Annotated in this window: 47 protein-coding genes and 1 pseudogene (1 of these 48 running past the window's edge); 28 read left to right on the top strand and 20 right to left on the bottom strand. The window is 42.8% G+C overall.

Annotated features, from left to right (window positions below; translation table 11 throughout):
* Nucleotides 1-783 carry the 5' portion of a TIGR00297 family protein gene (locus EO93_RS02100; protein ID WP_048135107.1) on the bottom strand. Its footprint begins 579 nt before the window's first position, so 783 of the gene's 1,362 nt are visible here — the first part of the coding sequence; it begins with the start codon at nucleotides 781-783; its stop codon lies beyond the left edge, outside the window.
* Between the two features lie 456 nt (nucleotides 784-1,239).
* On the opposite strand from EO93_RS02100, the gene EO93_RS02095 reads away from it, so the two are divergent.
* Complete coding sequence (locus EO93_RS02095; protein WP_048160944.1) at nucleotides 1,240-2,670, top strand: dihydrolipoyl dehydrogenase; 1,431 nt, start codon at nucleotides 1,240-1,242, stop codon at nucleotides 2,668-2,670.
* Nucleotides 2,671-3,198: 528 nt separating this feature from the next.
* On the opposite strand, the gene EO93_RS02090 is transcribed toward EO93_RS02095, so the two are convergent.
* Nucleotides 3,199-4,152 carry a class I SAM-dependent methyltransferase family protein gene (locus EO93_RS02090; protein ID WP_048160942.1) on the bottom strand — a complete coding sequence of 318 codons (954 nt, stop codon included), beginning with the start codon at nucleotides 4,150-4,152 and terminating at the stop codon, nucleotides 3,199-3,201.
* A gap of 376 nt (nucleotides 4,153-4,528) precedes the next feature.
* Here EO93_RS02090 and EO93_RS02085 point away from each other — a divergent pair, with 376 nt between their 5' ends.
* A complete protein-coding gene (locus EO93_RS02085; RefSeq protein WP_048135112.1) occupies nucleotides 4,529-4,936 on the top strand; it encodes an inorganic diphosphatase in 408 nt (135 codons plus the stop codon).
* Here the strand turns inward: EO93_RS02085 and EO93_RS02080 are convergent.
* Nucleotides 4,928-5,137 carry a YegP family protein gene (locus EO93_RS02080; protein WP_048160940.1) on the bottom strand — a complete coding sequence of 70 codons (210 nt, stop codon included), beginning with the start codon at nucleotides 5,135-5,137 and terminating at the stop codon, nucleotides 4,928-4,930. The genes EO93_RS02085 and EO93_RS02080 overlap by 9 nt on opposite strands.
* 482 nt (nucleotides 5,138-5,619) lie before the next feature.
* Between EO93_RS02080 and EO93_RS02075 the strand changes: the two genes are divergently transcribed.
* The 4 genes from EO93_RS02075 to EO93_RS02060 all read left to right on the top strand — a co-directional run bounded on the left by EO93_RS02075 (nucleotide 5,620) and on the right by EO93_RS02060 (nucleotide 8,258).
* Nucleotides 5,620-6,762: a TIGR04083 family peptide-modifying radical SAM enzyme gene (locus EO93_RS02075; RefSeq protein ID WP_048135115.1), complete on the top strand. Its 1,143-nt coding sequence runs from the start codon at nucleotides 5,620-5,622 to the stop codon at nucleotides 6,760-6,762.
* Between the two features lie 329 nt (nucleotides 6,763-7,091).
* Nucleotides 7,092-7,463, top strand: coding sequence for a hypothetical protein (locus tag EO93_RS02070; protein WP_048135118.1), 372 nt, complete (start codon nucleotides 7,092-7,094; stop codon nucleotides 7,461-7,463).
* Between the two features lie 176 nt (nucleotides 7,464-7,639).
* Nucleotides 7,640-7,915, top strand: coding sequence for a DUF5683 domain-containing protein (locus EO93_RS02065; RefSeq protein ID WP_048135122.1), 276 nt, complete (start codon nucleotides 7,640-7,642; stop codon nucleotides 7,913-7,915).
* A gap of 85 nt (nucleotides 7,916-8,000) precedes the next feature.
* The gene (locus EO93_RS02060; protein WP_048160938.1) at nucleotides 8,001-8,258 is read left to right on the top strand and encodes a hypothetical protein; all 258 of its coding nucleotides are present in this window, start codon (nucleotides 8,001-8,003) and stop codon (nucleotides 8,256-8,258) included.
* Nucleotides 8,259-8,395: 137 nt separating this feature from the next.
* On the opposite strand, the gene uvrB is transcribed toward EO93_RS02060, so the two are convergent.
* From uvrB to EO93_RS02030, 6 genes and pseudogenes are all read right to left on the bottom strand, one after another.
* Nucleotides 8,396-10,408 carry an excinuclease ABC subunit UvrB gene (uvrB, locus tag EO93_RS02055; protein ID WP_048160936.1) on the bottom strand — a complete coding sequence of 671 codons (2,013 nt, stop codon included), beginning with the start codon at nucleotides 10,406-10,408 and terminating at the stop codon, nucleotides 8,396-8,398.
* Nucleotides 10,409-10,454: 46 nt separating this feature from the next.
* Entirely contained in the window at nucleotides 10,455-12,005 is a 1,551-nt protein-coding gene (gene uvrC / locus EO93_RS02050; protein WP_048160934.1) for an excinuclease ABC subunit UvrC, read from the bottom strand.
* Nucleotides 12,006-12,077: 72 nt separating this feature from the next.
* Nucleotides 12,078-15,059: an excinuclease ABC subunit UvrA gene (gene uvrA, locus EO93_RS02045; RefSeq protein ID WP_048160932.1), complete on the bottom strand. Its 2,982-nt coding sequence runs from the start codon at nucleotides 15,057-15,059 to the stop codon at nucleotides 12,078-12,080.
* Between the two features lie 1,057 nt (nucleotides 15,060-16,116).
* Nucleotides 16,117-17,448 carry an ATP-binding protein gene (locus EO93_RS02040; protein WP_048160930.1) on the bottom strand — a complete coding sequence of 444 codons (1,332 nt, stop codon included), beginning with the start codon at nucleotides 17,446-17,448 and terminating at the stop codon, nucleotides 16,117-16,119.
* A 395-nt stretch (nucleotides 17,449-17,843) separates the two neighbouring features.
* Nucleotides 17,844-18,077: pseudogene (locus EO93_RS02035) on the bottom strand (transposase); the annotation flags it as partial.
* A 575-nt stretch (nucleotides 18,078-18,652) separates the two neighbouring features.
* A complete protein-coding gene (locus EO93_RS02030; protein ID WP_052735362.1) occupies nucleotides 18,653-19,822 on the bottom strand; it encodes a DEAD/DEAH box helicase in 1,170 nt (389 codons plus the stop codon).
* Between the two features lie 295 nt (nucleotides 19,823-20,117).
* Here EO93_RS02030 and EO93_RS17170 point away from each other — a divergent pair, with 295 nt between their 5' ends.
* Together EO93_RS17170 and EO93_RS02025 are read left to right on the top strand one after the other, a co-directional pair.
* Nucleotides 20,118-20,270: a hypothetical protein gene (locus EO93_RS17170; protein WP_156161207.1), complete on the top strand. Its 153-nt coding sequence runs from the start codon at nucleotides 20,118-20,120 to the stop codon at nucleotides 20,268-20,270.
* 523 nt (nucleotides 20,271-20,793) lie between these two features.
* The gene (locus tag EO93_RS02025) at nucleotides 20,794-21,225 is read left to right on the top strand and encodes a PKD domain-containing protein (protein WP_048160926.1); all 432 of its coding nucleotides are present in this window, start codon (nucleotides 20,794-20,796) and stop codon (nucleotides 21,223-21,225) included.
* A gap of 762 nt (nucleotides 21,226-21,987) precedes the next feature.
* On the opposite strand, the gene EO93_RS16425 is transcribed toward EO93_RS02025, so the two are convergent.
* The 3 genes from EO93_RS16425 to EO93_RS02010 form a co-directional block, all read right to left on the bottom strand.
* Nucleotides 21,988-22,614: a cysteine hydrolase gene (locus EO93_RS16425; RefSeq protein ID WP_052733448.1), complete on the bottom strand. Its 627-nt coding sequence runs from the start codon at nucleotides 22,612-22,614 to the stop codon at nucleotides 21,988-21,990.
* Nucleotides 22,615-23,254: 640 nt separating this feature from the next.
* Entirely contained in the window at nucleotides 23,255-24,199 is a 945-nt protein-coding gene (locus tag EO93_RS02015; RefSeq protein ID WP_052735360.1) for a cache domain-containing protein, read from the bottom strand.
* A gap of 268 nt (nucleotides 24,200-24,467) precedes the next feature.
* Nucleotides 24,468-25,733 (bottom strand): ABC transporter substrate-binding protein, encoded by a 1,266-nt coding sequence (locus EO93_RS02010; RefSeq protein WP_048160924.1) that lies wholly within the window; start codon nucleotides 25,731-25,733, stop codon nucleotides 24,468-24,470.
* 709 nt (nucleotides 25,734-26,442) lie between these two features.
* On the opposite strand from EO93_RS02010, the gene EO93_RS02005 reads away from it, so the two are divergent.
* The 9 genes from EO93_RS02005 (at nucleotide 26,443) to EO93_RS01955 (ending at nucleotide 35,992) form a co-directional block, all read left to right on the top strand.
* Nucleotides 26,443-27,795, top strand: coding sequence for a carbon starvation protein A (locus tag EO93_RS02005; protein ID WP_200898070.1), 1,353 nt, complete (start codon nucleotides 26,443-26,445; stop codon nucleotides 27,793-27,795).
* Between the two features lie 960 nt (nucleotides 27,796-28,755).
* Entirely contained in the window at nucleotides 28,756-28,977 is a 222-nt protein-coding gene (locus EO93_RS01995) for a hypothetical protein (protein WP_200894970.1), read from the top strand.
* 609 nt (nucleotides 28,978-29,586) lie between these two features.
* Entirely contained in the window at nucleotides 29,587-30,372 is a 786-nt protein-coding gene (locus EO93_RS01990; RefSeq protein ID WP_048160921.1) for a hypothetical protein, read from the top strand.
* A 1-nt stretch (nucleotide 30,373) separates the two neighbouring features.
* Nucleotides 30,374-31,393 (top strand): hypothetical protein, encoded by a 1,020-nt coding sequence (locus EO93_RS01980; protein ID WP_156161205.1) that lies wholly within the window; start codon nucleotides 30,374-30,376, stop codon nucleotides 31,391-31,393.
* The gene (locus tag EO93_RS01975) at nucleotides 31,374-31,691 is read left to right on the top strand and encodes a hypothetical protein (protein ID WP_048160915.1); all 318 of its coding nucleotides are present in this window, start codon (nucleotides 31,374-31,376) and stop codon (nucleotides 31,689-31,691) included. Before EO93_RS01980 ends, EO93_RS01975 begins: the two co-directional genes overlap by 20 nt.
* A 552-nt stretch (nucleotides 31,692-32,243) precedes the next feature.
* Entirely contained in the window at nucleotides 32,244-32,450 is a 207-nt protein-coding gene (locus EO93_RS01970) for a hypothetical protein (protein WP_048131423.1), read from the top strand.
* A gap of 198 nt (nucleotides 32,451-32,648) precedes the next feature.
* Nucleotides 32,649-33,524, top strand: coding sequence for a DMT family transporter (locus tag EO93_RS01965; RefSeq protein ID WP_048131424.1), 876 nt, complete (start codon nucleotides 32,649-32,651; stop codon nucleotides 33,522-33,524).
* Between the two features lie 331 nt (nucleotides 33,525-33,855).
* The gene (locus EO93_RS01960; protein WP_048160913.1) at nucleotides 33,856-35,376 is read left to right on the top strand and encodes an AMP phosphorylase; all 1,521 of its coding nucleotides are present in this window, start codon (nucleotides 33,856-33,858) and stop codon (nucleotides 35,374-35,376) included.
* Nucleotides 35,377-35,458: 82 nt separating this feature from the next.
* Nucleotides 35,459-35,992, top strand: coding sequence for a tRNA (cytidine(56)-2'-O)-methyltransferase (locus EO93_RS01955; RefSeq protein WP_048131426.1), 534 nt, complete (start codon nucleotides 35,459-35,461; stop codon nucleotides 35,990-35,992).
* 158 nt (nucleotides 35,993-36,150) lie between these two features.
* Here the strand turns inward: EO93_RS01955 and EO93_RS17165 are convergent, their stop codons facing one another.
* Nucleotides 36,151-36,327, bottom strand: coding sequence for a hypothetical protein (locus EO93_RS17165; protein WP_156161204.1), 177 nt, complete (start codon nucleotides 36,325-36,327; stop codon nucleotides 36,151-36,153).
* Between the two features lie 182 nt (nucleotides 36,328-36,509).
* Between EO93_RS17165 and EO93_RS01950 the strand changes: the two genes are divergently transcribed.
* The 4 genes from EO93_RS01950 to EO93_RS01935 all read left to right on the top strand — a co-directional run bounded on the left by EO93_RS01950 (nucleotide 36,510) and on the right by EO93_RS01935 (nucleotide 39,733).
* Complete coding sequence (locus EO93_RS01950) at nucleotides 36,510-36,926, top strand: hypothetical protein (RefSeq protein WP_235284075.1); 417 nt, start codon at nucleotides 36,510-36,512, stop codon at nucleotides 36,924-36,926.
* A 308-nt stretch (nucleotides 36,927-37,234) separates the two neighbouring features.
* Nucleotides 37,235-37,783, top strand: coding sequence for a shikimate kinase (locus EO93_RS01945; protein WP_255350190.1), 549 nt, complete (start codon nucleotides 37,235-37,237; stop codon nucleotides 37,781-37,783).
* Nucleotides 37,784-38,066: 283 nt separating this feature from the next.
* Nucleotides 38,067-38,345 (top strand): ACT domain-containing protein, encoded by a 279-nt coding sequence (locus EO93_RS01940; protein ID WP_048131427.1) that lies wholly within the window; start codon nucleotides 38,067-38,069, stop codon nucleotides 38,343-38,345.
* Between the two features lie 26 nt (nucleotides 38,346-38,371).
* The gene (locus EO93_RS01935) at nucleotides 38,372-39,733 is read left to right on the top strand and encodes a PFL family protein (RefSeq protein ID WP_048131428.1); all 1,362 of its coding nucleotides are present in this window, start codon (nucleotides 38,372-38,374) and stop codon (nucleotides 39,731-39,733) included.
* A 103-nt stretch (nucleotides 39,734-39,836) separates the two neighbouring features.
* Here EO93_RS01935 and EO93_RS01930 read toward each other — a convergent pair whose 3' ends face one another.
* Nucleotides 39,837-40,754 carry a hypothetical protein gene (locus tag EO93_RS01930; protein ID WP_235282804.1) on the bottom strand — a complete coding sequence of 306 codons (918 nt, stop codon included), beginning with the start codon at nucleotides 40,752-40,754 and terminating at the stop codon, nucleotides 39,837-39,839.
* Nucleotides 40,755-41,592: 838 nt separating this feature from the next.
* A complete protein-coding gene (locus EO93_RS01925; RefSeq protein WP_048131429.1) occupies nucleotides 41,593-41,787 on the bottom strand; it encodes a hypothetical protein in 195 nt (64 codons plus the stop codon).
* Between the two features lie 461 nt (nucleotides 41,788-42,248).
* Between EO93_RS01925 and EO93_RS16690 the strand changes: the two genes are divergently transcribed.
* Nucleotides 42,249-42,896 (top strand): phosphoribosyltransferase, encoded by a 648-nt coding sequence (locus tag EO93_RS16690; protein WP_235284076.1) that lies wholly within the window; start codon nucleotides 42,249-42,251, stop codon nucleotides 42,894-42,896.
* 173 nt (nucleotides 42,897-43,069) lie between these two features.
* Here EO93_RS16690 and EO93_RS01910 read toward each other — a convergent pair whose 3' ends face one another.
* Entirely contained in the window at nucleotides 43,070-43,810 is a 741-nt protein-coding gene (locus EO93_RS01910) for a metallophosphoesterase family protein (protein WP_082098497.1), read from the bottom strand.
* An 804-nt stretch (nucleotides 43,811-44,614) separates the two neighbouring features.
* Complete coding sequence (locus EO93_RS01905; RefSeq protein WP_235284074.1) at nucleotides 44,615-45,025, bottom strand: cupredoxin family copper-binding protein; 411 nt, start codon at nucleotides 45,023-45,025, stop codon at nucleotides 44,615-44,617.
* Nucleotides 45,026-45,308: 283 nt separating this feature from the next.
* On the opposite strand from EO93_RS01905, the gene aspS reads away from it, so the two are divergent.
* The 4 genes from aspS (at nucleotide 45,309) to EO93_RS01885 (ending at nucleotide 51,152) form a co-directional block, all read left to right on the top strand.
* Nucleotides 45,309-46,643: an aspartate--tRNA(Asn) ligase gene (gene aspS / locus EO93_RS01900; RefSeq protein ID WP_048131432.1), complete on the top strand. Its 1,335-nt coding sequence runs from the start codon at nucleotides 45,309-45,311 to the stop codon at nucleotides 46,641-46,643.
* Nucleotides 46,644-46,735: 92 nt separating this feature from the next.
* A complete protein-coding gene (gene rpiA / locus EO93_RS01895; protein ID WP_048160908.1) occupies nucleotides 46,736-47,440 on the top strand; it encodes a ribose 5-phosphate isomerase A in 705 nt (234 codons plus the stop codon).
* A 445-nt stretch (nucleotides 47,441-47,885) separates the two neighbouring features.
* Nucleotides 47,886-49,529, top strand: a complete 1,644-nt coding sequence (thsA, locus tag EO93_RS01890) for a thermosome subunit alpha (protein ID WP_048131434.1) — start codon at nucleotides 47,886-47,888, stop codon at nucleotides 49,527-49,529.
* 888 nt (nucleotides 49,530-50,417) lie between these two features.
* Nucleotides 50,418-51,152 carry a hypothetical protein gene (locus tag EO93_RS01885; RefSeq protein ID WP_156161203.1) on the top strand — a complete coding sequence of 245 codons (735 nt, stop codon included), beginning with the start codon at nucleotides 50,418-50,420 and terminating at the stop codon, nucleotides 51,150-51,152.
* A 176-nt stretch (nucleotides 51,153-51,328) separates the two neighbouring features.
* Here EO93_RS01885 and EO93_RS01880 read toward each other — a convergent pair whose 3' ends face one another.
* On the bottom strand, nucleotides 51,329-51,982 hold the full coding sequence (locus EO93_RS01880) for a DUF2119 domain-containing protein (protein WP_048160904.1): 654 nt from the start codon (nucleotides 51,980-51,982) through the stop codon (nucleotides 51,329-51,331).
* A complete protein-coding gene (locus EO93_RS01875) occupies nucleotides 51,972-52,673 on the bottom strand; it encodes a S4 domain-containing protein (protein WP_048160902.1) in 702 nt (233 codons plus the stop codon). Before EO93_RS01875 ends, EO93_RS01880 begins: the two co-directional genes overlap by 11 nt.
* Nucleotides 52,674-52,959: 286 nt before the next feature.
* On the opposite strand from EO93_RS01875, the gene EO93_RS01870 reads away from it, so the two are divergent.
* Both EO93_RS01870 and EO93_RS01865 read left to right on the top strand, forming a co-directional pair.
* Nucleotides 52,960-53,916, top strand: a complete 957-nt coding sequence (locus EO93_RS01870; protein WP_048160900.1) for a bile acid:sodium symporter family protein — start codon at nucleotides 52,960-52,962, stop codon at nucleotides 53,914-53,916.
* 364 nt (nucleotides 53,917-54,280) lie between these two features.
* A complete protein-coding gene (locus EO93_RS01865) occupies nucleotides 54,281-56,494 on the top strand; it encodes a CHASE4 domain-containing protein (protein ID WP_048160955.1) in 2,214 nt (737 codons plus the stop codon).
* Nucleotides 56,495-56,655: 161 nt separating this feature from the next.
* On the opposite strand, the gene EO93_RS01860 is transcribed toward EO93_RS01865, so the two are convergent.
* Nucleotides 56,656-57,348, bottom strand: a complete 693-nt coding sequence (locus EO93_RS01860) for a YkgJ family cysteine cluster protein (RefSeq protein ID WP_235282899.1) — start codon at nucleotides 57,346-57,348, stop codon at nucleotides 56,656-56,658.
* Nucleotides 57,349-57,671: the final 323 nt, after the last annotated feature.

Here is a 57,671-nt window from a genome sequence, read left to right as displayed (position 1 = left end):
AAGCAAAAACCACGGAAGTCCGCTGAAAACAATTATCAGGACTCCAAGAAGGGCAGCACTGAGGAGGGCAGAAACGTCGGCAATTTTCGCCCGGTACGCCAGTGCACCGAGGAAAAGGGAGAAGGCAAGGGCTACAAGCATTTTCTCAGGAGGGACCCAGTACCTGAACTCCTCAAAAATCCACATCGTCATCCCTGCCCCCAGAGTCACAGGGATATTACTGTCTATCTTTGAAGGAATGGACTCAAAAAGAGAACCCGTAACTGCTCCAATAACAGCTATGAAAAAAACAAAGTTATACGAGATCGGAAGTCCCTGCCAGTAGACAATCCAGCTTGCTGCAAGAAACGCCGCAGTAATCCTGAGTGCAAGAAATATCGAACTCCATAGCAGTGAAAAACCTCTCTTCTTCATCCTGCTCTTTCTGGAATCTAAATCCGCCGTAAAGCCTCTTTCCGAAAAAAAAGAGCTGTGGTTTCCTACTGCTGCAACTGCAAAGGCGGCAAGGACTATATAAAATGGGAATGTGTACGGAAGGTCTTTAGAAACTGCAGAAACAAGCAGCATCAGTGTAAGGGAAAAAGAAAGGCTGACTGCATCTCTGCTGCAGGAAAGAAACTTTCCAGAAAACCTCAGTCCCAGAAAAAGGACAAGAGAAAGAAGGAGGAGGAGATCTACCCCTGCAAAAGGAGCTATCAGAATAAGCAGGAGATATAAGATGTGCATCACAGGAATTCCGTGATAGGAACTCCCATTTTCGAGGAGGGGGGTAGCTCTGTTCATTCTAAGACATCTTTTGTTTTTTATTCTTCCTGAGAAGCTACATAAAATAGGTTTTTCTTTATAAAAAGATAGTTGTTTTTCCTTCAAACAATTGTTTAAAATGAAATAAGATTTAAAAATATTTATGTATCTTATTACTTACGCTCGGAAAGGTTTTCACGCCAGCTCTGGAGGGTATTCAAAGAGCAAAGTAACTTTTTTGTAAGAAACTTTACTCCACAGACACCTGCTACTAATTTTATATCTCAGAAAGACAGACACCTGCGATCCGGGAGACAGTCTTTTTTGAGAATTTGTTTGAGTGGTTTTCGGTCTTCTTTTGCTATAAGAATCATTTTATTTAAGGATAAGTGTAATTAGCAAAACAGACAGATAATTATTGCAGTTAACAAATCCAGTTAACAAATCCAGTAACTGGTTGAGATCTAATTTTATGCTTGCTGTGAGGGGAAAATAATGAAAAATTATGACCTGATTGTGATAGGCACGGGTTCCGGAATGAATTATGTGAACTCAATTATCGATTCGAATCCGGAGCTAAAAATAGCTGTTATAGATAAGGACGAACCCGGGGGGATCTGCCTGACCAGAGGGTGCATCCCTTCAAAGCTTCTGCTCTACCCTGCAGAGCTTGTCAGGGAACTTGAGACAGCTCCGCTTTTCGGCATTAAGCTCGAGATAAAAGATATTGACTTTCGCATGATCATGGAGAGGATGCGCAGGAATATAGGGGAAGACATCGAGATGATCAGGCAAGGGCTAACTGAGAGTACTTACCTTGACTATTATCCCGAAGCTGCCGAATTTATATCCCCGTATACCCTCAGGGTTGGAGAAGAAACCCTTCACTCTGAGATGATCTTCCTGTGTACGGGCTCAAGGCCTGCAATCCCGCCTGTTAAAGGGCTTGAAGAAACCGGCTACCTTACAAGCGACACTGTACTTGGACTCAATGAATGCCCGAAAAGTCTTGCCATTCTCGGGGGAAGTTACATAGGAGCCGAGTACGGGCACTTCTTTTCAGCCATGGGGGCAGAAGTCACGGTTATAGGGAGAAATTCGCATTTTCTTCCCCAGGAAGAGCCAGAAATCTCCGAACTTGCCAGGATAAAGATGTCGGAATATATGCGGATCCTTACAAACCACGAAGCCATAGAGGTCAGAAAAGAAAGTAACGGGCAGAAAACCGTTGTTGCAAAGGAAAGAAACTCGGGAGAGGAGACAAAAGTTACTGTAGACGAAATCCTGGTGGCAACAGGCAGAGTCCCGAATACTGATATCCTCCAACCCGAAAGGGCAGGAATCAAGACCGATTCCCAGGGCTGGATTTTAGTTGACGAGTATCTTGAAACCTCCCAGCCAAATATCTGGGCTTTCGGGGACGCAAACGGAAAATATCTGCTCAAGCATGTAGGAAACTATGAGTCCGGAATAGTTTACCTCAATGCAATCATGAAAGAAAAAGTAAAGGCAGATTACCATGCCGTACCGCACGCAGTTTTCTCCTACCCTGAAATTGCAGGCGTAGGGATGTCAGAACAGGAAGCTATTAAGGAGTACGGGGAAGACAGAGTCGTGATAGGCTTTAAACTCTTTGAAGATACGGCAAAGGGAGCTGCTATGGAAGCCAGGGATTATTTCGTAAAAGTGATTCTGGACGGGCAGGAAGAAAAAATTCTGGGCGCCCATATTATAGGCCCCCATGCTTCGGTCCTGATCCACCAGGTAATTCCTCTCATGTACACGGCATCAAGAAGTGCAGAGCCAATTATCCGCAGCATGGACATCCACCCGTCCCTCAGTGAGGTTGTCACAGGAGCCTTTTACTCCAGGCAGTCCCCTAAACACTACCACCATATTATGAAACATCTCGGGCTTGAGGACTGAAAAGCTCAGTTTAAAGGTTGAAAAAACCGCTGAAAAGACGAATTAAATACTGAAAGCTTTGCTCAAACGAACTAAATTACGATTTCTTTGACCCATACAACCTTATTCGCCGTACTGGGTCGTCACTGTCACGTTCGACGCAGGAGAGCGGCTTTCAGACAAAAAAGAAGTGAAAATAAGAACCAGAAAGTGAAAACTCCTGAGAACACTGTAAGAAACTAACAGGTAGAAATGACCGGGGAAGCCTCTAAGAGATCAACAAAAAAATCAAAAAACCAGCACGGGAAAGCAACGACAAAACCTGTAAGTATACCAAAGAAAGATAAATCAAATTTTATCTGAAAAATGCTCTTTTTATCTCTTTTTATCTCTTTTTATCTCTTTTTTCTTTCCTCTTTCTTCTTTTTTTGCAGGGCCTCCAGACAGGCTGGTGGAGGCATTCTATAAAGATTGGACTAAAAAACGGTTTCCGGGATCGAGATAATTTCTTTTCTTATCCGGGGGCAGGTCGGTTACAGTCTTACGCGGCTATTTTTTAAGCAGGTCAAAAACCCACCTGCTGACGCCTGGGGCAACGTTTCCGCAGCGCCTGTAATATTCCACCTCAAACCCCATTTTTCCGTACTCTTCAATTAATCCAGGGATCTGAGAATCCTTTTTGAATGTGTAAAAATGGATGTTCCCTTCTTTTCTTACAAGTCCTGAAACCTCATAAAGAAAATGATCCCTGCCGTAAGGAGTTGGCACAATTGCTCTGTCAAACCCATTTTCCGAAACCTGGAATCCTTTAATTTTCCCGGATTCTGAGTCGGCAATTACAGAAGGAAAAACTGCACTTTCGGTTTCAACTGTATTTTCGGTTTCGGTCTCAACTTCATTTCCGGGCTTGATATCAGGGTTTAAAGAGCCGGGATGGCGAAGAATAGATTCAGCATCTCCCTGGATTACGGTCACCTGCCTTTCAAGTCGGTTCAACCGGATATTTTCTTTCAGGCAGGTACAGGCGTCAGGATTTATTTCGATTGCACAGACAACTGCCCTTTTTCTTGCAGAAGGGAGCACAAAGGGGCCCACACCTGCAAAAGGGATCAGAACAGATTCTCCTGAAAGAACTTTTGATGCCACACGTGCCCTTTCCCAGAAAAGCCTGGGATTGAAAAAAACTTTTCTTACATCCATTCTGTATGTGCAGCCGTTTTCCCTGTGAAGGGTTTCTGTAGATTCTCCGGAGAGGAGTTCAAATTGGGCTACCCTATGTTCCCCTTCAAGCTTGCTGACCTTATTGAGGACAGCTCGGGTATTGCTTCTCATCGAAAGAATCTTTGAGACAATAGAGTTCCTGTAAGCCTCAAGTTCCTTTGGGATAGAAATTACTGCAATATCCCCTACATAATCAAAGCGCTTTGGGACTAAGGGAAGAAGGGGTTCTTCAACTATTCCTCTCATCGCATCTCGCAGGGTCACTCTATCTCGAAAACTCATCTCAGGACACCTCTGTCTGGTAAAATTGCAGACCTTTCATCATTTCAGGTTCTTTATCAGGACACTTAATAGGAAACTTGATTATTCAGGCACTTATACAGGCACTTATTCAGGCACTTATACAGGCATTTCATCTTTGTAGATAATTTCATCTTTGTAGATATTTATTATTTGACTTTCACTCTCTGCTTTTTCAGTACGCTTCAGTTTCGATTTTCTCTGTTGAGCCAGTACAAATCATACAGAGTAACAGAAGGATTGAAATTGCGAAAGCTACAAAAAGAAACAAAGCCTGAGAAAAGAAACAAAGCCTGAGAAAAGAAAAAAGCGAAACAGAGATTAAAGCTGATCCTGAACACACGCAGGAAAATTTGATATGAAAATATTTATAGAAACTCCCAAATACAGTTTTTCGAAATACCGAAAAACAGAAAAAGGCTATGAAAGAGCTTTCATTTCTCCCCTACCTACTATCTTTAATTATGGTTTCGTAGAGGGTACAACGAGTCCGGACGGCATGGAAGAAGATGTGGTTGTGCTCGGTCCCCGCCTGCCCAGAGGAAGCACCCTTGAAAGGGAGAGCTTTGATGGGATTGTAAGGTTCCTTGACAATTCTATCCGGGATGATAAGAGATTGGTATATATCAGTGGCTTTTGCTCTCCTGTCCTGCTTTCTTATTATTTCAGGCTTTATGCCCTTTTCAAAGTTTTTCTCTATGCTTTTCATGAAGGAAAAATCACAAAATGCCGGTTTGAAGGAATCGAACTCGAGAGATTAAACTGAAACTCCTTTTTTTATATCATGTTCCTCTTCAAGAAAAACTATCCGTGCAGTCGGAGCATTTGCTTTTACGGACTGGATTCCTCTCACGCAACTTTCCTTGCTTTTGTAGCCCTGGCTTACAGCGATAATCTGCCCGTTTCTTGCTCTCAATCTGAAACGGTATTCCCCGGATTCATCCGGATAAACTTCAAATTTAGCCATTCTATTCCCCTCAGTTGATCCTCCTCTAAATTCGGAGGTTCAAGCTTTAAACGATCTGTTGTCAGTCACCAAACGCTCTTTTAGAACGTGTTTTAGAATCTCTCAAATATAGTTCCATCAATAAGCACTGAAACTTAAGATTCAACGATTAAGGATATTTCCGGAGTGGGTTTGAGAACCCTTTAAGAGATTTGATTCAATTAACTGATTAATAATCTATCTAAATGTATAGGAAACTAAAATTAGAACTATAATTGAAGTTTCATCAAATTTACTTATCTGTTAGCAGAGAGAAGTTAGCAGAGAGAAGTTAGCAGAGAGAAGTTAGCAGAGAGAAGTTAGCAGAGAGAAGTTAGCAGAAAGAAAACTTTTAATGAAGAATAAAATTATTTGAAGAATTCTTTAACAACTGATTTCCTGAAAGGACAACTTTTAGAAAACTACTAATAATTTAAAGAAGCTTATAAAAAAGGTGCTTTAATATGCCTTTTCATGTGATGCTAATCCCTACCCTGGGTTGTCCTGCGAATTGTAGTTATTGCTGGAGTTCCGAGGAAAAATCCCCTATAATGAGTATCGAAACCATTAAAGAAGTGGTTGAATGGCTTAAGGGCTTCAGGGGGGATTCGGTTACTTTTACCTTCCATGGTGGAGAGCCTCTCCTGGCAGGAGCGGACTTTTACCGGGAAGCCTTACCCTTGCTGGCTGAAGGCTTGAGTTCCAGGAGAATTGCTTTTGCCATACAGACAAACCTCTGGAAGCTTACCCCGGAAATAGCCGAAATTCTTGCCAAATACAATATTCCAATCGGTTCCAGTCTGGACGGTCCCCAGGAGCTTAACGACCTGCAGAGGGGAAAAGGATACTATGAAAAGACCCTGAGAGGCTATGAGATTGCCAGGGCTCATGGGCTGCTGGTAAGATTCATCACTACTTTTACCTCCCATTCCGTAAAGTTCAGGGAGGATATTTTCAATTTTTACCTGGAAAAAGGTTTAACACTTAAACTGCACGCCTGCCTGCCGTCTTTGAAGGATGACAACCCCGAGAAATGGGCACTTGATCCTGAAGAGTATGGGGAACTCTTAATTTACCTTCTGGACAAATATCTGGAAAACGTGGGCAGGATTGAGGTCATGAACATTGACCACCTGTGCAAGTGTGTGTTCACAGGCAGAGGCACTGTCTGCACCTTCGTGGACTGCATGGGAGATACCTTTGCAGTGGGCCCTGACGGAGCGATCTACCCTTGCTACCGCTTCGTAGGCATGCCTGAGTATGTCATGGGAAATGTTTATGACCATCCGACAATGGCAGACCTCGCCCAGTCCGATGCCTGGAAGCTTATGCACCAATATAAGGAGTACGTGGACACGGAATGCGGCAAATGCGCCCATATCAAGTACTGCAGAGGCGGATGCCCTTACAATGCCATAGTACCCACGGACGGGGAAATAAAAGGTGTCGACCCGCACTGCGTTGCCTATAAGATGATATTCGATGAAATAACCAAACGGGTCAACGAGGAAATGTTCGGGTCTGCTGGCGGCATGGATATGTTTATGCCCCAGACAATGAAACCTTCAAAGCCGGGCATAATGTCTCTCATGCTTAAGAAGATCTGATTAAGAGGGCCAGACGAGTTGAGTTTGACCAAACTCACTCTTAATTTCACTTTTTTGTAACCCGGGTCAAAAGAGCTCTTTTGTTTAAGTCACCCGAAACTTCAGGGCTATTGTCAGCATTTATACCTCATTTTCACGGGCGCGTTTTCACGAATGACAGTTCCAGTACTCCAAAATAAAACAATTCAACTGGAAGTTTCAGCCGGAATTTCAGCCTCATGGACTAAATCTCATTTTGTCAGTTCCCCTTTTGTATACCCTTATTTTCTTAATGTATCTCTGTTGTTTATTGAAATAGTTTATATATACCCACTTTCTAAACTAAATATATGGAAGAAGGTAAGATAAAGAACACGATAACAAGGAGTTTCGAACTTCAGGACTACAGGATAGAAGGAGCAGAACTCTCTGGTTTCTGGGCAGATCTGCTCAGCAAAGAAGAACTGACGGTTGAAGTAAATTACAGGCCTGAAAACAAAAAAACCTTCAGTCCCGGAGAAACAGAATCTCTTATTCATGAAATCTGCAGAAAATGCGATAGTTTTGAGGCTCAGCTTCCCGAAAATACAAAATGTGAGGTCACATTCAAAGACTTCGGAGAAAAAGTTTACAAAACTGACCAGTTGGATTTTGAACCGGCATCCAGGGAAATGGACGAAGTTAAGGTTGCTTACCGCTTCTATGTAGCTTATTATGTTTAGTCAGTTTGACAAATAATCAAGTTTGATTTTAATTTAATCCGGATTATATGACGAATATTTGCCTGAGTTCGAAAAATAGGCTCTATCAACCGGTGAAAATATTGCCCGGTGAAAATATTACCCAGTGAAAATATTACCCGGAAAAACAATCAAAAACAGGGAAGGGAGCATAAAAAATGTCTCAACCAGGGAAAAACCCCGGTATTGCTGCAGTACTGTCATTCTTCATCCCGGGCCTCGGGCAGATTTATAACGGGCAGATCATGAAAGGGATTATCTTTTTCATTCTTGCCTCTATTGGGATTGTCTTTATCATTCTTGCATTTCTTTTCGGCTTCCGAGCAATAGTTTTAATCGGTTACATCCTCTATCCGCTGTTCTGGATCTACAACCTGTATGATGCCTACAATACTGCCAGGAAAATTAATGAAAGGTATGGAGGATATTATTAAAATAAGCTTTCAGGAAGAAGATTTTCTTCCTTTCTTCAGAAACTGACAGATAGAACTCTCACCAACTTATTAATATTGATCTGGAATGAACATCGAACCCACACTGAACATGATACTCATTTTTTTACTTGCTTCAATTATAGTACTTATAGCCATGTTTGCCTATGCAAAATATAGTGCAAAAAAGTCACAAGAGATGGAATTGGGAGTTGAAGCCGAAAGAGAGCTCATGAAAGCAAAAAAGGAAAGGGAAGAAATCAGAAAGACAGAGGAAACAGGATATTCGGAAAGAGACGAAAGAGAAGAGCACGAAGACGATGAATCTGACGATGACGGGGAATGAAGATCAGGATCTGATGAAATATCAATGCCGATGAATATATCAATGAATATATTAATGTAAGGTAATAGGAAGAAAAGAACTGTAAAAAATGAAAAACTTATGTAAAAAAGTTTTGCTTTCTAAATCGATTCTCACCTTCACACCGTTTTTATCTCTTTTTCCAGTCTCTTTATGATTTCTCTGAGCTGGATTGCGCGCTCGAAGTCCAGCCTGTCAGCAGCTTCTCTCATCTCCGTATCCAGTTCGATGATTACGTTGGGGATATCGGTCTTCGGGATATGTTTTGTGTCGGTAATATCCACTACTTTTTCTCGTATGGGTTTTCGGATGGTTGTCGGGACTATACCGTGTTCTTCGTTGTAGGCTATCTGCATTGCGCGGCGGCGTTCGGTCTCGCTCACTGCTTTTTTGATGGAATCGGTCATCCTGTCGGCGTAGAGGACAACCTTTGAACTGGAGTTCCGGGCTGCGCGGCCTATGATCTGGATTAGGCTCTTTGAGTCTCGGAGGAAGCCTTCCTTATCTGCGTCCAGGATACCGATGAAGCCCACTTCCGGGATGTCAAGCCCCTCCCTGAGCAGGTTGATCCCGACAAGGACATCGAATTTGCCAAGGCGCAGTTCACGGATGATTTCTGTCCTTTCGATGGTCTTGATATCGGAGTGCAGGTAGCGGGCCTTGATCTCGTTTCTGGCAAGGAATTCGGTCAGTTCTTCTGCGAGCTTTTTGGTAAGGGTGGTCACGAGGGCGCGGTCTCCCCTGTCCACTATTTTCCGGATCTCCTGCATGACATCCCTGACCTGTCCCTCGAGGGGGCGTATCTCAACCTCAGGGTCAACGAGGCCGGTCGGGCGGATAATCTGTTCCACGATCCGGGCGGACTGCTCCCGCTCGTAGTCTGCAGGGGTTGCCGAGACGAAGACCACGTTTTTCATGTATTTTTCAAATTCGTCAAACTTCAGGGGCCTGTTGTCAAATGCACTGGGTAGCCTGAAGCCGTAATCAATAAGGCTCTTTTTCCGCGAGCGGTCTCCGTTATACATCCCGTGCAGCTGGGGAATGGTCTGGTGGCTCTCGTCAATGACCAGGAGGAAATCTTCAGGGAAATAGTCAATCAGGCAGAAAGGCTGTTCTCCGGGCTGCCTGTGGTCAAAGTGCCTTGAGTAGTTCTCAATGCCCTTACAGCTGCCTGTTTCCTCAATCATCTCCATGTCATAGAGCGTGCGCTGCTTCAGCCGGTGGGACTCGAGCAGCCCGAGGTCAGGCAGGCGCTCCTCAAGCTCTTCAAGGATGGACTGGATTGCGCTTTTCTGCTCTTCTTCAGGGATAACATAATGCCTGGCAGGGTAGACGAAGAAGTAGTCCATCTCTTCTTTTCGCTGTCCTGTCTGCTTGTCCAGTTCGGAAATACGGTCTACCTCGTCCCCGAAGAGCTCGACCCGGATGATGTCATCGAAGTAGCCGGGAATGATATCAATAGTGTCCCCTTTTACTCGAAAACGCCCGGGCATGAGTTCCAGATCGTTTCTTTCAAACTGGATATCGATAAGTTTCTCAAGGATTTCCTTTCTCTGGACCTTATCTCCAACCTTCAGTTCAAACCCCATCTTCTGGAAGTTCTCAGGGTTGCCAAGCCCGTAGATGCAGGACACGGAAGCCACCACAATTACGTCCTGGCGTGACATCAGGGAGGCTGTAGCTGCAAGGCGCATCTGTTCAATCTTCGGGTTTATCTGGGCATCTTTCTCAATGTACTGGTCTTTGGCAGGAAGATAGGATTCAGGCTGGTAATAGTCATAATATGAGACAAAGTACTCAACTCGGTTTTCAGGGAAGAACTCCCTGAACTCATTATATAGCTGGGCAGCCAGGGTCTTGTTATGGGCAATGACAAGAGTCGGTTTTCTGACCTGGTTTATGACATTCGCGACCGTATAGGTCTTTCCTGACCCTGTGACCCCTAGAAGAGTCTGGCATCGTTTTTTCTTCTCCAGCCCCTCTACAAGCTGCCTGATAGCTTCTGGCTGAGAGCCCCTGGGCTCAAAATCGGAAACCAGTTTAAACTGAGGGCTGTCCCAGTACCGTGCATCGTGTATTGTTTCGAACTTTTTTCCGGATAATGGCTCGGGTGTCTGGCTGGAAACTTTCATGGGATCAAGACCTTCTCTATAGTTATACAAGACCAATGACTTTTATTTACGGGATCAATGATTTTTGCCTGAGCAGGCGGTTGTAGTTGATTGCAAACCTGTGGGCTTCGTCCCGGATTTCCTGGACAAAGAGAGAGGCTTTTTCATCTTTTTTTATGGGGAGAGGGGACTTAAGCCCTGGCACATAAATTTCCTCTTCCCGCTTGGCAATGGAAATAATCGGAACCCTGAGCTTCAGTTTCCTGAGTTCCTGGAAAGCTGAAGAGAGCTGCCCTTTGCCCCCATCTATGATAATTAAATCAGGCATGTCGTGTTTTTCTTCAAGCAGGCGGGAATAGCGCCTCCGCACAACCTCGGCAATGGAAGCAAAATCATCAATCCCTTCTACACTTTCTATTTTGAAGCGCCGGTAATTATGTTTATCAGGCCTGCCTCCCCTGAACTGCACCATGGAGCCAACCGTAGCCGTGCCCGAGAGGTGGGAAATATCGAAGCACTCGATGACGTTCGGGAGTTTGGGGAGAGAGAGTTTACTCTGCAGGGCTTCGATTTTTTTTCTGTCCCCGAAAAATCCGATTTCAACATTTTTCAGGACCAGGTCGAGAAGTTCTTTTTTCTCTCCCTGCTTCGGAACTGTTACTTTCACTTTCTTTCCCTTCACATGCGCCAGGAATTCTATAAGGGACTCTTCAAGAGGCTCGGGAACGATCAGTTCCTCAGGCGGGTCATTCTCGGAATAATACTGCACCAGAAATTCTTCCAGAAACTCCTGCCCGAAGGCAAAGACATAGTCCTGCTTGTCTTCCAGAGTCCCTTTGTAAACCTTGAAGAGCATGAGGTAGACGGTATCATCCCTGACAATGTAGTTCAGAATGTCCTCGTCATGCTTCTTCTGCCTCTCCATATTTTGCTTTTCCTGAAGGCTTTCAAGGGCTGCAATCTCATCTCGGAGTTCCAGGGCCTGTTCAAACTGCTGCCTGGAAGCCATCTCTTTCATTTCTATTCCCATGGACTCTATAAGTTCCCTGATATTGCCTTTCAGGACAGAAGTAGCCCTTTTTACCTTTTCTCCGTACTCCTCCATGGAAATACTGCCTATGCATGGTCCGCTGCATACTCCGATGTGATAGCGGAGGCAGGCACGTACAGGCATTTTTTTACAGGTCCTGAGCTGGAAGGTTTTTCTTACGACCTCGAAGATGTAGTCCCTTTCCTTTGCAGAAACGAAAGGCCCGAAAAACTCTCCTTCTCCGGTATTTTTCCGGGAAATCGCGATCCGGGGAAATTTTTCTCCGGTAAGGTGGATGCAGGCATATCGCTTTGAGTCCTTGAGGAGAATATTGTACCTGGGCCAGTGCTTCTTGATCAGAGTATTCTCAAGGAGCAGGGCTTCCACCTCTGTATTTGTGACAATGAAGTCAAGGCCCCTGGCAGCTTGCACAAGGCTCGCTGTTTTAGGGTCGTGGTCCCTTTTCTGGAAATAGCTGTTCACCCTTTTTTTAAGGTCCTTTGCCTTCCCCACGTAGAGCACAACCCCGTCCTCGTCCATGTAAAGGTAGCAGCCGGGCAGGTGCGGAAGAGCATCCAGATCAATCATTTTTGAGCCTCATTGCGTTCAAATTTGGTTTACTCAAATCCGGTTTTCAGGTTTTAATTTTTCAGAAATCCTTTAAAGCGCCTGGCCTTCAAATACTTCGTCTGCTCCTTCTTCGAAGTCTTCAGGCTCTTCTTCAAGACTTTCATCCGAGTCCTCTTCGAACTCTTCAAAATCGCCCTCATAATCTTCCCCGTCCTCGAAAACTGCCTCAACAGGCTGCGCTCCCGACTCCAGGTATGAGTTCCTCTCTCCCGAAAGTCTGGGAGCAAGGAAGCGCCCGGTATAGCTTTCCGGGACCTGGGCAATTTCTTCAGGCGTACCTGTGGCAACAATCTCCCCGCCTGCGGTCCCTCCTTCGGGGCCAAGGTCGATTATATGGTCCGCTGACTTGATGACGTCCAGGTTGTGTTCGATAACAACCACAGTGTTTCCTTTTGCAACAAGGCCGTTCAGGACTGAAATCAATTTTTTAACGTCATGGAAATGCAGCCCTGTTGTGGGCTCGTCAAGAAGATAAATGGTCTTTCCGGTGCCCTTTTTTGAGAGTTCGCGGGTCAGCTTTATTCTCTGGGCTTCTCCCCCGGAAAGGGTCGTTGAACTCTGCCCGAGCTTGATGTATCCCAGCCCTACTCGCGTGAGGGTATCGAGCTTGCCTTTGATTGCAGGGATGTTTTCAAACTGCTCTGCAGCCTCTTCCACGGTCATGTCCAGGACTTCGGATATGGATTTGCCCCTGTATTTTACCTCAAGGGTTTCCCGGTTATAGCGCGTGCCCTTGCATTCTTCACATTCAATGTAAACATCAGGCAGGAAATTCATTTCAATCTTGATCAGCCCGTCTCCCTGGCAGGCTTCACAGCGCCCTCCTTTTACGTTGAAAGAAAAGCGCCCTGTTTTGTACCCACGGATTTTTGCTTCCTTTGTTTCGGCAAAAGCCTGCCTGATTGCATCAAAGACCTTGGTATAGGTCACAGGGTTCGAGCGGGGGGTCCTGCCTATGGGGCTCTGGTCGATAACAATTACCTTATCGAGCTCGGAGTCAAAAACCAGCTCGTCATATTTCCCGGGTGTCACATTTGATTTGTTGATCTTCTTCATCAGGGCTTTGTAAAGGGTATCATAGATAAGGGTAGATTTTCCGGAACCCGAAACCCCGGTAATTACCGTGAAAAGCCCTATGGGGATATTCACATCGATGTCCTTCAGGTTATTTGCCCGGCAGCCTTTCAGCCGGATGAAGGCCTCGCTCTGGCGGCGGAGAGCAGGAGGTTTTATTTGCTTTTCTCCTGAGAGGTACTTGCCTGTCAGAGACTCCGGATTTCTCTCGATTTCTGCAGGCGCCCCTTCGGCTACCACATAACCTCCATGTATCCCTGCGCCCGGGCCTATATCGAGCACATAGTCCGCAGCCCGGATAGTATCCTCATCATGTTCTACCACGATGAGAGTGTTCCCGAGGTCTCGCAGGGTCTGCAGGGTCTGGATCAGCCGCTCGTTGTCCCTCTGGTGCAGCCCTATGGAAGGCTCGTCAAGCACGTAGAGTACACCCATGAGGTTTGAACCGATCTGTGTTGCCAGCCTGATCCGCTGGGCTTCTCCGCCGGAAAGAGTGCCTGCACCGCGGGAAAGGGTCAGGTAACCAAGCCCCACATGCTCAAGGAAACCCAGGCGGGAACGAATTTCTTTCAAGACCTGTTTTGCGATTTCCTGCTCTTTTTCCGAAAGCGTCAGGTTTTCGAAAAACCGGATACACTGGATAATGGAAAGGTCTGTTGTATCCACAATCGACTTTCCGGAGAGCTTGACTGCAAGAACCTTTTCTTTCAGGCGCTTGCCTTCACAATCCGGGCAGGGGCGGACCTGCATGAACTTCTCGAGTTCTTTTCTCCGGTACTCGGACTTCGTCTGGTTATAAAGCCTCTCAGACTGCGGAAGAAGCCCTTCCCATGTGCCCTTGTGGGACCACTGGGCGTCCCCGTTCTTCATGCTCATGCTGAACTGGATTCGATCATCTGAGCCGTGCATGAGGGCGTTGTACTGCTCCGCTGAGAGGGCTTCAAGAGGGGTAAAGATGTCAAAACCGAAATGCTTTGCAACAGCTGTCAGGTGCTGGCTCCGGTAGCCGTCAAGGAAGTTCCTGTAAAGAGCAACGGCTCCGTCGGCAATGCACAGGCTTTTATCGGGAATTATGAGGTCAGGGTCGAACTCCATCTTAATCCCGAGCCCGTTACAGGTTTCACACGCCCCGAAGGGACTGTTGAAGGAAAACATCCTGGGCTGGAGTTCCTCAAAAGCCATCCCGCAGACAGGACAGGCCATGTTCGAAGAATAAAGGTGGTCTTTCCCTTCGGAATCGACGGCAATTAAGAGCCCTTCGGCTTTCCGGAGGGCATTTTCGCAGGCTTCGACAAGCCTTGACCGGTCTTCGGCAGGGTCCTGGCGGTCAATTACCACTTCAATATCATGCTTTTTGTAGCGGTCAAGGGAGATCTCGTCGTCGGTCCTGTAGATTTCCCCGTTTACCCTGACCCGGGTAAAGCCTTCGCTGTTCAGGTCCCTGAAAAGCTGCTGGTAAGTCCCTTTTTTCTGGCGGACTATGGGGGCGAGGATTGTAACCATTCCCTCACATTCCCTGCTGAGGCTGTCCGCGATCCTTTCCGGAGACTGGGACTCTATTTTGATATCATGGATAGGACAGTAAGGAGTCCCTACCCTTGCAAAAAGCAGCCTGAGGTAGTCATAGATTTCAGTGACAGTCCCCACCGTACTCCGGGGGTTTTTAGAGGTAGTTTTCTGCTCTATAGAGATTGCCGGAGACAGCCCTTCGATGCTGTCCACATCCGGCTTGTTCATAAGCCCGAGGAACTGCCGCGCATAAGCAGAGAGGGACTCCACGTAGCGCCGTTGCCCCTCGGCATAGATAGTGTCAAAGGCCAGGGTGGATTTCCCCGAGCCTGAGACGCCGGTGATAACGATGAATTTGTCCCGCGGGAGCTCCACGGTAATGTCTTTCAGGTTGTGTTCCCGTGCCCCTTTAACGATGATATTTTTCATATTTCTTCTCTCGGGTTTTTCTCATTAATTGGATGGATAAAGTAAGGACTTAAAAACTTTGAGTTAAGATTTTGAGGTTAAGATAAAAATAATCTGAAGCAAGAAGCAAAATCATTTTTGAAGAACTTCTCTTCACATTTTCTCTTTACATTTTCTCTTCAATGTTCGGATAATGTGTTCAGGCAGATAATTCTACGTATTATTATAAATAGGTAGTTATAAATGACCTGTGCCAGTTGTCCTGAATTCTTCTCTGCGGGACGTGTCCCGATTTTTTCAACACATATAGCAAAACGTCGATTTTTTATTAATAAAGTCATATAGCGGACTGAAAGTATTAATCAATCATTTTTTCAATTCCTTCCTGAGAAGATGAAACGCCCCATAATGAATTAATCGATTTTTTTATTTTTGCCTTTTAAACGGCTCAACCGAATACTTTCACTTTCCTGCTGACCTGCAGGAATTTTTCTGAAGCCAAAATTTTTGCCGTCCCCGGCTACATGGTTGATATTCCGAGGTCAGACTTCCCAGCGCGGCTAATGATTTTGTTTTTATCTACTGTACGCAGGTGGGTTCAAGCGGGGCGGGGCGGATGAAAAGAAAGAACGAGAAATGCAATTTACGGGCATTCATGAATAATAAAACCTAATTAAACAGGGAGCACCTGGAATTAAACCTAAAGGAAAATTGTATCCACCACCGGCTGGAAACTCAAAACCTTATTTTATAATTCGTCGTGGCTTTGAGTCAATCGAGTCTTGGAGTGGGATTTGAGGTTTTTAGGAGAGTAGTAAGAAGAATAGGAAGTTAACATTAACCTGCTTCCAGAGAATAAAAGAGTAGAATTTAACACCGATTTTCGTCAAGTGTTTATGTCTCGTAATTGAACCATGCTCAAGATATCCAGTCAAATCGAAGTCTCTTGTTGAGTTAGGACCCACCGCGAAATAACATAGGCAACTTTTTAGACTGTACTCAACCATTTTCACAAGCAAGCTCCTCTATTAAATCCCAAAATAATTATGCGTTACCTAGGTTATTTCGTTGCGGGCACTTAATGACCACTCTTCTCCCCACCATCTCCCTCAAGCAACCAGTACCACAACGGTAAATACCTTATCCTCTTCCCATCAACAAGCTCCTCGTCAAAGACATCCGATGTGATGATAGTTCCTTCTTTCATCTTGAAGTTCTTCATCCCGGCCAGCAGGCCTTTCACCTCGCGTTCTTTTGTTTTCGGGTCAGACAAATCCGAGCAGACCTGTATCAATCGGGTGGGTTTAAGTCCTTCCCTTGTTACAAAATCAACCTCAAGGCCCTTCTGGTCCTGCCAGTAGTATATTTCGTTACCGGAGTGTAAAAGCTGGATGAAAACAAGGTTCTCGTATAATCTCCCGGTATTGGAGGAAAGTTTGAAGGAAACGGCATTGATCATGCCTGTGTCGATACAATATAATTTCCTGGGTTTGTTTATCTGTTGTTTTAGGGATTCGTCGTAATGGTTGACGCTGAAGAGCAGGAATGCATCCTCAAGGTATGCAATATAATTGATTATCGCATCCGTGCTGAGGGAGGAGTAACTGGCAAACAGCCTTCTAAGAGAGTTGTAGGTATGCGGTTTTGCAATATTCGATATGCAGAATAGCGCCAGGTCCTTGAATATCAGGGGATTACGTATGCCGTATCTTGAAATGATGTCCCGGTAGATGATGTCGTCAAAGTATGACTGCAGGATTTCCCGGTGCTGCACTGACGGATAGACTATGGTTTCGGGGAATCCTCCTTTTTCCAGGTATTCGTTGAATCTGCGCTTGACAACCGGCCTGTCTTCCGAGTAAGGGAGTGTTTTCATATCAAAGGTTATTGAATGGTAATCCAGGAATTCTGCAAAACTGAAAGGGAACATCCTGGTGCTCAGATGCCTGCCTGTTAATAAGGTGGAAATCTCCTGTGAAAGCAGGGATGCATTCGAGCCGCTTATTACTAACTTTACATTCTGTTTTCTATCGTAGATGCCTTTAACCCACCGTTCCCATGACGAGAAGTTCTGGATTTCATCAAGGAAAAGATACAAACGGTCTCCTGCGGATACCTCCTGAATTTCCCTGAAAGTTTCTACCAGCAGCTGCAGTTCATCCCCATTTAACGGCTGCAAGCGGTCATCATCAAGATTCAGGTACAATATATTGCTCTTTGGCACGCCACCCTCAACCAATTCCGATATCATTTGATACATATAGTATGTTTTGCCGCATCTCCTCACACCCACTATGTCATTTACATGCGGAGCATCTATGTTTGCCTCATACCTGCGTTTCTGCAATGGTGGTAATACTCTTCCCTGCCACTCGATAATGGCACTTTTTAGTTTCTCCCTTGTATCCACAAAGAATAATCAGGAATTTCTTATTTATATACTTATCTAGTATAATCGATAAAATTTGCTTATTTTGTCGTGTATAGACGATAAATTTATGAAATTACATTTTAGATGTAAGTAGCGAGAGATAAACAAGTAGCGAGAGATAAATGGAATAAATCAGGCAGTCCATTCTTGCAAAGGCATTTTCAGGGAAACTTGTTGAGACAGAGGCTGAGATTGCAAGAAGAGAAGGCAGGGATTATGAGACAACGGAGGTTTTGCTTGAGAGGATAAAAAAGGAGAAAAGGAACATAGGGAATAAATAATAATGGGATTTAGAAGTTCAGTTTTCCCTTTTATTTTGTAACTATTCAGCCACTAATAAAAAAGTATGTTTTTTCAGCAAAATGCTGCAATTCTCAGGATAATAGCGGCGCTCCGTTGAGCACCGCTAGAATAGCATCCATTACACTCATGCCATTCTTTTTAATTGAGGATATGTATGCCCTAATTCTGCAGAAAGCTACCGCTCCTTCTATGCTTCTGAAAGTTCCCGAAATTTTTTGTTGTAGCTTCATCATTCTGATGTCTCGCTCTGCTTGATTGTTATCAAACGAAACTCTCAGGTTATTGAGGAATCTCAGAATCGGTTTTCTAGAAAGCATTGAGAATAATAAGCCATGGTGGAAATAAAAAAAACATTTCCGCGCATCCTGATAAAAACTATCAATCTTCACAGACCTTCGGTATCAAAAAGTAAAGTGAATTACATACGTTATCGGTTAAACGTTAGATAATCACTTCTGGATTCGTTTTTTGTTGACAGTAATTCTTTATAAATGTAGAATCCAGATACCTGGTTGAGATTCCGGGATCAGACTTCCCAGCGCGGCTAATTATTTCTCTTTTATCTACTGTACGCAGGCGGGTTCAAGCGGAGCGCGGCGCGTGGAAAGAAAGAACGAGAGATGCAATTTACGGTCATTCAGGAATAATAAAACCTAATTAAACAGGGAGCGCCTGGAATTAAACCTAAAGGAAAATTGTATCCACCACCGGCTGGAAACTCAAAACCCTATTTTATAATTCGGCGCGTTGACATCGTAGTGGCACGAACTGGTCGTCGTTCTTATTCTCGTGCCTGGGTTTTTGCAGGAGCAGTCCATTGCTCCTGCAGATGCCAATCGATCAATGGCTAGTTATAATGCAATGCACAGACGAACGGTGTTTAATAGTTTTTGTGCCTGGGTTTCTGACCTTTTCTGGAGGGGTTGTTCATCCTATTTACCGGCTTTGGCAATCTTATTTCCGGTCTTTCAATTACAATCTTCTTCAGAGCAGGTAGTGTCTGTTCCTTAATATCTACATGATTGTCTTTCAGCACACTCATGAAATTAGCATGGTCATTTTTGGAAAGGATATTTATTGCTTTTCCTTCTGTCCCTGCTCGTGCAGTTCTTCCAATCCTGTGAATATACTGTTTACTCTCCCTGGGAATATCATAATTGTAAACATGGGAAACACCCTGTATATCAAGTCCTCTTCCGGCTACATCTGTGCATACAAGGACACCTATGTTTCCGGCATGGAATTTTTCCATTATGCGAGTTCGTTCGTTCTGTGTCAATCCGCCATGAATTGCCACGGCATTGATACCTGATTTTCTCAGGTTTTTTGCGACTTTTTCAGTGTTTCTTTTTGTGTTGCAGAAAACCATCCCGAGGTTTGACTTTTCATTTTGTAGAAGATACACGAGCAGAGATAATTTCATGTCATCCTGTACTTTATAAACGACCTGATTCAATTTTTGCGGGTCGATATAAGACTCTACTGATACTCGAACCGGGTTTTCCATGTGCTTGCGGGAAAGCTGGACAATATCTTTTGTAATGGTTGCAGAGAACAAAAGGGTCTGCCTGTTTTGAGGACATTCCTTGATAATTTTTTCTACATCCGGTTTGAATCCCATATCAAACATCTGGTCTGCTTCATCAAGGACAAGGGTTTTCACATTATTGAATTTGATAGTATTTCTGCTGATATGATCAAGTAGCCTACCGGGTGTTCCCACAACAACCTCGGCATTCTTTAATTCTTTAATTTGTGGATTGATCCCTACACCGCCATAGATAGATACGATATTTAACGGGTCGTATTTTGAGAATTTCCTGAACGAATTTGCCACCTGCTCCGCCAGTTCTCTTGTAGGGGTCAGGATCAAAGCCTGAATTCCTTTTCCTTTTTCGGAATTTTGTAATATGCCGGAAGCAAATGCGAGTGTTTTTCCGGAACCTGTTGCGGCTCCGGCTATAACATCTTCCCCAGCAAGTATTAGGGGAATTGATTTTTCCTGTACTGCTGTAGGGTTTTCAAAACCATGTTCATTTATTGATTTCAAAACAGCATTACTGAGACCTAGTTTTTTAAAATTATTCATAGTTAGACTTTCCGTGATTTGTCTGAAAAAGCTACTTAATTGCTTTTTCATATTTATATATTTATGATATATCAAAAACAATTAAGAGCTATAAGCACAACTTCAGAAAAGTTTAGATTAATTTACTGCTTAAATGTTAGTAATCGCTTATAACGGTGAACTCTCCCTTTATACTTTTGCCTATTTTGATGATGTGATTACCCAGCATTCATTGTTCTTCCAAAGGTTCGACCCCAAATGAGTAGACCCGGATGGCATGACTTACGAAGAATATCAGGCTGCAATGGATAAGATGTGGCCCAGAATGGCAGAACCGGACGGGGAAGGCATAGATCTGCACCCATATGACCCCCGGCGGCGGTTTATAGCGACCTGCGAAGGTGTAATCTTCAGTCAGGCACCCCCTTAACCGAAGAAGACAGGCTCTAAGCGGACCGGCTTTGGGACAGCATAGCTATGCCAGGAACCAGCCCAGGCAAGAAACAGGAAAATAAAAAGTGATATGCCTTTCACCCATATGTCTTTCACCCTTAACAAACACGTTTTGGAGCGGGTTAAGGCAGGGGAAAAACTGGTTTTGGGGTCAGGTTAAGGCTTAAGGGGAGTTAAGTTTTAAAGTCAAGGGGTCAAAGCTGATTTTCAACAGACGCGTCGATTCTTTCTGGAAATAAAGAACTGTCTTAAGATCTATACTTATATAACCCTCTCACAATCCTTATTTTTAAACTTGTAACAATTGAGAACATTCTTTAATTAATTTAGAGTGTTATAATGTTTTAGAGACAAAAATAAAGCTTTATAAAGTTTTAAATTTGCATCGCGTTTTTTATTTGGTCTCAAGAATATAAGTATGTTTATATGTTAACTGTCTCTACTATTTTTGATTACGGGTGTTCCCGGCCCAAACTAAGAAAAAAAACAGGAGAAATAAAATGAAAAATAATAGAAAGTCTATATGGAAAATAACAGTATCTATTTTCACCGCATTAATGGTGTTGACTTTATTGTCCACAGCAGCCTCTGCATCACTTACTATATACAAAACTCCTCTTGGTGCAGGAACTCCCCCTGCAACACAACGTCTAACCGGTGGAGGTAATTCCATTGATTATACAGCAGTAGCCGCTTCAAGTACTGATCCACGAATAGTACAATTTAAGGATCTTTCAAGAGGTAGAGAGACCTATATCAGATGGGACTTTGGAGATGGAACTTCTCTCTCAGGAACAAAAATTACTCCACAACTAAAAAATCCGGTACATAAGTTTCCAAAGACTGGTTATTATATTAGTGGTCTGACTATCAGGTGCACTGGTTATAATGGATTGTTGTGGGTTCATAAGACAATTATAATTAAAGCATAAGACTGTTGTTATTAAATGATTTGAAAAAGTTAAAAGTTGACTTACCCCTTCAATTTTTTATAAATCATTCTTTATATTAATTAAATTCTTTTTTTGTTTAAAATCGCAATCATCTAACGCGAGATTAATTTAGCGATATGTTTCTTACTATTTGTTTGCATTTACCCCCCTAAAGTTATATAGCGGACTGAAAGTATTAATCAATCATTTTTTCAATTTCTTCCTGAGAGGATGAAACGCCTCGTAATGAATTAATCGATTTTTTTATTTTTGCCTTTTAAACGGCTCAACCGAATACTTTCACTTTCCTGCTGACCTGCAGGAATTTTTCTGAAGCCAAAATTTTTGCCGTTCCCAGCTATCTGGTTGATATTCCGGGGTCAGACTTCCCGGCGCGGCTAATGATTTCATTATTATCTACTTACGCGGGCGGGTTCAAGGAGATCGCGGTGCGTGGAAAGAAGGAATGTGAGGTGCAATTTACGGTCATTCAGGAATAATAACAACTAATTCATTGGTCATCGGTTAAGATTTATTTTCCTTCTCTTTTTACTGTTTTTCCATCTACTCTTTTTATTCAAACCATTCTTCTCTGAACCTTTCTCTGTTTATATGTGGATCTAATGCTTGACTTTCATATACTCTCATCAATCCCGAAACACAAGAGTCATACCATAATTCTTCTAAAATACCTACTCAACACTCAGCTAATTTTTACTTCTCCCAATACGTTTTTTCATTTACTTCTCCCAATACGTTTCTTCATGATATTTCAAGTTCCTCAGAAGTACAAACCTTACCTAACATAGGGAAGATCACATCTGTAGCAAAGTTCTGAGCCTCTTTGCTAATCGAAGCAACGCAGTCACTCAGGACAACACAATTATATCCCCTGTCAAAAGCTCCCCTCACCGTACCTTCAACACAGAGGTTCGTCACAGCACCTCCAAAGAGCAGGGTATCGCAGTGCAAGGCCATGAGTATCCGGTCGAGATCCGTATTGTGAAAACCGCTCATTGTATGGTGTTTGGCGACTATGAGGTCTTCCGGATGAGGCTTGAATTCATCTATGATCCTCCCCTGGAATTCTCCTTCTTCATGACTTATTTGAGTGAAGTCCATTTCCTTAATGGGTTTCCAGAAATCGATGTTCGGTAGGTTGTTATTCAGAGCCTGTGATATCTGAGGCCGCAGCTCCATTACAACGAAGATTACGGGTATCTTTGCTGCCCTGAATCTTTCTATGGCTTTGGCAGTTCTTTTCACCATATCCTTTTCCTGAGCAAATTTCCAGGCACCCCAACCTGCACCAAACCCGTTTTCATGAAGAACAAAGTTCTGTGCATCCACAATGATGAATGCAGTACTATTTCCATTAATCTTCGTCATTAATGCACCCCCTAAAATAAAATAATGTACAAATATTGTATACATAGTAACGTTGGTTTGTAAAAAAATATAATTTTTGAATTATTTTTACTAAACTTTATTACTAATTTGAAATGAAGAAAAAGAAATCATTTTTCACGATGAATATTATTTTATTTGAATGGATTAATAAATTAGTCCCTATTTTATAGAATTCTAGCCTCAAAAAATAGCGTACACTTTTTCAACGTTGCATATATCCCCTTAATTTAGTGCGAGGGATGAGATTCTAACCCCTGAATTCCTTTGAATCAAATTTAATATCCGATTCTTTCAATCAAGTTGCAGCAATTCAGAGGCAAAACCCTCTGAGTATGGTATCCTACAAAGCACGCAGAGCCTCTACAATGGATTGAAATTAATTTCCGTATTAACTTTTATCCCGAGGCATGAATTAAATCTCCACATTTTAGTCCTGAGAGAAAAGCATTTCCGAGCACCCGGATAAAAACTATCAACCTTCATAGACCTTCGGTATCAAAAAGTAAAGTGAATTACATACGTTATCGGTTAAACGTTAGATAATCACTCATGGATTCGTTTTTTGTTGACAGTAATTCTTCATAAATGTGGAATCTTTTTAAAAAAGTGGAGTGAAAAATCACTCCAGAATTACCTCGTTAGCCGATTCCCATGCAGGCTGGTTTATGGCCAGGAACTCAAGGTCAACATCTCCGGTATTCTCTATGTATTGCTTTGCGTTTGCAGGTACGAGGACAAGTTTTCCTTTTTTCAGTTCAAATGGTACATCTTCTATGTAGAGCATGCCTTCACCCTCAAGAACATAATATGTTTCCGGGTTCTTCATAATGAGGGAAGCAAGGGGATCACCTGGTTTAACTAGAAAATGTGCAATGCTGTAATCCAGGTCCAGATCCATTTCAACTCTATTCGGGTTGATCAGATTTCTAACGGTTGCGTCTCCAAAGTAGTTGATATCTTCAATGTCTTCAAAGTTTTTGTTATAGATGTAGTCATCTACGTAAAAGCCGGAATGAACAAGGTATGTCTGGTTATCGATAGAAGTTCTCTTGACGAATGTGCACTTCTTTGAAGGTTCTGTCTCACCTGGTTTTGGCCAGTCATAATTGACCCATCCCTCGCCTTCTTCGCTTAAAGCAGTGTCTATGAGCATCCTGCCTAACGGTTTGCCGTTGTAGTCTTTAAGATCGCTCACATTCTCGCCCTCACCGCTTGTTTTTGGAGGGAAGACAATACGTATTCCTTCAGTTTTCCAGACTGTGATGTAGGAATCATTATGATACCACTGGCTGTCTTTTTCTCTGAAATCGGGAAATGCAAGCTCTCCTTTTTCCTCTATCAGGTCAATAGCTGCATTGACCTGGGACATTGTATACTCTTTCTGGGCTAACAGGTCGGTCTGATTTTCTTCAATTGTTTGTTCTTTCTGTTCAATAACACCTTTCTGTTCAATAACACCTTTCTGTTCAATAACAACTGTTTTTTCTGATTGCACACAGCCGGAAACTGCCAGCAAGAGAACAGTGATGAACAGAACACAAAGTACATTTTTAAAATGATTCATATTGTAACACCTGTCAAATTAAAAATTAAAAATTAAATGCTAAAATGTTAGTTTCCACCAGATACGTTTCCACCAGATACGTTTCCACCAGATACCGTTCATCCAGCTTGTTTTCATAAAAAGATCGGACAGCAAGAATCGATCCGATAGGGACACATATATTTTTTTTAGGAATTGTAGGTGATGCTCTCTGTTTTGTGTGTATATTCATTGGACCGAATAACACAAAACAAAGAGCACTTATTTTTGCCTGACTGGCAAAGTCAGGTTATTTAAGAAATGTTAGTTCTTCACCCCGCATAATAAACATGTTATTCTTGTATGGCAGGAATACCTTGCCGTAAAGTTCCCACTGGTAACTTCCATTTCCTTCTGTGACTGTCCAGATGTCATAGTTCCAGTATTCTCTGTCTCCGTTCTCATTGAGTATTGTCCATCCGCTAATTCCATAATTTTTTTCTGTAATGGTATCCATTGCCATTTTTACACTTTCATCATTATTCGGAATGGAATCCAGATTAACAAATGTAGCTATCCAGAGAGCGTCATACGCGGTCAATGCATAAGACTCAGGAACTCTTCCAAGTCGTTCTTCGATTTTTGGTCCAATCACCTGATATAGGTCATTCGCTTTCACGTATCCGTATATCGGCGCCTTGAGATTGGTTGCTGCAGCAAAACCGGTTGCATTATCATCACTGATCAGTCCCCTGTTCAGCGCCACGCCATCAGTGCCATACCAGTTGACCTCTGACAGGGCAGGATAATTCCGGGCCAAAGTAAAGATCTCTGTTACTTCTCCATAGGAACAAAGAAGCACAGCTATGGATCCCTCCTCGTGTTCTGAAGTGGCTGCTACTACTTTATCATTGAGTGCCTCTACTTCTGCGGAAAGGTTTGAGTTTTTGGTTTCATATGTAACTCCCTCAAGCACTGTGCCGTTAAGAGCCTCAAAACTCTTCTCGACCTCATCAGCGAGTCCGTTACCCCACAGGTCATTCCTGTACATGGGGATTACAGTACTTATCCCCTCATCAGTCATCAGCTTAGCCAGCACCATTCCCTGGTTGGTGTCGTCAGGTACAAGCCTGAACAGGTTATCGTCAGGGATCGCTAAAGATGGAGCTGTTGATGCAGTACTCAGAAGGATGATGCCATTCCGGGTTGCATACTCCATGACAGCTTCTGCCTCATTGCTTGACTGCGGGCCGATAACCATCTTTATCCCCATTTCATCAAGTTCCTTGAGCTGTTCCAGAGCTGTCTCAGGATCACTTTTGGTATCCTTTACAATTATTTCTACGTTCTTTCCGGAACCAAGGCCTGAGAAATAGCTGTTGATATCCTCGGCTGATACTTCAAGTGCTGTCTGGCTTGCTTCTCCTATAGAAGCAAGGTTTCCTGTAAGCGGCAAAACTGCTCCTATGGTTATATCCTCAGATTCACTGGTAGCCTTTCCGGTTGATTCAATACAACCCGACCAGAGAGTTGCTATAAGTAATATACCCATTAAAGCACATGCTGTTCTTTTCATTAACATCAAAGTAAATTTATGGCCTATATCTCTATTTATATATTTGTATTGTTAACTGTTTGTATTTCGAGGTCATTAAATGAAGTACTTCTCCTCATTTCCTCTCACTTTTACGTCTACAGCCGTTGATATGCCTCAAATAACTCCCCACTAACCTAATCCTTAATTTTCCCCTGAGCTATTCCTCAACAAGGTTTACTTTGCACATTTTTTATATCTTAGCTGAGCCTTGAACCATTCTCCACAGGTTCTGTATTTATCTTGTATGTAAGGTTTGTATGGATCAAGTTTACTCGGTTTTAGCGGACGTTTATCTGGCCATTCCTTTTACTCTTAAAAGTTAATGAGTTCGGCCATTACCTGATAGGGAAAACCAAAAAACCGGATTTTGTTACCCCTGAATTTGGGGGTCAAAGGGTTGATTCTCAAGAAATCAGGCAAAAGATCCTGATTATTTCTTATTTCAGTCGAATATCCACTAGCTTGCTGCGGGGTGCACCAGCGCAATTTTGATTACTAATTTAAGAAAACTCAAGCTCTGTATAAATCCTACTTTATATTTCATTTTAACATAATTATTTTAAAAAGATTAACTCCCTGAGTACTATAAGACTGAGTGCTATAAGAAACGCATTAGATTTATTAAAACTGCTGCTAAAAATTTTGAAGGGAAACCAACAAATAATAAAAAGTTTCATTCTTAAATAATATGATAAGTTTCCTGCTTTCTCTAGTCGCTCTTGTGCTAGGTTATTTTTCTTATGGTGTGTTTGTCGAAAATGTATTTGGAGCTGATCCCTCACGAAGGACACCTGCATACACCCAGGAAGATGGGGTTGATTTTGTCCCCCTCGGTTGGTCCCGCATATTCCTCATCCAGTTTCTCAACATCGCTGGCCTGGGCCCCATATATGGCGCTATTCTGGGAGCTTTATACGGTCCTGCTGCTTTCCTGTGGATCGTCCTGGGCAGTATTTTTGCAGGCGGAGTGCATGATTATTTTTCCGAGATGTTAAGTATCCGTCATGAGGGAAAAAGCGTTTCAGAAATTGTGGGGATCTATTTAGGCAGACAGGCGAGGATTGCCATGATTGCGTTCTCTGTCATCTTGCTCATACTTATAGGAACGGTGTTTATGTCCGGGCCGGCAGGACTTCTGACAAATCTGGGGTTTACAGGGCTTCTGGCCCACCCGAATTTCTGGCTGGCCCTTATCCTCCTGTATTACTTCGCAGCCACTGTCTTTCCAATCGACAAGATCATAAGCCGTATCTATCCCTTATTCGGAGCTGTCCTGTTGATTATGGCATTAAGCATCGGCTCCATGCTTCTCATCAAAGGATATGAGATCCCTGAAATAGCCTTCAGGAGTTTCCATCCTGACGGCCTTCCTTTGTGGCCTATGCTTTTCATAACCATCGCCTGCGGAGCTGTTAACGGGTTCCACTCGACCCAGTCCCCAATAATGGCCCGGTGTCTAACAAATGAAAAATATGGCAGGCGTATTTTTTACGGGGCCATGATAGCAGAGGGGGCTATCGCCCTTATCTGGGCTGCTGCTGCAATGTCTTTCTTTCCGGGAGGAGTAGTCGGCCTGAGTGAAATCACTACCACAGGAGGTGCTGCCCTGGTGGTAAAAAATGTGTCATTGGGTTTGCTGGGACCTGCAGGAGGAATTCTCGCTATCCTTGGAGTTATTGCCTGTCCCATCACATCCGGAGATACAGCCTTCAGGAGTGCACGTCTGACCATAGCTGATGCCATGAACCTGGACCAGAGACCTTTAAAGAACAGGTTAATAATAGCTTTTCCAATATTTGCCATGGGGTTCAGTCTGACCCTGATCGACTTCAGTAAAGTCTGGCGTTACTTCGCGTTCTCGAATCAGGTATTGGCTACCATAGTTCTCTGGACATCTGCGGTATATTTGTCAAATAACGACAAATTTCACTGGATCGCTACCATCCCGGCTACATTTATGACAGCAGTGGTAACAACATACATCTACAAGCTCCTGAGGGGTTCGGCTTACCAGGCAGTATCTCATATCCGGCAGGAATGATCTGTGCAGCCGCCTTTTGTGTTCTATTTGCCACCTTTTTAAGGAAAAGATCTCTATCATTAGCTTTACTCAGTGAGTGAGCGCTGAATGAGGATATGATAACAGTATATTACTGTGATAGTTAGACCGTCAGAAAGTCCATATATAGTATTTATATAGAGTATTTTCCCCATTTTTGCATAGAGATATTGGGAAATTGCCTTCAAAGTCCTTAACCGATGACCAGTGAATGGGAATACAACCTTCAGGAAATAAAACTTAAAAAAATGTGAAACTTAGGTAAAATAAGGAGTACAGATAAGTATAAATGAGTGCAGATAAGTATAAATTAGCACTTAAGTATAGTTGAATATGTATGTCCCACACACGGAAAGACATCTGTTAAATTAGTAATTATTTCCCTGGTTCTCCACTTTTCATCGTTTAATCCAAAATAATTTTTAGATGTAAATAATTAGTGAAGCTCTTAAAATTATTGCTGGCGTTAAACATTTCAATGTGAGCCAATATGTTACCTATATTGAAATTTCAATGCCGGTAATTATATATCTTTTTTGAAGAATTATTACTTACTTCGTCAGCATAGCGAACAAAAAAACCTTGTGCAGGAATTCTCATCAACTGATCATTGCATGGGAATTCTCCTTTCCTATTTTTATACTCTACGACATGATAACACTTTTTTACGGATCACTGTATAAAGGGGATTCCCTTTTATTTTCTTTTCAGGGATCGATTTTTGATTACCCTGGCCTTTTCTTCAGAAAAGTCCTTATTTTTTTAGATTTACCCGGAATTCTGAAGGTTCACTATTCGGATACGTTGAAAAGTCCTAAAATTGTCCTGTCCATCGAAATCTACAATTGCAGTCTCTGAAAATCTCTTGAAAACCTTCTGGATATCGCTGCTTCCGACACCGGATACAAATATTTATATTCTTTGTTAGATAATTTTACTTTAATGGATGACAGCAAAGAATACCAGCTTTATCTTGAAGCTCTTGACAACGAGAGATCTGCATGGGGGAGAAGGACGGCTTTAAAGAGGCTCAGTGAATGCAAAACTGAAGAGTCCCTCTACTACCTGAATGAGCTTATTGTTGACAGGTACTGCATTGTTCCAGACTGGCTTAAAAGAATTGCAAGAGAATATTACGTATGCCTATGCCTTGAGTTTCTCTAAAAACTTAATTTTTTATTGGCTGATTTCTTCAGGCCGTATCCTCTCTCGCCACGAATGCTGTAGCCGCTCTGTCATGAAAATTTGAGTAAAAACAGTGCTGTTAATGCGTGCTTAATTCTCTTTTGTTTGTACTCGTACCGATTTTTCTATCTTATTTAGTATTTGCTCTTTTCATGTAATTTTTATTATTACGGGAGTGCGGAGGGTCACGAATATTCCGTCCTTCGCAGGTTGTCCGACAATTCATTTTTAGGGCAAAAACATGTAAAATATAAGGTATCTCAAGCCTCTAAATCGAAAAAGAAGGAATTCAGTTCTTACTGGCGGTAATTGCAGGACAGCCTGTTTATGGAGGGGGACCGCACGCAATTTTATTCAGCTTTTGTATATTAAATATTTATATTTATGCCGGTCTATGGATAGTAACCCTTATATGTTCATATGTAGATTTTATTGATAGTGAAAATATGTTAAAAACTAAAGCTCCGGCTTACTGGGTATGTTCAGGCTTATTTTCGATCTTTGGGTTAAGGGGTCTAAGGAGTCACATCTACTCATCGCTATTTAACTCCAGAAATACTGGACTTTGAAATTTGAGGAGGTACTTATATGAAGAAGTTTCTGGCTTTGATAGTACTCGTTTCAGTAATCTTTGTATCTGGCTGCGAATCAACGACTTCTCCGGTTGATTCTGAAGATCTGGATGTGAGCACAGAACCCCTGGTTATCAAGGAGTTTAATGAGCAGGATGTTTCCGTGTCCGTATTCAACAACAACAGCGCCCAGGCGATTGATGCGGTGTCTGTAAGTTCATTTGATCCTTTTACGATTGTCGGGTCAAGCTCACAGGTGAATATTCCTGCAGGTAAGCGGGCTTCTGTCAGTTTCAGGGTTATGGCTCCTTCTTTTGGCGGGGTTGAAAATACCTCTATCTTGATCCTGTCGTATGCTTCGGGTATTGATGAAGAGGGAAAACCCGTAATCAGGACAAAGGCCGTGCCTGTTCAGACCGTTGTCCTTCCTGATGCGAAGCTGCAGTTCGTAGGCTTTGCCGAAAGCATCGACAAGCTGCGTGCAGCACCTCCTGTTTCTACCTGGGAAACTGAGAAAGGCGAAAACGTCACTGTGAAATTCTCTGCTAAAAATCATGGACAGACAACCATAACAGGCGGATCCATGTACGTGCTTGTTGATATTGAAAATAAGCTAATTGGAGGCAATGCGAGCATTAACATCACCGAGGCGATGGCAAAGGGTGGGACCTCCTATACCTGGGGGGTGAAGCTTCCAGTTTTGAACGACGCTCCCAACGGGGAGACCGATGTGTATGTAAATCTGATGCAGGGTGATTATCTTATTGATTCCCAGACCCTTGTGCTTAAAGTAAAACTATAATATGGGTTTGGTTTCCATGGGATTCAGGGTTTCGATTAAATCTAAAAAATCTCCCCTATTATTTTTTATTGGATTTTTTATCAGCATTTGCCTGGTTTTAACCTTCTCTTCCGGCTGTTTTGAGAAGCCAGGAGGCATTTTCAGGGAGTATGAGGAGATTTTCATCCAGGATGTGGATGTGATGTCCACTCCGCAGGGTGAGGGTGCTCTTCTGACGGTCACCCCTTATATCCGGAATGACCAGAACACTGACAGTTCGATGCTTTCCGTTAAAGTCAAGATCATTGATCAGGAAACCCAGCTGATTGTGGCAGAAAAAGATCTCGACATGGGTTATATCAAAGCCCGGTCCCTGGCCTACAATAGTGTTTCTCTGGGGGTTGCGGACCCAGGGGATTATGAGGTTGAGGTCCAGCTTTTCAAGGAAGGCCAGCTTCTTGATTCAGGGGGCAGCTTTGTTACTATAAAAGCGGAAACCTTCGCGGACCAGCCGGCCGATATCCTGCTTACCGACATGAACCTTGTAATTACCCAGTTCACTGATAGGGACGCAAAGGTTGTGGTGGATATCTCTCCGGGGGTTTATAATCAGGGAGGAGATTCCAAAGCTCTGACCATGGTGGTCACTGCAAGGACCGATCCCTACACCGCATATACCGAAAGTGACGAACTCGGGATTGTCAAAGGTTCAAGCCGGCTTAGAGGGCATGTGCGCTTTGTGTTCCCTAGAAGGGACGAATATACATTTTCGGTTACTGTGGAAGAAAATGGCCGGGAAATAGTCACGTCCGAAGTTCCTGAACCAATAAAAATGGATAAGATCGAGTGGCAAGTTACCAAAAATTACCCGCTTGTGGAAGAAGACATGCCTGTTGAAGCCCCGGAAAAAGAAGATACTCCTGGGTTTGAGGGTTCGATAGTATTTGCAGCCCTCTTGCTGACAGCATGTGTTATGCACAGGAAAGGCCCGAAGAGTAAAAAAGATGGGAATGAGGAATTATATGGCTGGAGAAGAAGGTAATTCCTGCGTTGAGGAAAAGGATACGGATCATCAGGCTATGGAGGTCCGAAAGCCGGGGAAAGGGGATGCACAGGACAATAATGATGCATCGTTTAAAAAACTCGTAAATGCAGCAGTGCTGGTGGTCCTTGTGGCGCTGATTTTCATTGCCCTTTTCTCTTTTTTCTTCAATATGCAAGAAGCGATAATTGCCCTTTTCCATCCAAGGTACCAGGCACTTATGCAGGCAATCTTTAGTTTGGTAGTCCTGGTTATAGGAATTTATATGATCCGGCTCCTTCTTCCGAATAAACGTTGACCACAGCTTTTGGAGAAGGGAAATCCCTTTTCCAAAATCAACTCCTTTTTTTGACGAACTTTATACAGGCCCACTCTCTTATTACTAATGGAGTGCGGAGGATCACGAATACCCCGTCCCTCACAGGCTGTTTTGTAAGACCGCTCTCCTGCGTTGAGCGTGACAGATTCGGGTGAGCCAGCAATTTGTTATTTCAAAAAACAGGTTTTCTAAGAGGTATTATCTGGTTTTCAAAATCAAAAACTATAAATTTATTTAATACTTAGAAGGTTGTACATACCTGAAGCATATATTTCAATAATCCTGATTCTTTTCTAAAATATTAAGAATCGGTACGCTTAAAGCTATAGAGATCCCCTTTAATAATGCATTCTCATCTCTGGTTGCTTTAATGAATTAAAATCAATTCTTTCCGTTAGAAAATATAGTTACCGCTTAATTTTGTTACATTCAGGTTTCTTGAAGTATTAAAGATCCTTAAAATGGATAACTTGAAAATAATAATTTGGAAATATAATTTGCTGGTGAATTATCTCAGGAGGGACTGTCTTTATGCGTAAGGATACTGAAAAGATTTTGGGAGGACCTGCAGCAATCTTGCTGCTTGTTGGATTAGCGTTAAGTGCTATTCTCTTCTATTTTATGTTCAAATTTGCTGATGAAGAGAATCTTACCATGGTTCTCTTAACTACGTTCTTGATATCTATTATTGCAATAGCTATTGCCAGGGGTCTTGTTTCTATATCTAAGTACAAATAAATAAACTCCAATGCGTACTTATTTTTATTCCTTTTTCTTTTCTCTTTCTTCTCTCTTTCTTTTTTGATTTAATGAGTGATTATTCAAATCATGCTCTATTTTTTCAGCTGGATCCTTCGGTCACAAATTCCACTAAACGAAGATTTCAAATGGGAACAGGTACACTAAACTGAAGATCTGGCAAAAGAAGGTTACGGAATGCAAAAACGGGCATATTTACTGATTGCTGCAGGTGCGGTCCTGTGGGGTACGATAGGGATTTTTGTCCGAGGCTTTTATGGTTTCGGATTTTCCCCACTTCAGGTTGTAACCCTGAGGGTTCTCTCAGCGGCTGTAATCATGCTGATTTATCTTCTTTTTACCAGGCCGGAACTGCTGAAAATAAGGGTTCGGGATTCTCTTTATTTTGTGGGGACAGGCATCTTCAGCCTTGCTTTCTTTAACCTCTGCTATTTTACCACAATCAGGGAAACCTCGATTGCAATTGCCGTTACTCTGCTCTACACAGCTCCTGCATTTGTTGCAGTCCTTTCCAGAGTTTTTTTCAGGGAAAGCCTGGGAGTAAAAAAATTTGTTTCTCTGGGGCTGACTCTTGTGGGATGCGCTTTTGTAACCGGTTATCTTCCGGGGCTCGGGGATTCTTTTTCCATTTCCGGGTCAGGGCTTCTTACGGGATTAGGGGCGGGTTTCGGATATGCCCTTTACAGCATTTTCGGAAAAGCTGCCCTCAAAAAGTACCATACAATGACAATTGCAGCTTATACCTTCATTTTTGCAAGCCTGGCCCTTCTGCCTTTTAACAATTTTGAAAATTTTACAGGAGCTTTTTTTACGGGCAATTTCTGGATCTACCTTGCAGGCCTGGGCTTTTTTCCCACCGTACTTGCCTACCTGCTGTACACAAAAGGGCTTGAGGAAGTCGAATCCAGCAGGGCATCCATAGTAGCAACGGTAGAGCCGGTTGTGGGTACCCTTGTAGGTTTTTTCTTTTTCAGGGAAATGCTATCAGGCTGGCAGTTAGCAGGGGTTCTGCTTGTACTTGCGGCAGTTATACTGATACAGGACCGAAAATGAACCTTTTTTCTTTTATTTTTTCTTCCTGCAGTCTTTCTTCCTGAGGTCTCTTTTGCTTCCAATAAGGTTTTACGGAACTACTTAAAATAATATGAAGGTTAATATGTTAGCTCAGTTTAATATTATAGTCTAAGATCTTACCTGATCTGAGATCTTACCTGATCTGAGATCTTACCTGATATCTATTATCTCTGCTCTTAATTTCCATCTTTTTCAGACTTTCTGTCGGTTTACGGGGTTTAGAAACCAGCAGAGTGTCTGATTCGGGCGAAATAAATTACAATTACAAATTCACAATAATATTGAGAATGAAAAGGATGGTGTTTAATTAATGCAATTGCAACTGGAACATTTTGACATAAAAATAGGGCAGCACAAAGCGTTATTTAATATTGCCGATGCGAAGGAGCTGGGAATTAATCCCGGAGATAGGGTCCGCATCCGTGGACATAAAAGCCTTTCTGCTATTGTGGACACAACCGAGGACATGGTTCCTCCGGGCACGCTTGGAGTTTTTTCTGAAGTTTATGCGCACTTCCAGGACTGGGATAAGCCAGTAGAAGTTGTCCCGGCATTCCGCTCCAAATCTGCAAGCGTTATCAAGAAGATGATGGACAAAAAACCTGTTGCCCAGGATGAGATCAAATTGCTTGTAAACGATATCGTGGAGGAAAACCTCAGTGATGTCGAACTTTCGGCTTTTATAACATCTTCTTATATTCATGGGATGACTGATGATGAAGTCGAATGGCTGACAAGGGCTATGATCGACAGCGGAGACCGGATCGAATTTGATACTCATCCTATCATGGACAAGCACTCGATAGGAGGAGTGCCCGGAAACAAAATCTCTCTTCTCGTTGTCCCTATCGTCGCTGCAAACGGGCTGCTTATCCCAAAGACAAGTTCCAGAGCAATCACAGGTGCAGGAGGCACTGCAGACCTCATGGAAGTGCTCTGTCCTGTTGAGTTCAGCTCTCAGGAAGTCAAGGAGATAACCGAGAAAGTGGGAGGGGCTCTTGTCTGGGGTGGAGCCACCAATATCGCACCTGCGGATGACAAGCTCATCAGAGTTGAGTACCCTCTATCCATTGATCCGTACTGCCAGATGCTTGCTTCAATCATGGCAAAAAAGGGAGCTATAGGAGCCGATAATGTGGTAATGGACATCCCCGTCGGGCCAAGCACAAAGGTCCCCACTGTCCAGGAAGGGCAGAAACTGGCAAGAGACCTGATTAACCTCGGGCACAGGCTCGGAATGAACGTCGAGTGTGCTATCACCTACGGTTCGTCTCCCATAGGAAGAAGGGTGGGTCCGGCGCTGGAGGTCAGGGAGGCCCTGAAAGTGCTGGAAAGCATGGAAGGTCCAAACAGCCTTATTGAAAAGAGCGCTGCCCTTGCTGGTATTCTTCTTGAGATGGGAGGGGCGGCTCCAAGGGACCGCGGAAAAGAAATTGCACTGGAAACGCTCAGGAGCGGAAAAGCTCTTGAAAAAATGAGACAGATCATTGAAGCCCAGGGCGGAGACCCGAATATTAAATCCGATGATATACAGGTAGGCCAGTACACTGCTGATATCTTTGCTTCTACAGATGGATATGTTATCGAGTTTGACAATAAATGGATAATTGAGATTGCCAGGCTTGCAGGAGCTCCGAGTGACAAAGGAGCCGGGGTCGCTATCCACAAGAAAATGGGAGAACAGGTCAAAAAAGGAGACTCTATTCTCACAATCTATGCTGAAAAAGAATTCAAGCTCGATATCGCATTGACAACGGCCCAGAGAACAAACCCGATAATAGTCGAAGGCATGCTTCTGAAGAGAATCCCTGGAATTTATGGGTTCCAGTAATACCCATATTTTTTCCTTTTTTCCCTGTTTCAGTGAAACTTCAGTGAAACCCTTTAATACCTTGTCAGGGTTTTAGCCGAGCATGAAGAGGATTGTATTGCTGCGCCTGGGGCATCGCCCTGAGAGGGATAAGAGAATTACCACCCATGTTGGCTTAACTGCCAGGATGCTGGGAGCTGAAGGCATGCTTCTTGCTTCTGATGACCCGGGGATTGTGCAGAGCCTCGAAGATGTGGTCAATCGCTGGGGTGGGCATTTCTATATTAAAAATAATGTTAACTTCAAGCAGGAAATCAGGAACTGGAAAGAAGAAGGCGGAAAAGTCTGTCACCTTTCCATGTACGGGGTTAACCTGCCAGATGTTACTGGCGAACTCAAAAAGTGCGAAAAGCTCATGATCGTTGTCGGCGCAGAAAAGGTCCCTCCTGAAATTTACCAGCTCGCTGACTGGAACGTAGCTGTGGGCGGCCAGCCCCATTCCGAAGTTGCGGCAGTTGCAATCACAATGGACAGGATCGCAGAGGGCGAGCCGCTTGAGAAAGAGTTTCCAGGTGCCGAACTGACAATTATCCCGGCTGAAAGGGGTAAACACGTAATCGAAAACGTCAGGGAATAAGCCAGACTATAAATTATCCGGGCTATTAATTATCCCGGCTATTAATTTTCATTTTTATATTTTTTTGAATACAGACAGATCCCTGAGATCTAAAGTCTTTAATTAGGCACGATCTCATCTCTTATTACGAATTTGTAGATAAGTGTTAAATATAAGTTTTACATAAGAGGGGTGTCCATAGGCAGACCATTCCTCATGCTAACGGCAATATCCGGATTTTCCGTTTTCTTTCCCATAAGAAGGGGCTGATAGGTGTGATTTTTTAACGGCTCCGGAAAATTGAGGTAAGGTCCGGTTACAGGGGTGCAGGCAGACAAATTTTTCTGGTCAGACACTTTATTTGTCGGGCATCCCTTCCGGTTTTCTTTACTCTTTTTCTGAATAAACTTCCCTGGATTGAGCTTTAAATGGGAAAGTATAAACTTAAATCTGCTTTCAGCAAATGCCTGACTGATCTAAATTGAAAACCGGATCTTAAAAAAGAATAAATTCAAATAATAGCGAGAAATAAGGGTTAATGAACCATATGGACTTAACAGCGCAGGAAATTAATTTATTAGCTGTATCTGCGTTTCTCTTTACAGTCCTGGCTCTTTTTTTGCACTTTTATAATATCAGGCTGCTCTCGCACTCCCTCAAGCTCTGCAACTGGATCTGCGGGCTGGCTATCAGTTCTGATAGCCCCTGGGTCAAAATGCTTGTGCTCCATCTTGTATTTTTTATCCGGCTTCTTATGTACCTTTCAATTGTTTCCCTGGAACAGGTGGATAAGCTGACGACACGAAGCTTTTTCAGGCATTATATCTCCGGCAGCAGGGTTATCCTTCTGGAGTATATTTCTGCTTTCATGCACTCCTCTAAAGAGGTTGAAAAATGTATTTGCAGCCTGAGCTCTCAGCAAGTAAACAGAAAAGAGCAGCAGGTTAGGAAATAGCCTCTCAATGTCTTATATTATTTTGAAATCTTTTTCATGGCATTACAGAATAAGCCTTATCTCTTCCTGCTTATGCGGTGAAGTAGATGGCAATATTCTAATCTTTATGAAATTTTTACGTAAAATTGTCCAATAATCGTAAAAACTATCCGGGAAGTTCCTGGTCAGACTGAGGAAATTCAAGACGCATCTCATAATTTTGCCTTTTTTTAAAAATACTCGCGTTGTATATTTTATATAGCAGAAGATTATATTTTGTCCTGATTACTTATGGACTGCAGGCCTTTCACCTATGGGAATTTCAGTCAGTGAATTCCTTGATTTTTGCAGGCAGGAAGCGTGTGGCAATGAACATAACATTAATTGGCATGGCAGGAGCGGGGAAAAGTACTATCGGAAGGGCACTTGCAAAGCACCTGGATTATACTTTTATTGATGTCGATGGCCTGATTACGCAGAGGACTGGATTGCCTCTTCAAGCCCTGATTGACAAACAGGGCGATTACGCTCTTATCAGGTTTGAAGAAGAAGCTATTCTGGGGCTTGGGCAGGTGGATAACTGTATTATCTCTCCTGGCGGAAGCGTGGTTTATTCCGAAAAAGCCATGGGACACTTAACAGATATCTCAAAGATAGTCTTTCTGGACGCCCCTTTCAGAAGCATCGTAAAAAGGATCCCTAACGCAAGAAAGAGGGGCATAGTAGGGCTCAGGGACAGAAGCCTTAAAGAACTTTTTGAAGAAAGGCTGGTTTTGTATTCTAAGTATGCTGATTTTTCAATAAAACTTAAAGGAAGGGAAAATATTAAGGGGATTATGGGGAAGATAATCCAGCTCTGTTTTGAGACGGAGGCCTGATCCAAGGATCAGCTTTTCATAGATGATGAGTTAATTCGACATCGATATTGTTTTATTTCCAACCCCTGTTTCCTTTACATATCCTCTCAAGATTTTTAGTTATAGCGGGATCAGAGCATCTACTTCAGTATCAGAGGGTTTACTTCGGGACTGGAGCAGTTTACTTAGGGGCTGAGCAGTTTACTTTATTATCTATCAGGTCTTCAATCTGAACAAAATTTCCTTGTTTACATCTTTTATGTATTAACCTGTAGAATAAAGCAGGATCAACAGGAGACATTTCATGACATCAAGTCGTTTCATTATCACGGTTATTGGCAGTGACAGGGTAGGTATTGTTGCCAGAGTCACCACGGTGATGGCCAGTTACAATGTAAATATTGTCGATATCAGCCAGACTATCATGCAGGGCATCTTTACCATGATCATGCTTGCAGAAGCCCCGAAGGAAAACTTTGACCTTGCGGCTTTCCAGCAGGCTATGGGTGTCGAAGGAAAGAGCCTTGGAGTTGAGATCAAGGTGCAGCATGAAGATGCTTTCCGTTTCATGCACAGGATCTGATCTGTGAGGACGCAGGAGAATTTTTCATGCTTATAAACCCTAAAGAAATTCTGGAAACAATTCAGATGGTCAGGATGGAACACCTGGACATAAGGACCGTCACTATGGGAATCAGCCTCCGGGACTGCAGCCACCCTGATATTGAGGTTTTCAACGAGAACATCTATGAAAAAATAACTTCCCGGGCAAAGGAGCTTGTCCGGACAACGAATGAGATCCAGAGCCTTTACGGAATTCCTATTATCAACAGGCGGATTTCCGTAACTCCCATAGCGATAGTAGCTGAAAGCTGCAAATCTCCTGACTTCGTTTCCGTTGCAAAGACAATGGATGAAGCTGCAAAGGCCGCAGGTGTGGACTTTATAGGAGGATTCAGCGCCCTTGTGCATAAAGGGGAAACCCGGGGAGACCTCAAACTGATAAATTCCATTCCTGAAGCTCTTGCCTCTACTGAAAAGGTCTGCTCGTCCGTAAACGTTGCAACCACAAAAGCAGGCATTAACATGGATGCAGTCGGCCTGATGGGAAATATAATCAAAAAGACTGCGGAATTAACTGCTGACAGAGACGGGATAGGCTGTGCCAAACTGGTGGTTTTTGCAAATGCCCCTGAAGACAACCCCTTTATGGCAGGAGCTTTTCACGGAATAGGTGAACCAGAGTGTGTTATCAATGTGGGTGTAAGTGGGCCGGGCGTGGTTAACGCAGCCGTTCGCGAACTTGAAAACCCTAACCTTACTGAAATTTCCGAGACGATCAAAAAGACAGCCTTCAAAATCACACGCATGGGGGAGATGGTAGGAAGGGAAGTTTCTAGAAAGCTTGGTGTGGAATTCGGGATTCTCGACCTCTCGCTTGCTCCAACTCCGGAAATCGGGGATAGTGTTGCCGCGATTCTGGAAGCCATGGGGCTTGAGCGCTGTGGGGTCCACGGAACGACTGCTGCCCTTGCGCTTCTTAACGATGCCGTAAAAAAAGGCGGAGCAATGGCTTCTTCTTCAGTAGGAGGCCTCAGCGGGGCATTCATTCCGGTCAGTGAGGACGCAGGAATGATCGAAGCGGTTAAAGTCGGGGCGCTGACTCTCGAAAAACTCGAAGCCATGACCAGCGTCTGTTCCGTTGGTCTTGACATGATAGCAGTCCCTGGCGATACCCCTGCTACTACCCTTTCCGCAATCATTGCTGATGAGATGGCAATTGGGGTAATAAACAAAAAGACAACTGCAGTCAGGGTTATTCCCGCACCCGGAAAAAGAGTGGGAGATTCCGTGGAATTCGGTGGGCTGCTCGGAAGTGCACCTATTATGGCAGTAAGCAATTTCAGTTCGGAGACTTTTGTAAAGCGGGGAGGAAGAATTCCGGCTCCTATCCAGTCACTGACAAATTAAGGCTGTTTCCGGAAACTTTTTCCGGAATTATTTTTTGGGATTATTTTTATGGGATTGTTTTTTACTTTCATTGTTTTTTACTTTCATTGTTTTTTCCGCTTTTTTACTTCGTATTCATCCACAGTGCTCTCATCATTTCCCTGATTTCTTCTATTTTCCTTATACTGGCTTCGTCGTTAATTATATCAAATTCGTTAAAAGATTCAAGGGCAACCTTTGCCGCAATTGAGGCATCATTCAGGTATCTGTTTCCAGCACTGCTCATAATTGTCTGGAGTGCGGATGCAGCCTGGAAAACGGCATTTTCCATATCTTCTTCTTCAGCGCTTTTTCCTATCTCCTCAATAGAAGTTGCAATACTTCCTGCCGCACTTTGAAGGTTTTCTTCCATGGCTGCTGCAGCCATCTCTTCTAACATAAGTTCTGCTCCTATTGCAGCTTCTTCAAGGGTTTTCTGAGCAGCCAGTTTCCCGGTTTCTCCAAGGCAGGTGATACATATAGCGGCATTTTCTGAATAATCAGGGAATTTCATCCTGGCAACCGCTTTTCCAATTTCCCCAAGGCCGATTGTAACAGCAATGGTTTCTCTTTCCCTGTTGAGTAGAGCCGCCGTGTTCCCGCTTTCCCCCAGCACCGATGCTGCAAGTTTGGCTACCATCTCAAGTTGCTGTTCGGCAGCGATTTTCCCTATAGCTCCAAAAGAGAGCAGGACCCTGACAGTTGTTCCTTCCATATTCTGCTTCATTGAGATCTGGAGCATCTTCTCCAGGGATCTTATAGCATTGACTGCTGCGTTTTCCATACCCTGAAGGGCAGCAGCCTTTCCTATTTCTTTTATGGAAGATACCGTCTTCTCAGCTTCCAGTTCCTTTCTTTCGCTAAGGTAACCTTTACCTATCTCTGTCAGGGAGGTAAGAGCCTGGCTGACTCCTTCATCAAACTCCTCATCGATGGAATCCAGCCCTTTATGCATTGCTTGATCATTTTCTCTTGAAAGCACAGCTTTGAAGCTCCTTTTCATCAGTTATGCCTTTATTAGTATAATACTCCTGTTTCTCTTTTTATGAGTACTTCTAAGACGTCCGTTACTGCTTTAATATGTTATTTTTTTGATCTTTCTATTTTATTTGTTTTTAATCTATAGCTCCGCCAGAAAAATGGTATATATAGTAAAGTGTCAGAAAAACGAGAATTGCAAGAAGAGTTTTTAAGTCTATTCTTTTTAAAAAATCCCTTATTTTATCAATCCCCCTATCCTCTGTTTTTTCCCCTAATTTACATTATATTTATGTTTTCCCTGGTTCAAATATTTTCAGGTAATAAGATGAATTTTCAAGTATATGATGCAATCCTCTACAGCATTTATAGAACAAAGCGTAAAATCCCTGAATCTTTTAACTCAGAGGTAACAGAAAATTAAGAGTAAGAAAAAAACATGCCAAAAAACGAGTAAGGGTGCAATTAAAATTGAATTAAATATGAATTAAATATGAATTAAATATGAATTAAATATGAATTTAATCGAATTAAATCTACATTAAATGTTGCCTGGAAAATACTCTGTCTCCAGTCTTGTTTTCACAGAACTTAGAATATCAGGCAGAACGATGTAATTTTAATAATTAATTAAAATATTTCTTAAGTCCAGATACGGCACTTATACATAATACAATCATATCCATTAGATCTCATAATGCAATTTCAGAGAGTCTTTTGCATTGCATTGCTTTTCTTTTTTCTTTTCAGGCTATGGCTCCGTTGGAATAATGGTATATATAGTAAAGGACGGCAAAGACTAATAATGCAAGAATTGCTTTAAAATCCATAGCTTTACACTCCTTTTTCTACAATTTTTTTTCTCAGACTATGGCGCCGGATGAATAGTGGTAGATGTAGTAAAGAGTGCAGAATGCAAGTATTGCAAGAATTGCTTTAAAATCCATAACTGTTATCCTCCTTTTAAAAACTATCAAGAAAAATCCTTTTTGTATGTAAAAATAGTACTGAAATGCAGGTATATAAAAATGCCGTTTTTTACCGCTTTTGAAGCCCATTTCTGTTTTTTCAGTCGAGTTAGGTTTTTGTTTTTTATCCGGCTGTCTATTTTGGTTTTTAAGGTTTCAGAACCTTGGAATAGTCAATCTAAAGGTTGTTTAGAATTAATAAACAGGGGAAGATCCTTTATTCTTTTGCAGAAGTAACCTTATATATTTTCCAGATAAATTATAATTGGGGGATCAAAATCGGGAGGTGTTTTTCAAATATGCTTTCGACTTCTGTTTTTCTCCCGGAGTCCGATAAAAGGATGCATTTTTTATCCGGGCTTATGTCAACTACGGGAAGGATAAGTTTCTCATTTACTTTACGGTTTTACTGATGACTTTAATACAGCCAGAAGGAATATCGGCAGAAGACATACAGGCAGAAGGCGATTAATCTGAACACTGAAAATGAAAAAGCAGCTCTGCAGTCCAGGTGCTCTCCGGCAAAAAAAGTATCTTTCAGGTGCGAGCTCATAAGCTTTGGAGAGGTTTTTCGCCTTTCCAGGCTTCTTGCCCGGAAAATCAAAGCTTCAGGTTATCAGCCCGACCTGATCGTTGCCATAGGGAGGGGAGGCTATGTGCCTGGAAGGCTGGTTTGCGATTTTTTGCTTTTCAATGACCTGACTTCTATGAAGGTCGAGCACTACATGAGGGGTGCGGATATGCAGGCAGAAGCGAGGATAAAGTTTCCCATCTCCGTGGACATCAGCGGGAAAAAAGTGCTCATCGTTGACGACGTCACTGATACCGGAGAGACCCTGAACCTTTCGGTTGACTACGTGCAGAGCCTGAGACCTGCTGAAATCAGAACTGCAGTCCTCCAGCACAAGACCTGTTCTTCCTTCACCCCGGATTTCTATGGCCAGAAGGTTATCAGGTGGCGCTGGATAATCTACCCCTGGGCCCGCTATGAGGATCTGGCAGGGTTTGCGGAAAAGATTCTCGGGGACAGGACTCTTGATATCTCCCGGCTCACTGCTGAGTTTAAAGACAGGTACGAGATTGAGATTGGGGAAAAAGAGCTTCTTGAAATTCTGTCCGACCTGGCTGAGAGAAAAGAGGTTGAGAGGGTTGAAACGGATAATCTGGTCGGATGGCGGATCCGGAGGAAGTATATGTAATTAATTTCGTCTAACTGTAATTAATTTCATCCGATTTTCTGGTTTAGTGACACTGATTTTGCAGCCTTTTTGCAGCCTTTTCACAGACTTTTCGCAGCCTGATCAGAGTAATAAAAAATAAAAAAGGAAGGAAAATACGGCGACAAAGAAATGTCATAATTTCTGATTCACCCTCACATAACTGTTTTTGTGATCAGTTCCATTTTCCCCTGCGGGAAAACCCTGGAAACCCTGACCTTCCAGTTGTTATTATCTGAATTTTCGTTTTCAGCCTGGATCAGATTAAAGCACTGCGTGGTTTTGCCTCTGGTCTTGGAGGAACAGAAGGTACCTGCGTTTACAACGAGCATGTTGTTCAGGTTCCAGACATGAGGAATGTGGCAGTGCCCGCAAAGTACAAGGTTTACTTTGCAGCGGTTCAGGAGATCAAGGACATCGCCTGCATCGACAAGGACGCTGTTTTCTCTGCCCGAAAGAGGGATCGGGACAAGGTGGTGGTGCAGGGCAAAGATCTTGAAATTCTGCCCGGAAAAGGCTTCTTTGATCCAGCCGTAGTTTTCTCTTCCCAGGTGTCCTTCGTCAATGTCCGGCTGGGAGGAGTCAACCCCTACAACGGTTACGCCCCCGAGATTCCGGTTTGAGAACCTATTTTCAAAAAGGTCTTCAAAGTGAATATATCCTGCATTTTTGGAGTCGTGGTTTCCAGGAACAAGGACCTTGTCTTTACACGCAATCCTGTCAATAAACTTCTTTACTCCATCGTATTCGGCTGAAAACCCATTTTCTGTCAGGTCGCCGGTAATTACCACAATGTCCGGGTTCAGCTGATTTATGCTCTGCAGCATGGATTCTGCAATTTCCGGGACAAAATACGCTTCTGAAAAATGAAGATCTGATAGATGTACAATCTGTATAATTTTTTACTCCTTCTTTTCTCTGAAATTTTATAATATTATAATACTAGTTGTATTCAGAACCCTGGAGTTCAGTAACATTATATATAGGTATCTATGAAAAATACATATTTTTGCAAATCTAATTATAATTCGTTATAATTAAGAGGCTTTATAATTCGACCCCATTTAAACTGTATTAATATTTAGTTAATTTTCATTCATGAACAATAAGCACAAAAATAAATATATAAATACAGTAATCTCTTCAGTTATTTCAGCCTCTTTTTTCGATGCAATCCGGGCGCGCGCCAGATTCGGGCTCTCAACAGAGGTTTTTATTTCAGTCGAATACCCCGCACCTTGGAGGCTGTCTGACAATTCAATTTCAGGGCAAAAACATGTAACAAATAAGGTGTCTAAAGCCTTTAAATCTAAAAAGAAGGAATTCAATTAGATCTCAATTATTATTGGTAGTAATTGTCGGACAGCCTGCTTGTTGCAGGGTGCGCCAGCACAACGTTGATTTTTTTAAAAAAGATCCCTGTTTTTGGGTTTTGAACTTATAATGAAATTGAATTCCGTTTTTCAAGTTTTGGAGTTTATAATAAAATTTTTTACAAGATATTTACTACAAATATTTACTACAAATATTTACTACAAATATTTACTACAAAAGATGCGTGTTCAATCGATCTTCCAGCGTACCTTTCCAACAGTTCAGAATCTCATTTCCAGAGTGCAGATCTGTGATAATCTATTAACCGCCACTCCATATCAGCCTTTGATTTTTGCTGAGCTCGTTTAAGGAACTCTCTTCTCTATTCAGACCTCTGCAATTACCTCTCCCGCCATCCAGGGGTGTATTTTGCAGATATACTCATATGTTCCTTCCTCTTCAAATGTGTAAGTAAATGTCTCTCCCTTTTGAAGGTACTCGGATTTAATACCCGAACCTACCACATCATGGAGAACCGTATCGTTGTTAGTCCACCTGACAGTCTGTCCAACTTTCACAGTAAGGTTCTGGGGTATGTATTTGTAGCCCCGGATCTCGACATCAACAATATTAGAATTAATTTCTGTAACAGTTTCTTCGTTTCCTGCTGCTCCTTCGTTATCCACCCTGTCTACAGGTGTGGAAGGTACAGGCTCTTCCGAAACTCCGTTGTCAGCACAACCCGCAACAAAAAGCACACCTAAAATCATCATAAATATTATTATTTTCTTTCTCACGCTCTTTTCCCTTCTAAATCTCAGTTTTTACACTTCTATTTCGCTTCTACTCTTTTACTCTTTATTTCTTTATCCAATCGTTAGTCCTCTTGAGCGAAGCGAAAAGGACCGCGTACTGTTGCGATTACATCGCAACTCCCAGGAAATCTCCGATTTCCTGCGATCCCGATGCGCAATTCGGGCGGTGCAACAAATACATTAATAATGAGTTATGACTATTCACCTACGTTTCAGCTTCATTCTTATATTTACGTTTAATTTATTCCCTAATCAAGGTGAATTTATGTCTTTAGCAAATCTCAGAACACATTATACAGCCGATGTCAAGCCCGAAAATGTTGATAACGGTCAGAAAATAACCCTCGCAGGCTGGGTCCATGAGGTCAGAGACCTCGGAGGGATCTGTTTCGTTGTTCTCAGGGACAGGGAAGGAAAGGCTCAGGTCACACTCGTAAAGAAAAAAATTGACAAAGAACTCTTCGATGCAGCAAGAAGGCTCGTTCGCGAGTCCGTAATTTCCGTAACCGGCTCTGTCAAGTTTGAAGAAAAAGCTCCGAACGGTTATGAAATGCTCCCTGACGAGATCAATGTCCTGAACGGTGCAGCTTCCCCTCTTCCTATGGACACAACCGGAAAGGTAGAAGCCGAACTTGACACGAGGCTTGACTCCCGCTTTATAGACCTTAGAAGAGCCGAGACAACTGCGGTTTTTAAGATCAGGCATGAGTCTCTCCAGGCAATCAGGGAATATTTCGTAAAGAATAACTTTATTGAAACAGCAACCCCCAAGGTCGTTGCCACCGCAACCGAAGGTGGAACTGCCCTTTTCCCGATCACCTATTTTGATAGGGAAGCCTTCCTCAACCAGAGCCCCCAGCTCTTCAAGCAGATCCTCATGAGCGGCGGGTTTGACAGGGTCTTTGAAATCGGCCCCATCTTCAGGGCAGAAGAGCATGATACGCGCAGGCACTTAAACGAAGCCACTTCCATCGATGTCGAAGTCAGCTTTGCCGACCACTTCGATGTAATGGAAATTCTGGAAAACCTGGTTGCTTACGTCTATGCCCGTGTAATTGAGAACTGCAAAGTCTCCCTTGAAGCACTCGGGGTTGAGCTTAAGGTCCCGAAGACTCCTTTCCTGAAGCTTACATATGACGAGGTAATCGAGATCATAAACAGCCGTTCTGAAGAGAAAATGCACTGGGGAGATGACCTTGGAACTCTCGGGGAACACACAGTCGGAGATTATGTCTACGAAACTACAGGCGAATCCCACTACTTCATTATCGACTGGCCCACGGAGATCAAACCTTTCTATGCCATGCCTTATGAGGACAGGCCTGAATTCAGCAAGTCCTTTGACATGATGCACCGTACAATGGAGCTTTCCTCAGGAGCTCAGAGGATTCATATTCCTGACCTGCTCAAGAGCCGGATCGAATCACAGGGCTTAAACCCTGACGGTTTTGAGTTTTACCTTAAAGCTTTCGAATACGGAATGCCTCCGCATGCCGGATGGGGAATGGGCTGTGAACGTTTTGTCATGACCATGCTTGGAACTGGCAATATCAGGGATACAGTACTCTTCCCGAGGGACAGGAGAAGACTTTCTCCCTGAAACCCTCCAATTTTTTCTTTTAAGCTTGAAAGGACTTCCTGTTTTTGAAAAATAGTTGTTAACTTTTTTAAATCTTAAAGGCGGAACATAAAATGACGGAAAGAAATACTTCTACTGATTCTCCCGAAAAACGGGCAGCTGGGATTGCTGCAGCCAGGCTTGTCAGCCCCGGAATGGTTGTTGGACTGGGTACAGGCTCAACAGTTGCATACACCATAAAGGAACTTGGACGCCTTGTGCGGGAGGAAGGGCTCGATATTCTGGGGGTTGTCACCTCTTACCAATCCGAGATGCTCGCGATAGATGCCGGAATCAGGCTGACCACCCTTTCCCAGCACCCTGAACTGGACCTTGCCATTGACGGAGCTGACCAGATCGACTCCGAACTCCGTGCCATTAAAGGAGGAGGGGCAGCTCATACAAGGGAAAAGATCGTTTCTGTTTCTGCAAAACGGTTTGTGGTTGTAGCTGATGAGTCGAAAACTAGCACGCAGCTTGATAAAACCGTGCCTGTGGAAGTCCTGCCTTTTGCAAAAGAACTTGCCGTAAAGAAAATCCTGGAACTGGGTGGAAAACCACAACTCAGGTCTGCTGTAAAAAAAGACGGGCCCGTAATAACGGATAACGGGAACTTTGTCCTTGATGCAGAATTTGGTGTTATAAAAGACCCGGAAGTTCTTGCTCTTCAACTATCTGCAATTCCAGGAGTGGTTGAACACGGGATTTTTTGCAATGTGGATGAGCTTTACATAGGAAATAAAGACGGGTCTGTGAAGATTATAACACAGCAAAAATAAGCCGGATAACTCGGTAGAAATAAACAGAATCACAAATAAATTCCCTGGAAAAGAGCATAAAAACCGATATTTCACATAAAAGAATGAATATATTAAAATATTCTTTTAAGTGATAGAAGTTAAAGGCAGAAGTGCTTCCTGCAAACATTTTCCTTCAAGTCCCTGTTGCAAGCAGGACAGGGTACTGCCTTTTTCATCACAGCATAACAGGAAGCGGAAACAGCGTTTATTTTGAAAAATCACAGGTCTTACCGGAATATTTTTATAGAAGTATTATCAGTAATTTCCTGATAAAATTACTATCTGCAAGTCAAACAAATTGCGCAAAACAGGGTTCTCGGGTTCGATACCTGAGATAAAGCAACCGCAAGCCAGAAAACAACTTCAAATTATCAATTATTTATCCTTCAATTCATACTATGTATTTTCAGGAGGTTTTGTTCATATGGACAAAGGTGGCCAGCAAATCTTCATAATAGATCCGAGAAAAGAACAAACAAAGGGAAAAGATGTACTCAGCATGAATATTGCAGCTGCAAAAGCAGTAGCAACCATAGTTAAGAGTACGCTTGGACCCCGAGGCATGGATAAGATGCTTGTGAACCCTCTGGGGGATATCACCATCACAAATGACGGTGCTACTATCTTACACGATATGTCCATTGAGCATCCGACAGCTAAGATGCTTGTGGAAGTTGCTCAGTCACTGGAAAGTTCTGCAGGTGACGGGACCACAAGCGCTGTTGTGTTCACAGGTGCCCTGCTGGAAAAAGCAGAAGGCATTATTGAAAGGGGAATCCACCCGTCAGTTGTTGTCAAAGGATACAAACTTGCAGCAGAGAAAGCTGTTGAGATTTTAGAGAACCTGGCAGTTACTGCAGGCGAGGAAGACAGAGAGTTGCTTATAAAAACTGCCAGAACCTCCATCACTGGCAAAGCTTCCGAAAAATACAACCGCTTGATTGCAGAACTCTGCGTGGATGCAGTTCTTGCCATTCATGAGGACGGAAAAGCTGACCTTAAAAACATTATACTTTCAAAAGATATCGGTGGGCTTGTTGAGAAGACTGAATTTGTGGAGGGAGTTGTGATCGACAAGGTTGCACTCGATAAAAACTTCTCGCTCAGGATTGTAAATCCCAATATCGCGCTCATTGATGCTCCTATGGAGACCGAAAAGACCGCAAACAAGGCAAAGCTTCAGATCAGCAACGTAAGTGATATTGAGAATTTCGTAAAGCAAGAGGATGCAGCCCTTTTAGAGATGGCGGATTACATAATCCGGGCAGGCGCAAATGCTGTCTTCTGCTCCAAGGGCATGGATGACAAGGTCGCAGCCTACCTCCAGAGCAGGGGAATCTACGCAACTCGCAGGGTGAAAAACGACGATATGCAGCACCTCGCTGACGCTACGGGAGGCAGACCTGTAAGGAACATCAAAGAACTTACAGAAAAAGAACTCGGGCACGCAGGGCTCCTTGAGCAGGACAGAGACGGCGATCAGGGTAAAACCTACCTCAGGGACTGCAAGGGTGCAAAATCAGTCTCAATCGTTCTTCGCGGCGGGACCGAGCATGTGGTGGACAACCTGGAACGTGCAATTGATGATGCCCTTAAAGTTGTGAAATGTGTGGTTGAAGACGGCAAGGTCGTTGCCGGAGGTGGAGCTTCGGAAATGGAAGTTGCACTCTTACTCCGTTCTTATGCTTCCAGCATAGGTGGACGTGAACAGACGGCAATCACAGCTTTTGCTGAAGCTCTTGAAGAGATTCCAAGGACAATTGCAAGAAACGCAGGCCTGGATACCATCGACACCATCCTGAACCTCCGCGCAAAGCATGCAGAAAACAAAAACGCCGGTTTAAACATCCTGACCGGTGCTGCTGAAGATATGCTTGAAAAAGGTGTTGTTGACCCTCTCAGGGTAAAGGTTAACTCCATCAAAGCAGGCTCCGAAACTGCTGCAATGGTACTTCGTGTGGACAGTATGCTCCGCGCCCAGAGTTCCTCAATGCAGGACGTCAGACCCGAGCATATGGCAAGTACCTACGACGGCATGTCAGCACCTGCACTTAATATGCGCAGGTAAAACCTGACCCTTTCAGTTTAACAATTGAAAAGGAAGTAACTTAGTTTATTACAGGAAAAGTTGCAGATTCTTTTCTGCAACTCTCTTTTTTGGAAGAAGTGTCATCACTTCAGGTTTATTTTCTTCTTTTTGGATTTTTAGATTATCTGTTTTACTTTCCTCTTTTAAGATTATCTGTTTTTATCTTCGATCTTATGATTTCTCTATTATTTTCTACCATTAAACTATCATTAAACTACCTCAATTATATATGTAAGTAAATTTTATATTTGAATTGAAAATAATTTAGAGGATTTAAAGTCCAGCTTTTGGCTAACCAGAAAACTCAATTTACAGGATACTTTTCAAGCTGCATGTTTCTGGTCTCCGGGAAATGGAGGGCAAATCACTGGACTCTCAAACTGACCTTAGTCAACTGACCCTTAGTCAACTGACCCTTAGTCAACTGACCCTTAGTCAACTGAGTCCAAAAAATTGGCTCCTGAACGGACTTTTGGGAAAAAGAGTTTGAACTGGCTGGTTAAGCTTCATTTTTCACTTAACAGGTTCTGAGACCTTAAGCTCCTTTAAAATTATAAAATAACCCCCTGAAGAGTATAAGATAACCCCCCTAAGAGGTAGTGGAAGGTGTACTGCAATAACTGCGGATTAAAAATAGATCCGGAAGACTTTTTTTGTTCAGGTTGCGGAAAGAGAATTAAAAACAAACCTGATATAGAGAGTTCTGAACCTGAGATGAAGGATTTCGAGTCCGAAACCTCTACTTCCCGAGAACTCAATTTTACTAAAACAGTGTTCTTCTCTTTTAATAACCATAAAATACCCATCCACAGGTGTATTTTTAAAGGGATCTGGATTGTAGCTTTAATTTGTATTTTAGGAACCTTATTGACTGCATATTCAACTTTTGCCCTTGGCTCTAATGAATATCCTGGTGCAAACAGTCCTATATCACAGGACCGGATACAGACTGATAAAAATATCCGGTTATGCGAGCAAATAGCAACCGAGTACTCCAATAGCCACACATATTCAAAAGATGATGTTTATGACTGCGATAACATGGCCCAGGACGTCTGGAACATGTTAAAGGCAAAAGGCATTAACTCAAGAATAGCAGTCGGAAATTTTGAATCTGCAGGCGATAGTATAATTGCAAATGGGAAAACTGTCCATAAAAGCCCTGATTCCGGGAACCTTGGTGAGATTGAAGTTCCTGGCCGTACATATAATGTGTCGAACTCGAGCACCATTGACGGCTTCAATCATGCATGGGTCCTGGCTGAAGTTTCTCCGGGTTCATGGTTAGCCGTAGAATGTACTGGTGGGTATATTGTTTATAGTGATGAAAACGAAATGTACTACCAGGGACTGACCTTCAGTAACCCGGGGAACTATAGAGATTTCCTTTCCCTATACAGGGACTGGAAAATAAAGGCTCTTGACTATGAGAACGAAAGATCCTATTATAACGAACTTATAAAGACGTACAATAACGCAAGCCAGTCCGAACAGATCGCCATGAAAAGCGGGATTGACGTCGCTCAACGCACACTTCATGAAAAAGAGCAGGCTTTCCTTAAAACAGACTCGGAACTGAATGCTTTAATGCGGTACGGGTAAACATTCATTTTTTTACAAAATCACTATTTTCAATATTTTATTACTCCAATATATTACAATTTCAATATATTACAATTTCAATATGCACTTCCCGTGCTTTAAGACTCCCTTTTCAGGAGGGAAGTCTCCTTTTTATCTATATCTCCTTTTTTATCTATATCTCAGCAGGCAAGCTCTCAGATTTCCCCATAAAAGCGCCGGTAATCCTCGATAGCTTTTCTTGCCTGTTCAGGAAATTCTTTTCTCAGGTATTCAACGAACTCATCCCTTGACTCAGTTTCTTTGAGGACTTCAAGCATGCTGGCAGCAAATTCCCTTGACCGGGAATTTCCTTTCTGGACCTCAAAAGAGAGGCATAGGGCTTCTTTTGGAAAATACTTCCTTCGAATCCAGGGAGAAACCGACCCCAATAATACCCCTGCTTTCAGGACGCTGTAGGCAGGTACTCCGGTCCTTTCCAGCCTGTCCCTGCCTGCAAGTTTTTCAAGGTTTTCTCTGGAATAGGAATGGAGCTCAATGTAAATTTCAGGGTTCAGGTCTTCAATGGCTTCGCGTATACTTAGCCCCATTACCTGATAGTAAGCCGGGTCCAGAGTTGAAGTATATTCTCCCCTTTTGACAAGAGGGATCAACGCAAGGGTGCCTTTTTCAGGAGGCTTTATTTTCATCAGGATTTCCGTTGTGTCCCTCCATTCATCTCCATGCAGCCCTGCAGCAAAGAGGCGAACAGGTTTTCCATGCCCATAGACCCTTAGTCCGGTCTCGTTAGCGTACTTATCCGTACAGTTGTGCTTATTCGGAGAGAAGCCTGCTTTTTCATCAGCTTTCATCCGTTTGAATTCCTCTGGACTCTTTTTCTTCAGGCAGAAGTTTTCTTGCAACCACGTAAACCTCCTGCTTTTCGGAATTGATGACCTGCTGGATTTCAAGCCCCAGGTTCTCAATCTTGCTCAGGACTGGCCTCGGGTTTTTCTTCTTTCCGGTTTTTATTACCTGGAGCAGCCTTCCCCCTTCTTTCAGGAGAGGGAGCACTCTGGCAAGAGCTTTGATTGAGTTTTCAGGCTCAAGAGTCATGTCTGAGAGAATAACATCCACAGGCTCCTCAGAGAGCTCTTTAAGAGGTATGGTGAAAACATCCCCGAATATTACCTCAACGTTTTCCCGTTCATATGCAATTTTTCCAAGCTCGCTTCTGAAATCCCGGCTGAACTCTATGCCTTTTATATGGTCTACAATCTCTGACGCAAAAAGGAGAAAACCGCCTGCACTCGATCCCAGGTCAAGAACTCTGTCCCCGGGTTTAAGGACCCCGCTTTCTTCCTGAATAAACCGGAGTTTGAAGTAGCCCTGCGGCTGGTCCAGGCCTTCGGCAACTTCTATTACATCATCAATTGAGACATCCCTGGAAACTTTTGTTACCACAGTGCCGTTAACTTTAACGTTTCCTTCATGAATAGCCGTCTTGGCTCGTCCCCTTGACTTGAAATGTCCCATATCTACAAGGTATGAATCCAGTCTCATGGGGGATTGTATCGGCAGAGCCTGTATATATAAGTAGCAAGTGGGTGTTCGGAAAATTCTGAGTACCCTGAGCTTTTAACAGGATGAAAGTTAACTGGTGGCAGTTGAAATGAGTGAAGCTTCTATTTTCAGGTCTACCAAAAATATACACTGTTTATCTTTGTTATTATTTCAAAATTAATTACAGCTTTATTATTTATTGGGAATAAATAGACATATATTTAAATGACAATCTCAGTTTATTTAATGACTAAAGTGTCAATTTGAAAAGCTGGTGTACTAAAAAATGTTTAAAAAGTTTACATCCTTATTTCCTCTCTGGGCGGTTCTTTTATCCGCAGTAGCCTATGTATACCCGGAATATTTTGTCCCCTATAAAGGCTTCATTGTACCCCTTTTGAGCCTTATCATGCTCGGAATGGGAGTCACACTGTCAGTGGACAGTTTCCTTGCAGTCCTGAAAAGGCCTTATGTGGTCTTGCTGGGTACCCTGATGCAGTACACCCTTATGCCTCTTGCAGCGTGGATAGTTTGCCTGGCTTTAAAGCTTCCTGCCGATCTTATGGCGGGTGTAATCCTGCTTGGATGCTGTCCCGGCGGTACGGCTTCAAATGTGATCTGCTACCTTGCAAAAGGGGATGTTGCACTCTCTATAGTGCTCACATCTGTCTCTACAATGGTTGCCTTTCTCGCAACTCCCTTCCTTACCTGGCTCTTTATCGGACAGTCTGTGGATGTGGATGTCATGGGCATGCTTGTAAGCGTTGTAAATATTGTTATTGTGCCTGTAGTGCTCGGGCTTTCAATCAATTATTTCTTTGAAAAAAGGATAACAGCAGTCAGGGATGTCTTTCCGGCAGTTTCAGCTCTCGCAATCGTTGTCATCATTGCCATAATCATAGGGACAAACAGCGAAAACCTTGAACAAAGCGGCCTTCTGGTCCTTGTTGCAGTGGTCCTGCATAATGGGCTGGGCCTTGCAGGCGGCTACGGGGTCGCAAAAGCTTTCAAGCTCAGCGAAAAAGAAGCAAGGACCCTGGCAATTGAGGTCGGAATGCAGAACTCGGGCCTCAGTGTAGCTCTTGCGATAAAACATTTCACTGCTGCGGCAGCGCTTCCGGGTGCAATATTTAGCATCTGGCACAACCTGTCCGGAGCTTTCCTTGCAGGGCACTGGTCAAAAACCAGCGTACCTGATCCCGATAAAAGTGAAATGCCCAGAATCAGCGGGCACATACATTAAGAAATTGGGGTAAAACCTCAACGGGTTTTGCAAAAGTCGAAACAAACAAGGGTTGGAAATCAAGGAAAAGATTTCAGGGTCTGCAACATAGTCTCCTGGAATCTTATCCTACTTCACTTTTCCTTTTTACGCTTTCATAAATTCCACGAATATAACACATTCCTGGCATTTCGTACCTTAACCGAATACAAATGAAGTTCTTTCTAACTTTTCCGTGGTACTATGGGGATAAATATAATTCGCAGTGATGTATGTCCCTTTAAATATATTTACCAACTTTGATAAATTTTATATACTTTCTTTTCTTTTTAATATTTATAATATCTTTAATTTTAAGCTCCTTTTTAATCTTAAGTCTCTAGAGGTGTCCACAATAGATCTCAGTAAAAAGGTTCTCATAATAACCCTCTTAATTTTTGCCGTCCTTACGGCTGCGTTTACGTTCACGCACAACATGCAGCTGTCAAACTTTTTAGAGCTTGAGCAGGCTGATACATTGGAGAATGTAGAGCGTGTGCAAAACGCAGTCTCTACCCGACAGGGGTATATTGATTACATCGTCCAGGACTGGGCTTGCTGGGATGATACCTACCAGTTTATCGAAGACGGGAACCAGCAGTACATCGATGTGGACCTTCAGAATGAGACGCTAGCGGGGATTAGAGTTAATGTAATGCTTTTTGTTAATGAGTCCGGGGACGTGGTCTATACAAAATCGGTAGATATTAATTCTACGGAAGAAAGACCGGTTCCAGCAGGGCTTCTGAAAATGATCGAAGAAGGAACTCTTCTGACAACAGGAGAAAACGATACCATAAGCGGTATTGTTTTACTAGATGAAGGTCCCATGTTTATTGCGTGCCATCCTATTCTTACGACAAAATACGAAGGGCCTTCGAAGGGTACTCTCATTTTCGGGAGGTTTTTTGACAATTACCTCCTTGAATCCTTCAAAGACACTACCCGTTCTTCCCTGTCTATGTACAGGACCGATCAGGAAATGCCTTCCGATTTTCAGGAGGAATTTCAAAAGTTTTCGGAAACTCCTGACATGATCCTTGTAGAACCTCTCAGTGAAGAGAGAGTAGCAGGTTATTTTGAGTTGAGGGATATCTCAGACCAGCCTGCCCTTATCATCAGAGCCGATTTCCCAAGAGAACTCTATTTGCATGGTGAGAGGACCCTCAACTATATGTATTTATTTTTGCTGTTTACCGGGCTCCTGACCGGTATCGGGGTCAAGTTTGCTCTTGACAGGCTGTTTATCTCAAGGTTGGTAGAAATCGATGATTTCGTTACAAAAGTCCGGTCGGAAAAAGACCTATCCAAACGTTTGTCTCTCAAAGACAACGACGAACTCTACCGGCTTTCAAGGGAAATAAACGGGATGTTAAACGAAATCGATCTGGCGGAGCAAGGGGTAAAGGCCCAGGAACGTGAAAAGAAAGTCCTGCTCGATTCACTCAACGAACTTGTCGTTTTTGTGAACCCTGAAATGAAAATCATCTGGGCAAACAAGGCTGCTCTCAAATATATGCAAATGGACCTGGAAAAGGCAGTAGGGCTTTTCCTAAAAGCTGCTCCTGACATAAGTGGCCAGTTAGTTGAGTATACTCAGCTTGAACAGGCCTTCGTAACAGGTGAGAAAAAGTCAGGAGAGTTTACTTCAAAAGACGGAAGGATCTGGTTTTTCCAGGCAATTCCCGTGGCGGATGAAAATGGAAAGATTATAGGGGTTATGGAAACCCGCAGAGACGTTACTGAAAGCAAGAAAGCCGAGCAGCTCCTCCGGGAGAAACATATTGCAGAGGCCGCAAACCGTACGAAGAGCGAATTTCTGGCAAACATGAGCCATGAACTGAGGACTCCGCTTAACTCAATCATAGGATTCTCTGACCTTCTGTACGAAAAGGTCTACGGGGAACTTAATGTAAAACAGATCAAGGCCGTAGGGAATATTTCAAGGAGCGGAAAACACCTTCTGAATCTGATTAATGATATCCTTGATCTTTCTAAAGTGGAAGCAGGAAAACTCGAACTCGATTATAAAGATTTTGAGCTTGCCAGTAAACTTAATTCAATAAAAAATATGCTATCTCCTATTGCAGATAAAAAAATGATTAAGGTTGAAATCCAGGTGGATAAAAACCTTGCCACAATCCGTGCTGACGACGCTCGTTTTGTTCAGATCCTGTACAACCTGCTGGATAATGCTATAAAGTTCTCGCACGAAAATGGACTTGTGAAGATAGAAGCAAAAAAGAAAGGGGAACTGGTAGAAGTAACGGTTAAGGACTATGGAATAGGGATTAAAGTTGAGGATCAGAACAAGCTTTTCAAACCTTTCAGTCAGGTAGATTCCTTTTTCTCAAAACAGTTCCAGGGAACAGGGCTCGGACTTGCACTGGTTAAACAGCTTGTTAACCTGCATGGGGGATATGTCTGGTTCAGCAGCAAGATCGAGGAAGGAAGTACCTTTGCCTTCACACTTCCGATAAACAGAGATGACAGAAATGGGGATAACGGCGAAATAAAATCCCTTAACCGCGCAGAAACGGCTGAAAACCCGGACTTTTAAGAGGAGCCCGAAAAATAATAAATTTGAATAAAATTGAATAAAATTGAATAAAATTGAATAAATTTGAATAAAATTGAATAACCTATAATAGAAGCCAAATTGACTGAAAATCGTTTCAATATACCATTTCGCCCTTATCCATAAATTTTTCAGTCTCTTATTTAAAAGGTAGGCTCATCAATTTCCTGACCGAAATCAATACCTGAAACTGCTGTTTTTATCTTATACGTTTCTACCTTATACGTTTCTACCTTACTTGTTTCGACCTTATATGCTTCTACACTATCTCTCTGAAGGTTTAAAAGTTCTTCCAGAGTAAAAACTGCGTACTGATTTTTTCCTTTTCTGCATTTTCTTAACTGGTCATAATCAAAATAAAGGTCATCATAGCTTACCACATGGTTGAACCATTCAACCGGGATAGGAAGACGGGACAAAAGGGGGATTGCAGATTTGAAATAGTTCCTGCAAACTTTTTTTCTTGATAACTGGCACCAGTTATCTATTGTGAAATTTACCTTTCCCTCTTCAACTGTAAAAACAACAGGATATATTTTACAGATTATAGGTTTGAAATCACTACATTCACATGCTTCTGTTTCTTTGTTCAAAAAAGGACATAATTCCCCAAGCTTTAATACATGAACAAGAGTTCCATCATTCATTTTCAAAATATCCAGATACCTGAGTTTGAATTCGGAAACACTGATACCCATTTTTTTTGCCATATATTCTTTTTCTCCGGGCAGCAGAGTTCCTATTTTGTTGTGCTCGCAAGCTCCTCCGCATTCCCTGCAGATATTAAAAGTATTCTGGTTACTTCCACTAAATATCTTATGAAAGTTCTCATACATATGCATGGGTATCTTTTTAAATCTCAATCTAAAAACCTCGACCATGTAAAACTGAGTATATTGATTATATTTTTATTAAGTCATATTTACACCTATGCTTCAGGAAGCTTTTTTGTCAGGCTTAAAAAAACGAAATAACGAGTTTAACTTGTAAATAAAAATATTAACAGATTTATAATTTCTGAAAGCTAAAGTGGGTATAAAAAATTTACCCGGCTAACCTAAATTTTTAGCCCCCTCTTTACTTCGTTACTCAGAGAAAGCTTGTAATTCCTTCCTTTCTTTAATGCCGTAATTTACAGTTATCCCCACTAAAAGTACAG

It is taken from the genome of Methanosarcina sp. 1.H.A.2.2 (assembly GCF_000979975.1).
GTDB lineage: Archaea > Halobacteriota > Methanosarcinia > Methanosarcinales > Methanosarcinaceae > Methanosarcina.
Note: the sequence above shows the minus strand (reverse complement) of the source record. Positions and strands in the feature narration are given on the sequence as shown.

Excerpts from the sequence above, each read along its gene's own strand:
- EO93_RS02095 (WP_048160944.1), top strand. The coding sequence starts at position 1,240 with ATGAAAAATTATGACCTGATTGTGATAGGCACGGGTTCCGGAATGAAT.
- EO93_RS02090 (WP_048160942.1), bottom strand. The coding sequence starts at position 4,152 with ATGAGTTTTCGAGATAGAGTGACCCTGCGAGATGCGATGAGAGGAATA.
- EO93_RS02085 (WP_048135112.1), top strand. The coding sequence starts at position 4,529 with ATGAAAATATTTATAGAAACTCCCAAATACAGTTTTTCGAAATACCGA.
- EO93_RS02080 (WP_048160940.1), bottom strand. The coding sequence starts at position 5,137 with ATGGCTAAATTTGAAGTTTATCCGGATGAATCCGGGGAATACCGTTTC.
- EO93_RS02075 (WP_048135115.1), top strand. The coding sequence starts at position 5,620 with ATGCCTTTTCATGTGATGCTAATCCCTACCCTGGGTTGTCCTGCGAAT.
- EO93_RS02070 (WP_048135118.1), top strand. The coding sequence starts at position 7,092 with ATGGAAGAAGGTAAGATAAAGAACACGATAACAAGGAGTTTCGAACTT.
- EO93_RS02065 (WP_048135122.1), top strand. The coding sequence starts at position 7,640 with ATGTCTCAACCAGGGAAAAACCCCGGTATTGCTGCAGTACTGTCATTC.
- EO93_RS02060 (WP_048160938.1), top strand. The coding sequence starts at position 8,001 with ATGAACATCGAACCCACACTGAACATGATACTCATTTTTTTACTTGCT.
- uvrB (WP_048160936.1), bottom strand. The coding sequence starts at position 10,408 with ATGAAAGTTTCCAGCCAGACACCCGAGCCATTATCCGGAAAAAAGTTC.
- uvrC (WP_048160934.1), bottom strand. The coding sequence starts at position 12,005 with ATGATTGATCTGGATGCTCTTCCGCACCTGCCCGGCTGCTACCTTTAC.
- uvrA (WP_048160932.1), bottom strand. The coding sequence starts at position 15,059 with ATGAAAAATATCATCGTTAAAGGGGCACGGGAACACAACCTGAAAGAC.
- EO93_RS17170 (WP_156161207.1), top strand. The coding sequence starts at position 20,118 with ATGACTTACGAAGAATATCAGGCTGCAATGGATAAGATGTGGCCCAGA.
- EO93_RS02025 (WP_048160926.1), top strand. The coding sequence starts at position 20,794 with ATGAAAAATAATAGAAAGTCTATATGGAAAATAACAGTATCTATTTTC.
- EO93_RS16425 (WP_052733448.1), bottom strand. The coding sequence starts at position 22,614 with ATGACGAAGATTAATGGAAATAGTACTGCATTCATCATTGTGGATGCA.
- EO93_RS02015 (WP_052735360.1), bottom strand. The coding sequence starts at position 24,199 with ATGAATCATTTTAAAAATGTACTTTGTGTTCTGTTCATCACTGTTCTC.
- EO93_RS02010 (WP_048160924.1), bottom strand. The coding sequence starts at position 25,733 with ATGAAAAGAACAGCATGTGCTTTAATGGGTATATTACTTATAGCAACT.
- EO93_RS02005 (WP_200898070.1), top strand. The coding sequence starts at position 26,443 with ATGATAAGTTTCCTGCTTTCTCTAGTCGCTCTTGTGCTAGGTTATTTT.
- EO93_RS01995 (WP_200894970.1), top strand. The coding sequence starts at position 28,756 with ATGGATGACAGCAAAGAATACCAGCTTTATCTTGAAGCTCTTGACAAC.
- EO93_RS01990 (WP_048160921.1), top strand. The coding sequence starts at position 29,587 with ATGAAGAAGTTTCTGGCTTTGATAGTACTCGTTTCAGTAATCTTTGTA.
- EO93_RS01980 (WP_156161205.1), top strand. The coding sequence starts at position 30,374 with ATGGGTTTGGTTTCCATGGGATTCAGGGTTTCGATTAAATCTAAAAAA.
- EO93_RS01975 (WP_048160915.1), top strand. The coding sequence starts at position 31,374 with ATGGCTGGAGAAGAAGGTAATTCCTGCGTTGAGGAAAAGGATACGGAT.
- EO93_RS01970 (WP_048131423.1), top strand. The coding sequence starts at position 32,244 with ATGCGTAAGGATACTGAAAAGATTTTGGGAGGACCTGCAGCAATCTTG.
- EO93_RS01965 (WP_048131424.1), top strand. The coding sequence starts at position 32,649 with ATGCAAAAACGGGCATATTTACTGATTGCTGCAGGTGCGGTCCTGTGG.
- EO93_RS01960 (WP_048160913.1), top strand. The coding sequence starts at position 33,856 with ATGCAATTGCAACTGGAACATTTTGACATAAAAATAGGGCAGCACAAA.
- EO93_RS01955 (WP_048131426.1), top strand. The coding sequence starts at position 35,459 with ATGAAGAGGATTGTATTGCTGCGCCTGGGGCATCGCCCTGAGAGGGAT.
- EO93_RS01950 (WP_235284075.1), top strand. The coding sequence starts at position 36,510 with ATGAACCATATGGACTTAACAGCGCAGGAAATTAATTTATTAGCTGTA.
- EO93_RS01940 (WP_048131427.1), top strand. The coding sequence starts at position 38,067 with ATGACATCAAGTCGTTTCATTATCACGGTTATTGGCAGTGACAGGGTA.
- EO93_RS01935 (WP_048131428.1), top strand. The coding sequence starts at position 38,372 with ATGCTTATAAACCCTAAAGAAATTCTGGAAACAATTCAGATGGTCAGG.
- EO93_RS01930 (WP_235282804.1), bottom strand. The coding sequence starts at position 40,754 with ATGAAAAGGAGCTTCAAAGCTGTGCTTTCAAGAGAAAATGATCAAGCA.
- EO93_RS01925 (WP_048131429.1), bottom strand. The coding sequence starts at position 41,787 with ATGGGCTTCAAAAGCGGTAAAAAACGGCATTTTTATATACCTGCATTT.
- aspS (WP_048131432.1), top strand. The coding sequence starts at position 45,309 with ATGTCTTTAGCAAATCTCAGAACACATTATACAGCCGATGTCAAGCCC.
- rpiA (WP_048160908.1), top strand. The coding sequence starts at position 46,736 with ATGACGGAAAGAAATACTTCTACTGATTCTCCCGAAAAACGGGCAGCT.
- thsA (WP_048131434.1), top strand. The coding sequence starts at position 47,886 with ATGGACAAAGGTGGCCAGCAAATCTTCATAATAGATCCGAGAAAAGAA.
- EO93_RS01880 (WP_048160904.1), bottom strand. The coding sequence starts at position 51,982 with ATGAAAGCTGATGAAAAAGCAGGCTTCTCTCCGAATAAGCACAACTGT.
- EO93_RS01875 (WP_048160902.1), bottom strand. The coding sequence starts at position 52,673 with ATGAGACTGGATTCATACCTTGTAGATATGGGACATTTCAAGTCAAGG.
- EO93_RS01870 (WP_048160900.1), top strand. The coding sequence starts at position 52,960 with ATGTTTAAAAAGTTTACATCCTTATTTCCTCTCTGGGCGGTTCTTTTA.
- EO93_RS01860 (WP_235282899.1), bottom strand. The coding sequence starts at position 57,348 with ATGTATGAGAACTTTCATAAGATATTTAGTGGAAGTAACCAGAATACT.